This is a genomic window from Pantoea sp. X85, assembly GCF_029623675.1.
Lineage (GTDB): Bacteria > Pseudomonadota > Gammaproteobacteria > Enterobacterales > Enterobacteriaceae > Pantoea > Pantoea leporis.
In genome coordinates, this window is the sequence record NZ_CP121109.1 from 518,391 (window position 1) to 575,184 (window position 56,794).

The 56,794-nt window shown below is 52.6% G+C and carries 55 protein-coding genes and 2 pseudogenes (2 of these 57 only partly in view); 22 read left to right on the forward strand and 35 right to left on the reverse strand.

Annotation, left to right across the window (positions count from 1 at the left end; translation table 11 throughout):
* The 3 genes from P6287_RS21965 to P6287_RS21975 all read right to left on the reverse strand — a co-directional run.
* A protein-coding gene (locus tag P6287_RS21965) for a cytosine permease (protein ID WP_222183440.1) crosses the window boundary here: on the reverse strand, positions 1-1,144 show its 5' portion. The gene continues 167 nt to the left of window position 1, outside the view; only the first 1,144 of its 1,311 coding nucleotides appear in the window; it begins with the start codon at positions 1,142-1,144; its stop codon lies beyond the left edge, outside the window.
* Positions 1,137-2,585 carry an amidase gene (locus P6287_RS21970; RefSeq protein WP_277975025.1) on the reverse strand — a complete coding sequence of 483 codons (1,449 nt, stop codon included), beginning with the start codon at positions 2,583-2,585 and terminating at the stop codon, positions 1,137-1,139. Before P6287_RS21970 ends, P6287_RS21965 begins: the two co-directional genes overlap by 8 nt.
* A gap of 199 nt (positions 2,586-2,784) precedes the next feature.
* Complete coding sequence (locus P6287_RS21975) at positions 2,785-3,684, reverse strand: LysR family transcriptional regulator (protein WP_277975026.1); 900 nt, start codon at positions 3,682-3,684, stop codon at positions 2,785-2,787.
* A 97-nt stretch (positions 3,685-3,781) separates the two neighbouring features.
* On the opposite strand from P6287_RS21975, the gene P6287_RS21980 reads away from it, so the two are divergent.
* Positions 3,782-4,834, forward strand: a complete 1,053-nt coding sequence (locus P6287_RS21980; RefSeq protein ID WP_277975027.1) for an SDR family oxidoreductase — start codon at positions 3,782-3,784, stop codon at positions 4,832-4,834.
* Positions 4,835-4,873: 39 nt separating this feature from the next.
* On the opposite strand, the gene P6287_RS21985 is transcribed toward P6287_RS21980, so the two are convergent.
* Together P6287_RS21985 and P6287_RS21990 are read right to left on the reverse strand one after the other, a co-directional pair.
* Positions 4,874-5,209, reverse strand: coding sequence for an SMR family transporter (locus tag P6287_RS21985; protein ID WP_008106908.1), 336 nt, complete (start codon positions 5,207-5,209; stop codon positions 4,874-4,876).
* 48 nt (positions 5,210-5,257) lie between these two features.
* Entirely contained in the window at positions 5,258-5,701 is a 444-nt protein-coding gene (locus tag P6287_RS21990; RefSeq protein WP_277975028.1) for a DUF417 family protein, read from the reverse strand.
* A 265-nt stretch (positions 5,702-5,966) separates the two neighbouring features.
* Between P6287_RS21990 and P6287_RS21995 the strand changes: the two genes are divergently transcribed.
* Positions 5,967-6,575 carry a TetR/AcrR family transcriptional regulator gene (locus P6287_RS21995; protein WP_277975029.1) on the forward strand — a complete coding sequence of 203 codons (609 nt, stop codon included), beginning with the start codon at positions 5,967-5,969 and terminating at the stop codon, positions 6,573-6,575.
* An 87-nt stretch (positions 6,576-6,662) separates the two neighbouring features.
* Positions 6,663-7,733, forward strand: a complete 1,071-nt coding sequence (locus tag P6287_RS22000) for an ABC transporter substrate-binding protein (RefSeq protein ID WP_277975030.1) — start codon at positions 6,663-6,665, stop codon at positions 7,731-7,733.
* A gap of 107 nt (positions 7,734-7,840) precedes the next feature.
* Here the strand turns inward: P6287_RS22000 and P6287_RS22005 are convergent, their stop codons facing one another.
* Positions 7,841-8,629 (reverse strand): sulfite exporter TauE/SafE family protein, encoded by a 789-nt coding sequence (locus P6287_RS22005; RefSeq protein WP_277975031.1) that lies wholly within the window; start codon positions 8,627-8,629, stop codon positions 7,841-7,843.
* Positions 8,630-8,746: 117 nt separating this feature from the next.
* Here P6287_RS22005 and P6287_RS22010 point away from each other — a divergent pair, with 117 nt between their 5' ends.
* The gene (locus P6287_RS22010) at positions 8,747-9,517 is read left to right on the forward strand and encodes a helix-turn-helix transcriptional regulator (RefSeq protein WP_277975032.1); all 771 of its coding nucleotides are present in this window, start codon (positions 8,747-8,749) and stop codon (positions 9,515-9,517) included.
* Positions 9,518-9,637: 120 nt separating this feature from the next.
* Here the strand turns inward: P6287_RS22010 and P6287_RS22015 are convergent, their stop codons facing one another.
* A complete protein-coding gene (locus P6287_RS22015; protein ID WP_277975033.1) occupies positions 9,638-10,516 on the reverse strand; it encodes a LysR family transcriptional regulator in 879 nt (292 codons plus the stop codon).
* A 122-nt stretch (positions 10,517-10,638) separates the two neighbouring features.
* Between P6287_RS22015 and P6287_RS22020 the strand changes: the two genes are divergently transcribed.
* Both P6287_RS22020 and yddG read left to right on the forward strand, forming a co-directional pair.
* Positions 10,639-11,490 carry a Vmh family MBL fold metallo-hydrolase gene (locus tag P6287_RS22020; RefSeq protein ID WP_277975034.1) on the forward strand — a complete coding sequence of 284 codons (852 nt, stop codon included), beginning with the start codon at positions 10,639-10,641 and terminating at the stop codon, positions 11,488-11,490.
* Positions 11,491-11,616: 126 nt separating this feature from the next.
* Positions 11,617-12,504 carry an aromatic amino acid DMT transporter YddG gene (gene yddG / locus P6287_RS22025; RefSeq protein WP_277975035.1) on the forward strand — a complete coding sequence of 296 codons (888 nt, stop codon included), beginning with the start codon at positions 11,617-11,619 and terminating at the stop codon, positions 12,502-12,504.
* A 158-nt stretch (positions 12,505-12,662) separates the two neighbouring features.
* On the opposite strand, the gene P6287_RS22030 is transcribed toward yddG, so the two are convergent.
* A complete protein-coding gene (locus P6287_RS22030) occupies positions 12,663-13,865 on the reverse strand; it encodes an FAD-dependent oxidoreductase (RefSeq protein WP_277975036.1) in 1,203 nt (400 codons plus the stop codon).
* A gap of 54 nt (positions 13,866-13,919) precedes the next feature.
* The gene (locus tag P6287_RS22035; RefSeq protein WP_277975037.1) at positions 13,920-14,855 is read right to left on the reverse strand and encodes an AraC family transcriptional regulator; all 936 of its coding nucleotides are present in this window, start codon (positions 14,853-14,855) and stop codon (positions 13,920-13,922) included.
* A gap of 111 nt (positions 14,856-14,966) precedes the next feature.
* Between P6287_RS22035 and P6287_RS22040 the strand changes: the two genes are divergently transcribed.
* The gene (locus P6287_RS22040) at positions 14,967-15,800 is read left to right on the forward strand and encodes an oxidoreductase (protein ID WP_277975038.1); all 834 of its coding nucleotides are present in this window, start codon (positions 14,967-14,969) and stop codon (positions 15,798-15,800) included.
* 102 nt (positions 15,801-15,902) lie between these two features.
* On the opposite strand, the gene P6287_RS22045 is transcribed toward P6287_RS22040, so the two are convergent.
* Both P6287_RS22045 and P6287_RS22050 read right to left on the reverse strand, forming a co-directional pair.
* Positions 15,903-16,229, reverse strand: a complete 327-nt coding sequence (locus tag P6287_RS22045) for a helix-turn-helix domain-containing protein (protein WP_137387307.1) — start codon at positions 16,227-16,229, stop codon at positions 15,903-15,905.
* On the reverse strand, positions 16,222-16,605 hold the full coding sequence (locus tag P6287_RS22050) for a type II toxin-antitoxin system RelE/ParE family toxin (RefSeq protein WP_192413132.1): 384 nt from the start codon (positions 16,603-16,605) through the stop codon (positions 16,222-16,224). The genes P6287_RS22045 and P6287_RS22050 overlap by 8 nt, the downstream gene beginning before the upstream one ends.
* A gap of 274 nt (positions 16,606-16,879) precedes the next feature.
* On the opposite strand from P6287_RS22050, the gene ycgZ reads away from it, so the two are divergent.
* Both ycgZ and P6287_RS22060 read left to right on the forward strand, forming a co-directional pair.
* Positions 16,880-17,131: a regulatory protein YcgZ gene (gene ycgZ, locus P6287_RS22055; protein WP_110866812.1), complete on the forward strand. Its 252-nt coding sequence runs from the start codon at positions 16,880-16,882 to the stop codon at positions 17,129-17,131.
* 117 nt (positions 17,132-17,248) lie between these two features.
* The gene (locus P6287_RS22060; RefSeq protein WP_101761585.1) at positions 17,249-17,539 is read left to right on the forward strand and encodes a hypothetical protein; all 291 of its coding nucleotides are present in this window, start codon (positions 17,249-17,251) and stop codon (positions 17,537-17,539) included.
* A 207-nt stretch (positions 17,540-17,746) separates the two neighbouring features.
* On the opposite strand, the gene P6287_RS22065 is transcribed toward P6287_RS22060, so the two are convergent.
* The 4 genes from P6287_RS22065 to P6287_RS22080 form a co-directional block, all read right to left on the reverse strand.
* Positions 17,747-18,097 carry a DUF3147 family protein gene (locus tag P6287_RS22065; RefSeq protein ID WP_277975039.1) on the reverse strand — a complete coding sequence of 117 codons (351 nt, stop codon included), beginning with the start codon at positions 18,095-18,097 and terminating at the stop codon, positions 17,747-17,749.
* A gap of 26 nt (positions 18,098-18,123) precedes the next feature.
* Positions 18,124-18,987, reverse strand: a complete 864-nt coding sequence (locus tag P6287_RS22070) for a substrate-binding domain-containing protein (protein ID WP_277975040.1) — start codon at positions 18,985-18,987, stop codon at positions 18,124-18,126.
* A 122-nt stretch (positions 18,988-19,109) separates the two neighbouring features.
* Complete coding sequence (locus P6287_RS22075; protein ID WP_277975041.1) at positions 19,110-19,751, reverse strand: LysE family translocator; 642 nt, start codon at positions 19,749-19,751, stop codon at positions 19,110-19,112.
* A 225-nt stretch (positions 19,752-19,976) separates the two neighbouring features.
* Positions 19,977-20,330: a DUF1428 domain-containing protein gene (locus P6287_RS22080; RefSeq protein ID WP_192234707.1), complete on the reverse strand. Its 354-nt coding sequence runs from the start codon at positions 20,328-20,330 to the stop codon at positions 19,977-19,979.
* A 94-nt stretch (positions 20,331-20,424) separates the two neighbouring features.
* Here P6287_RS22080 and P6287_RS22085 point away from each other — a divergent pair, with 94 nt between their 5' ends.
* A complete protein-coding gene (locus P6287_RS22085; RefSeq protein ID WP_277975042.1) occupies positions 20,425-21,195 on the forward strand; it encodes a hypothetical protein in 771 nt (256 codons plus the stop codon).
* Positions 21,196-21,233: 38 nt separating this feature from the next.
* On the opposite strand, the gene P6287_RS22090 is transcribed toward P6287_RS22085, so the two are convergent.
* The 5 genes and pseudogenes from P6287_RS22090 to P6287_RS22110 all read right to left on the reverse strand — a co-directional run.
* The gene (locus P6287_RS22090; protein WP_277975347.1) at positions 21,234-22,670 is read right to left on the reverse strand and encodes a 6-phospho-beta-glucosidase; all 1,437 of its coding nucleotides are present in this window, start codon (positions 22,668-22,670) and stop codon (positions 21,234-21,236) included.
* A gap of 15 nt (positions 22,671-22,685) precedes the next feature.
* The gene (locus P6287_RS22095) at positions 22,686-24,194 is read right to left on the reverse strand and encodes a PTS transporter subunit EIIC (RefSeq protein ID WP_277975043.1); all 1,509 of its coding nucleotides are present in this window, start codon (positions 24,192-24,194) and stop codon (positions 22,686-22,688) included.
* 117 nt (positions 24,195-24,311) lie between these two features.
* Complete coding sequence (locus tag P6287_RS22100; protein WP_110866807.1) at positions 24,312-25,070, reverse strand: MurR/RpiR family transcriptional regulator; 759 nt, start codon at positions 25,068-25,070, stop codon at positions 24,312-24,314.
* Positions 25,071-25,228: 158 nt separating this feature from the next.
* The gene (locus P6287_RS22105; protein WP_192413138.1) at positions 25,229-25,711 is read right to left on the reverse strand and encodes a glutathione peroxidase; all 483 of its coding nucleotides are present in this window, start codon (positions 25,709-25,711) and stop codon (positions 25,229-25,231) included.
* Between the two features lie 94 nt (positions 25,712-25,805).
* Positions 25,806-26,069 (reverse strand): annotated as a pseudogene (locus tag P6287_RS22110) (MFS transporter); the annotation flags it as partial.
* Between the two features lie 7 nt (positions 26,070-26,076).
* On the opposite strand from P6287_RS22110, the pseudogene P6287_RS22115 reads away from it, so the two are divergent.
* Positions 26,077-26,157 (forward strand): annotated as a pseudogene (locus P6287_RS22115) (hypothetical protein); the annotation flags it as partial.
* Positions 26,158-26,549: 392 nt separating this feature from the next.
* Positions 26,550-27,707 carry a glycosyltransferase gene (locus P6287_RS22120; protein WP_277975044.1) on the forward strand — a complete coding sequence of 386 codons (1,158 nt, stop codon included), beginning with the start codon at positions 26,550-26,552 and terminating at the stop codon, positions 27,705-27,707.
* Positions 27,708-28,134: 427 nt separating this feature from the next.
* Here the strand turns inward: P6287_RS22120 and P6287_RS22125 are convergent, their stop codons facing one another.
* The 5 genes from P6287_RS22125 to P6287_RS22145 form a co-directional block, all read right to left on the reverse strand.
* Positions 28,135-29,115, reverse strand: coding sequence for a fimbrial protein (locus P6287_RS22125; RefSeq protein WP_225614492.1), 981 nt, complete (start codon positions 29,113-29,115; stop codon positions 28,135-28,137).
* Between the two features lie 75 nt (positions 29,116-29,190).
* A complete protein-coding gene (locus P6287_RS22130; RefSeq protein ID WP_277975045.1) occupies positions 29,191-31,683 on the reverse strand; it encodes a fimbria/pilus outer membrane usher protein in 2,493 nt (830 codons plus the stop codon).
* A gap of 43 nt (positions 31,684-31,726) precedes the next feature.
* Positions 31,727-32,404, reverse strand: coding sequence for a molecular chaperone (locus tag P6287_RS22135; RefSeq protein WP_192413142.1), 678 nt, complete (start codon positions 32,402-32,404; stop codon positions 31,727-31,729).
* Between the two features lie 60 nt (positions 32,405-32,464).
* On the reverse strand, positions 32,465-33,019 hold the full coding sequence (locus P6287_RS22140) for a fimbrial protein (protein WP_110866798.1): 555 nt from the start codon (positions 33,017-33,019) through the stop codon (positions 32,465-32,467).
* A gap of 117 nt (positions 33,020-33,136) precedes the next feature.
* Complete coding sequence (locus P6287_RS22145) at positions 33,137-33,718, reverse strand: hypothetical protein (RefSeq protein ID WP_192234689.1); 582 nt, start codon at positions 33,716-33,718, stop codon at positions 33,137-33,139.
* Between the two features lie 1,344 nt (positions 33,719-35,062).
* Here P6287_RS22145 and P6287_RS22150 point away from each other — a divergent pair.
* The 3 genes from P6287_RS22150 to P6287_RS22160 all read left to right on the forward strand — a co-directional run bounded on the left by P6287_RS22150 (position 35,063) and on the right by P6287_RS22160 (position 40,226).
* The gene (locus P6287_RS22150; RefSeq protein ID WP_277975046.1) at positions 35,063-36,763 is read left to right on the forward strand and encodes an ATP-binding cassette domain-containing protein; all 1,701 of its coding nucleotides are present in this window, start codon (positions 35,063-35,065) and stop codon (positions 36,761-36,763) included.
* A gap of 353 nt (positions 36,764-37,116) precedes the next feature.
* On the forward strand, positions 37,117-38,292 hold the full coding sequence (locus P6287_RS22155) for an efflux RND transporter periplasmic adaptor subunit (protein WP_110866794.1): 1,176 nt from the start codon (positions 37,117-37,119) through the stop codon (positions 38,290-38,292).
* Complete coding sequence (locus P6287_RS22160) at positions 38,289-40,226, forward strand: MacB family efflux pump subunit (RefSeq protein ID WP_277975047.1); 1,938 nt, start codon at positions 38,289-38,291, stop codon at positions 40,224-40,226. The genes P6287_RS22155 and P6287_RS22160 overlap by 4 nt, the downstream gene beginning before the upstream one ends.
* Positions 40,227-40,345: 119 nt before the next feature.
* Here the strand turns inward: P6287_RS22160 and P6287_RS22165 are convergent, their stop codons facing one another.
* Positions 40,346-41,173 carry a MurR/RpiR family transcriptional regulator gene (locus P6287_RS22165; RefSeq protein ID WP_277975048.1) on the reverse strand — a complete coding sequence of 276 codons (828 nt, stop codon included), beginning with the start codon at positions 41,171-41,173 and terminating at the stop codon, positions 40,346-40,348.
* Positions 41,174-41,324: 151 nt separating this feature from the next.
* On the opposite strand from P6287_RS22165, the gene P6287_RS22170 reads away from it, so the two are divergent.
* Positions 41,325-42,884, forward strand: coding sequence for a PTS transporter subunit EIIC (locus P6287_RS22170; protein WP_277975049.1), 1,560 nt, complete (start codon positions 41,325-41,327; stop codon positions 42,882-42,884).
* The gene (locus P6287_RS22175) at positions 42,881-43,570 is read left to right on the forward strand and encodes an N-acetylmannosamine-6-phosphate 2-epimerase (RefSeq protein WP_277975050.1); all 690 of its coding nucleotides are present in this window, start codon (positions 42,881-42,883) and stop codon (positions 43,568-43,570) included. Before P6287_RS22170 ends, P6287_RS22175 begins: the two co-directional genes overlap by 4 nt.
* 202 nt (positions 43,571-43,772) lie before the next feature.
* Here P6287_RS22175 and P6287_RS22180 read toward each other — a convergent pair whose 3' ends face one another.
* From P6287_RS22180 to P6287_RS22200, 5 genes are all read right to left on the reverse strand, one after another.
* The gene (locus P6287_RS22180) at positions 43,773-44,084 is read right to left on the reverse strand and encodes a cupin domain-containing protein (protein ID WP_277975051.1); all 312 of its coding nucleotides are present in this window, start codon (positions 44,082-44,084) and stop codon (positions 43,773-43,775) included.
* 142 nt (positions 44,085-44,226) lie between these two features.
* Positions 44,227-44,442, reverse strand: a complete 216-nt coding sequence (locus P6287_RS22185; protein ID WP_277975052.1) for a YdgH/BhsA/McbA-like domain containing protein — start codon at positions 44,440-44,442, stop codon at positions 44,227-44,229.
* A gap of 194 nt (positions 44,443-44,636) precedes the next feature.
* Complete coding sequence (locus tag P6287_RS22190) at positions 44,637-44,852, reverse strand: YdgH/BhsA/McbA-like domain containing protein (protein WP_007890154.1); 216 nt, start codon at positions 44,850-44,852, stop codon at positions 44,637-44,639.
* 121 nt (positions 44,853-44,973) lie between these two features.
* Positions 44,974-45,867 (reverse strand): dihydrodipicolinate synthase family protein, encoded by an 894-nt coding sequence (locus P6287_RS22195; protein ID WP_277975053.1) that lies wholly within the window; start codon positions 45,865-45,867, stop codon positions 44,974-44,976.
* A gap of 116 nt (positions 45,868-45,983) precedes the next feature.
* Positions 45,984-47,072 carry a YncE family protein gene (locus tag P6287_RS22200; protein WP_277975054.1) on the reverse strand — a complete coding sequence of 363 codons (1,089 nt, stop codon included), beginning with the start codon at positions 47,070-47,072 and terminating at the stop codon, positions 45,984-45,986.
* A 452-nt stretch (positions 47,073-47,524) separates the two neighbouring features.
* Here P6287_RS22200 and fhuE point away from each other — a divergent pair, with 452 nt between their 5' ends.
* Positions 47,525-49,678: a ferric-rhodotorulic acid/ferric-coprogen receptor FhuE gene (gene fhuE / locus P6287_RS22205; protein WP_277975055.1), complete on the forward strand. Its 2,154-nt coding sequence runs from the start codon at positions 47,525-47,527 to the stop codon at positions 49,676-49,678.
* Between the two features lie 37 nt (positions 49,679-49,715).
* Here the strand turns inward: fhuE and P6287_RS22210 are convergent, their stop codons facing one another.
* Complete coding sequence (locus tag P6287_RS22210) at positions 49,716-50,267, reverse strand: NlpC/P60 family protein (protein WP_101761687.1); 552 nt, start codon at positions 50,265-50,267, stop codon at positions 49,716-49,718.
* A 239-nt stretch (positions 50,268-50,506) separates the two neighbouring features.
* The gene (locus tag P6287_RS22215; protein WP_277975056.1) at positions 50,507-51,484 is read right to left on the reverse strand and encodes a 2OG-Fe(II) oxygenase family protein; all 978 of its coding nucleotides are present in this window, start codon (positions 51,482-51,484) and stop codon (positions 50,507-50,509) included.
* 45 nt (positions 51,485-51,529) lie between these two features.
* Between P6287_RS22215 and P6287_RS22220 the strand changes: the two genes are divergently transcribed.
* The 3 genes from P6287_RS22220 (at position 51,530) to P6287_RS22230 (ending at position 54,383) form a co-directional block, all read left to right on the forward strand.
* Entirely contained in the window at positions 51,530-51,823 is a 294-nt protein-coding gene (locus tag P6287_RS22220) for a hypothetical protein (protein ID WP_277975057.1), read from the forward strand.
* Between the two features lie 174 nt (positions 51,824-51,997).
* On the forward strand, positions 51,998-52,960 hold the full coding sequence (locus tag P6287_RS22225; RefSeq protein ID WP_277975348.1) for an ABC transporter substrate-binding protein: 963 nt from the start codon (positions 51,998-52,000) through the stop codon (positions 52,958-52,960).
* 7 nt (positions 52,961-52,967) lie between these two features.
* A complete protein-coding gene (locus P6287_RS22230) occupies positions 52,968-54,383 on the forward strand; it encodes an amidohydrolase family protein (protein WP_277975058.1) in 1,416 nt (471 codons plus the stop codon).
* 5 nt (positions 54,384-54,388) lie between these two features.
* Here P6287_RS22230 and P6287_RS22235 read toward each other — a convergent pair whose 3' ends face one another.
* Positions 54,389-55,909 carry an MDR family MFS transporter gene (locus P6287_RS22235; protein WP_277975059.1) on the reverse strand — a complete coding sequence of 507 codons (1,521 nt, stop codon included), beginning with the start codon at positions 55,907-55,909 and terminating at the stop codon, positions 54,389-54,391.
* Positions 55,910-55,988: 79 nt separating this feature from the next.
* Here P6287_RS22235 and P6287_RS22240 point away from each other — a divergent pair, with 79 nt between their 5' ends.
* Complete coding sequence (locus P6287_RS22240; protein ID WP_277975060.1) at positions 55,989-56,654, forward strand: TetR/AcrR family transcriptional regulator; 666 nt, start codon at positions 55,989-55,991, stop codon at positions 56,652-56,654.
* A 56-nt stretch (positions 56,655-56,710) separates the two neighbouring features.
* Here the strand turns inward: P6287_RS22240 and P6287_RS22245 are convergent, their stop codons facing one another.
* On the reverse strand, positions 56,711-56,794 hold the 3' end of the coding sequence (locus P6287_RS22245; RefSeq protein WP_277975061.1) for a type II toxin-antitoxin system YhaV family toxin. 399 nt of this gene lie beyond the right edge of the window; only the last 84 of its 483 coding nucleotides appear in the window; its start codon lies off the right edge, out of view — the gene reads right to left on this strand; it ends in the stop codon at positions 56,711-56,713.

Below are 56,794 nucleotides of genomic sequence, written 5' to 3' on the forward strand. Positions count from 1 at the left end.
AGGCGCTACCGCGCATGCGGCGCAATTGGCGCTGTTCGCTGATTTTGGCCATGAAGATCAAATCGACAATCATCACCGCGCCAAACGGCGGCACCACGATGCCGAGCAAGCTCAGCCATTCGAGGAAATAGGACCACACGCCAGCCAGCGCCAGCGCCCCGCCAATCACGCCAAGGATCACCGTCCACAGACGCATTTTGCTGCTGAACAGATGACTAAAGCCGACTGCGCCGTTATACAGACAGTGCGTACACACCGAACCGAGATTGATAAACACAAACAGGAAAGCAATCACCGACAGCAGCATGCCGTGCCCCATTAGCATTGGCAGGAAGTTGCCGCCGTTACTCGCCGGATCAACCGCCGCGCCCACCGCCACAATCACCACGCCAAACAGATAAGAGATAACGTTCGCCACCGGGAACGCTGAGAACGCGGCAATCACCGCCGATTTACCGTCTTTTGACCAGCGGGTGAAATCTGCCGTCATGGTGCCGGAATCGGCGAAACCGGCCACCACCATGGTGACGGCGGTGCCCATGCTCATTGCGCCCACTGCGCTGCTGCTGCCGGTAAACTGCGTGATGGTGCTGAAATCGTGATCCTTACTGATCAGCCACAGCGCCACCAATCCCAACACCACGAACAGCGGCGCAGCGATCATGCCGAGCACGGACAATGCGCGCACGCCGAGGAAGGTGATGGCGGTATACAGCACCATGGCAAACGCCGTCACCGCCAGCGCATTCCAGCCAAAGGTTTGATTAATCACCGTGCCGGTTAACCCGGTCTGGAAAGCGTACCAGCCGATCACCACGGTCGACAGGAAGCCCGAAACTAAAATGTAGCCTTTGGTGCCAAAAGTGCGTTTCGCCTGCAACGCGAAGTTCATGCCGGTATTACCGGCGAACCAGCTCAGCGCACCCACATAGGCAAACAGCACCAGATTTCCCAGCAGAATGGCAATCAGCGCCGGCCAGAAGCCGAGATGCCAGGTAATGATGCCGCCAAATAGCGCATTGGTGAGGATCATCGGGAAACCAAACCACACCGCCGACACCGAACCCGTCGAGTGGCGATGGCTGAGCGGAACCGGTTCATGCTCGAACTCCTGCTCTAAAGCCGGTGAATTTTTGTTAGTCATGGGCAACTCCGATTGAAACAGGTGTGATGTGATTCCAGGGTTGTATGCGCTCGAACGCGGCACTCGCCGCCAGCACCAGGCCATCGTCCAGATGACGACCCACGATTTGCATGCCAATCGGCAATCCGCTGGCGGTAAAGCCCGCAGGAACAGACGCCGCCGGTTGGCCGGTGAAATTGAACGGGAAGCAGAATGAAAGCCAGTGATCGCTGCGCACCATGCGGCCATCGATGATCTCGGGTCCCTGCATATTGAGCGGGAACGGCGGCACCGCCAGCGTCGGCGACAGCAGCAGATCGTAATGCTGCATGAAGCGCCACATCTGGTTACACAGCTTTTTGCGTGCGGTATTGGCGTCGGTAAAAGTTTCAGCGCGCCAGTCATGTTGCAGCATGGCGCTGAGATGCGGTGACATGCGTGCACCCAGTTCGGCGTGCATGTGACGCATGCCGGTGAGATCGCTCTCAAAAGCCACCAGCGCGGCAAAGGTGGCACATTCATCGGCGATACCGGGATCGACTTCATCCAGTTCAGCGCCGAGCTCACGGGCAAAACGACGCGCGGCGTGCGTGACAATGTCACGCACTTCGGGATCAATGGCAATGTAGCCGAAATCCGCGCTGAAAGCGATGCGCAGACCGCTCAGCGGTTTTTCCAGCGAGGCCAGCCAATCCACGTCGTTGCAGGGAATCGAGTGGCGATCGCGCATATCTGGCCCCGCCATCACCGACATCATCAGCGCGCTGTCGCGCACCGAACGCGTCATCGGGCCGATATGCTCCAGCGACTCCCAGCTGGAAACGCCGGGATAACGCTCGTCGCGACAGCCCGGCCATAAGGGTACGCGCCCCATCGACGCTTTCAGGCCAAACACGCCGCAGTGCGCGGCGGGAATTCTTACCGAACCGCCGCCATCGCTGCCCAGCGCAATCGGACACAGGCGCCCCGCCAATGCCGCTCCGGAACCGGCGCTCGATCCGCCCGGCGTTTTAGAGAGATCCCACGGATTACGCGGTGATGGAAACAGTGGATTGTGCCCAACGCCGCTATAGCCAAACTCCGGTGCGGTGGTTTTCCCCAGCAGCACCGCATCGGCCGCCAGCAGGCGCTCAACGGTGATATCATCTTCTTCCGGGATAAAATCAGCGTAGGCATGCGATCCAGAAGTGGTTTTCACGCCTGCGGTACAAATCAGGTCTTTCACCGCCAGCGGAACGCCCGCCAGCGCCCCCAGCGTTTCGCCGCGCGCGCGTTTTGCATCAACAGCGGCCGCCTGTTGCAGCGCCAGCTTTGGCGTAGCGGTACAAAACGCCTGAATCTGCGGCTCGCGCTGCTCCATGCGATTGATGGCGGCTTGCGTCACTTCCTGCGCCGAAACGTCTCCGCCGCGGATTAACGCCGCCAGCGTAGTGGCATCTTCATCCAACAGTGCATCAAACATGCGAATACTCCCGATTTATCACTTATCTGAAACGTTGCAGTTTACGTGCCAGAAAATTCCATAAACGAGGGCGCTAACGGCCAGGCCAGATGGGATACGCTCTTGGATACAAGATCGAATACTTATGTTTCTTTACAATGCAGATGTTGCGATTAGAAGCACGAAAATGGCGCAGCCATGCGCCAGGATGGAGAGCGGCTTAATCAGCCGCAGGAATCAATTCATCCACAATCTGTTCAATCACTTTCACCACGCGTCTGACGCGCAGCGGGATAAAGCGCGCATCGGGGAATACCGCGTAGAGAAAACGGTCTGGCAGACGATATTGCGGCAAGATACGTACCAGCGAAGCTGATTTTAATGCCTCCTGCACCAGTGGTAACTGCATGCCCCCGACGCCGATGTCCGCCTGCAGCGCCTGCAACAACCCTTCGCTGCTGTTGGCGCGAAACACGGTATTCACGGTTAGCGCGACGGTTTCCTGGTTGGATATCAGGCGCAGCGGTGCCTGTTTGTCGATACCGCTAAAGCGAACATGCGGATGCGCGGCCAGCTCTGCCAGCGAGGTAATCGGTGTTGCGCGTACCCGCTCAGGCGCAGCAAACAGCGGCGTTTCAATACGCGCCAGTAATCTCGCCGGAAACATCTCCGGCGGCATTTCACTCAGGCGCAACGCGATATCCACGCCTTCACTCACCAGTTCGGCCACGCGATCGTCGAGCGCGATGGTCAGATGCAGTTCTGGGTTCGCGCGTTGCAGCCCCAGTAAAGGCGGCAGCAAGCGCTGGCCTAATCCGCTGGGTAATTGGATATGCACGCTGCCTTGCAGCGCTTGCTGCGCCGGGCGCAACTGGCTTTCAACATCCTGCATCGCGGCCAGCAGCGGCTGCATATGCTGTAAGTATCGCTCGCCCTGCTCAGTCAATTTCATCGCGCGCGTGGTGCGGTGCAACAACACGATGCCGAGTTCTTCCTCCAGCGCCGCGATTTGCTGGCTCACGGCGGATTGCTTCATCCCGCTCAGGCGCGCTGCTGCCGAAAACGATCCGGCTTCCGCCACGCGTATGAAGGTATTGATGGCATTGAGTTTATTATTCATTTAATGATTTTTCTGATAAGTGGCATCTGGATAGTGGGATATCAGCAATAAAAATAATAGATAACACTGTGCCTGTCTTGTTCACAGGAGAATCATCATGTCGCAAACACATCACGTCGCGCTGGTCGCGGGCGCAACCGGCATTGTCGGTAGTGAGTTGGTAAAAACACTGCGTCAGCAGGATTGGCAGGTGATCGGCCTGACGCGCCAGCCTGCAATCTCAACGCACGATATCCCTTTCATCCATGTCGATCTGCTGGATGCGCAGCACAGTGCACAGGCGCTGGCCTCGCTTAATCAGGTCACGCATATTTTCTACAGCGCGTGGCTGAATGCTGCCAACTGGCGTGAAATGGTCGAACCCAACGTAACGATGCTGCGCAATCTGGTGGTTAACATCGATAAAATCGCGCCGTTGCGCAGCGTCAGTTTGATGCAGGGATACAAAGTTTATGGCGCGCATCTGGGACCGTTCAAAACGCCCGCGCGCGAAAGCGATCCCGGCGTCGCGGGAGCCGAATTCAATGCGCAACAGCTGCGTTGGCTAAGTGACTTTCAGCGCGGTAAAAGCTGGCACTGGCACGCCTTGCGTCCCGGTGTGGTCGGCAGCGCGGTACCCGGTAATGCCATAAACCTGGCGCTGAGCATCGCGCTCTACGCATCTCTGTGTAAATCTCAGGGCTTACCGCTACGTTTTCCCGGTTCATCGCACGCCTGGCACAGCATGGTCGATCATACCGATGCGGGATTACTCGCGCAGGCCACGCTGTGGGCGGCCAATGCGCCTGGCGCGCGCAATCAAGCTTTCAACGTTAACAACGGCGATTTATGGCGCTGGAGTGAGCTGTGGCCTGCGATTGCCCGGTGGTTTGAACTGGAAAGCGCGCCGGCGGTGAATCTGTCGTTTTCTCAGCTGTTTCAGGATTACCGCGCGCTATGGCAAACCATCGCTATAGAACATCAGCTGATCGCGCCGGATATCTTGCAGCTAAATGATGGGCTGTTTGCCGATTTTGTCTTTGGCTGGAATTACGACATGTTTGGTGACGGCAGTAAAATACGGCGCGCGGGTTTTAACGGCTATCAGGCAACGGATGAGATGTTCTTTGCTCTGTTTGCGCAGTTACGCGCAGCACGCATTATCCCTTAACGCTAACAGGGAAGCCTGTGCTTCCCTATTATTACTTCGTTAATGCAGAATGGTTTTGGAGAAAACCTGAATCACCACAATGCCTAACCCGATTAACATCAAACCCGCCATTGCAGCGAAATCTAGTTTCTGGTTGTAGAAAAAATAAGACATGACCGACACCAAAAATATACCCATTCCGGCCCAGATAGAATAAGCAATGCCGACATTCATCTGTTTAACCACTTGAGATAATCCATAAAATGAAATGGCATAACCTATTACCACAACTACGCTGGGAATAAGGCGTGAGAATCCTTGCGAGGCCTTCATCATGGTTGTGGCAATCGTCTCAGCGACGATGGATATCGCCAGTATCACGTAAACATTATTCATAAAGCCCTCTTAAATGCCCGAGAGTAAACACGCGTTATAGAGTAGCTGTTAGAGGTTGTTTTTCCAACGGATTAAATCGCGCTTCAGTAACGTCAGACCAATCGCCACCACCATAATATCTTTAAAAATAAACGAATCGAGTCCGCCTAACTGCGGTAACAGACTTAAGGTAACTAACCCGGTAAGTATCAACAATCCAGCGCCGATCATACCTAACAGTGGACGTTTAAAGCCTGCGATGAGCAGAATAACCGTCGTCATCTCTACTACGCCCAGGAAATAGCTGCTGCCATGGAGACCGAGGAAGTAGGGAAATATACTCAGCCATGTTTTTATAAATATGGGTTCCAGCGCCTGAACTTCAAATTCAAACCACTTTGCCATACCAAAAACCAGGAAAATAATAATTATTGATAATCTTAATACCAGCGGCTCTTTGCTGGTGAGAAAATGAATCGCACGTGAAGCATAGACTTGTTTGGCTGTTGTCATGGTAAATCTCCCGCTATTTATGTGGCCGGTTCGTTAAGAGTTGAGCTGGCTAAAAGTCATGGTTCATGGTGGCAATTACATCTAGTCGCGAGCATATAAGTTGCGGTGGCCTCACCTTGAGGGCGCTTTTCATGATAACTTCCTTTTGTTAGTGTTCACTAAAATATATAACGCAGCCAAACACAAAACGCACCACATTTATTAGTGAAAACTAAAATACATGACGAATTTATCAGAAAATTCAGATCTCATGGGAGTTATGTCAATGAATGTCAACAAAAAATCAGGCAGACCACGTCTTCTCCCAAAAGAAGAGCTGGCGGCGATCATGTTCTCGATCTTTGCTGACAAAGGTTATGAAGCCACCTCACTCAACGATCTTACCCAGGCAACCGGTACCAAGCCCGCCACCTTGTACCAGGCATTTGGTAATAAAGAAGGGATGTTTATCGCTGCGCTTGAACATTACAAAGCGACGTGGCTGCCAGATTTAGAGGCGATTCTTTCCTCTGAAGAATTGAGTTTTAGCAACAAGATTAAGCAGTTCCTGTTTTCGGCATTTAACCTTTTTTCCTGCGAAGGCAAACCGCCAGGCTGCTTGTTGGTGTTTTCCGCGCTCACATTTCGCCCTGAAGCCTCATCGTTAGGCGCGGAGTTATTCAACGAACGTCATGCATTTAAAGCGTGGATAATCGAGGAAGCGCAGCTTGCACAGCAGAACAACACCCTTTCAGGCAAATTATCTCCTGACGAAGCCGCTGAATTTATTCTGACTTTTGAAAGTGGTTTAGCCCTGATGGCGCTGGATAATCCCGACCAGGAAGTGATTAACAGTATGATCGATAAGGTGATCGATGCAGTAATGTGCGAGTGATACTGAGCATTGTGATGTTAAAAACAGCCATATCTCCGCTTACTTAATCGCTATATACTCCGGTGTATATCGAATTCAGGAGCTTTTATGCATACCTCTCTTAAGCGGATTATTCTGGCGGAATTACTCACTCTCACCTCGCTTCATAGCTATGCCAGCCGCATCGTCACCGATCAAATTGGTCGTCAGGTGGAGATTCCGGACAGGATTGATCGCGTAGTGGTGCTGCAGCACCAAACTCTGAACCTGCTGGTGCAGCTCAACGCCACCGATAAAATCGTCGGGATTTTGGCGAACTGGAAGCAGCAGTTAGGTGAGGGTTATGCGCAATTAGTGCCGGAACTGACGCACAAAGCGATGCTCGGTGATTTGACGCATGTCGATTTGGAAAAGCTGGTGGCGCTGCATCCGCAGGTGGTGTTTGTCACCAACTATGCGCCGAAAGAGATGATCGACCAGATTTCTGCCCTGGGCATTCCGGTACTGGCGATTTCACTGCGTCACGATGACGCCGGTCAGCAAGGCAAAATCAATCCCAGCATGCAGAATGAAGATCAGGCTTACGATCTCGGTATTAAGGAAGGGATCACGCTTATCGGCAAGGTGGTTAATAAGCCAAAGCAGGCGCAGGCGCTGATTGATGCCGCCTTTGCCGGGCGCAAAATGGTCAGCGACCATCTGAAAAATCTGCCTGAGCAGCAGCGCGTGCGCGCCTATATGGCGAATCCCGACCTCACCACTTACGGCTCGGGCAAATATACTGGCTTGATGATGGCGCATGCGGGCGCATTCAATGTCGCGGCCGCGACCGTGCAGGGTTTCAAACAGGTCAGCATGGAACAGGTAGTGGCGTGGAATCCGCAAGTGATTTTCGTGCAGGATCGCTATCCCAACGTGGTGCAGGAGATCCAGCAGGATGCGCGCTGGCAAACCATTGACGCGGTGAAAAATCATCGGGTGTGGCTGATGCCGGAATACGCCAAAGCGTGGGGCTATCCGATGCCAGAAGCGATTGGCCTCGGCGAACTGTGGATGGCGAAAAAGCTCTACCCGGAAAAATTCCGCGACATCAATATGCAACAACAAGCCGATCGCTGGTATCAGCGCTTCTACCGGACGCACTATCATGACCACGCTGTAGATTCTGGCGGCCGGTAGTTTGCGCGGCGTGGCCGGATCTGGTGGCGGCATTTATCTCTTCAGCCACAGCGCAGCTCATCTTGCACCAGCATGGTTTTGCATCAGCATGGTTTCCAATCTACGGTTTAAACCGCGATAGCCAACAACACCATGCACAACAGCAGAACATAGACACGCGCATGCCAGACATCAGGCACCGCCGGAATACAGCGTCGGGCGAACACGATCCCGATAAAACCGGCGACCACCAGCAGCAACAATATCTTCAGGCTGATAAAGCCGAGATAATCGCTGACGGGAATCTGCTGCCAGCCGCTGATGGCGTAAGTTATCGCGCCAAAAACGGCGACCGGCAGCGACAGCGGATTGGCCGCGCTGACGCAGTCGCGCATGGCATAACCATGACGCCGCAGCAGCGGCACGGTCATTACGCTGCCGCCAACGCCGAGCATGGCGGCGATCACACCAATCATTGTGCCGCCCGCGCTGACGGTGAACCGTGACAACCTTCGCGGTGCAGTGCGGCTAAAGAAGCCTTTCCGCAGCAGGCAATCAGCGATAGTCACCATCATGTAAAGCATAAACAGCCTGCGCACCCAAATGTCGCTCATCACGCCAGCCAGCCACGATCCCATCACCGCTCCGAGCGCGATAAACCAAATTAGCGGCAGTAAAATGTCTGTATTTAATTTGCCAGCCCGCCAGTTTTGATAACTGGCCCAGCCGGCGTTGAAAATCATCACGGCGGTCGAGGTCGCCACCGCGATATGCATCGCCTGAGCCGCCAGTAACGGCTGCTGCGACAGCAGTTGATAGACAAACGGCACCACGACAAAACCGCCGCCAAAACCAAACAGCACCGTGGTGATGCCGGAAGCAAAACCCGCCAGCCCAATAATTAACAGCTCGCTCATCGCCTTTCTCTGCATCATGAAAAGAGTAATGTAGCTTACGCAGCAAGCTGCCCACTTCCCATTTGTGCAGCGCTCATTTACCCTTGCAAATCAGTCAATTTGCGGTGGATGTCGGGGATGCGAAATAGCCACATTGATGAATACGACCATATTGATCGTGACGTGGTGGCGCTGGGCAATGACTACGCGCAGAGATTTGTGCTGCAAGAGCATCGCCATCGCCGCGCGCAGCTGCTGTATGGCGCAACGGGTTTGATGCACGTCGCAACGCAGGCGGGCGAATGGGTGGTTCCGCCGCAGCATGCGGTGTGGATTCCGCCTGACACCGCGCACAGCGTTAAGTTTGTGGGTGTTTCTACGCGCAGTCTGTATATCGAGCCGGTTTGTGCGGCAGCTCTGCGTGAAAGCGATCGCTGTCGCGTCATCAGCGTCTCGCCGCTGCTGCGACAGCTATTGATTGAAGCCGTTGATTTACCGCTGTTATACGCATCCGATCGCGATCAATCTCTGATGCAGTTGCTGCTGCTGGAGCTTGCGGCGATGCCTGCACAGGAATTCGATATTCCACTGCCACCACATCCGGCGCTGTTGGCGCAATGCCAGAACTTCTTACAAGCACCAACCATTCACGACCCGGCCGATCGTTGGGCCAGCACACTGTTTATGAGTTCCAGCACCTTCCGCCGCCATTTCCTGCAGCAGACCGGCTTGTCCTTTTCCGCCTGGCGACAGCGCGCCTGCGTGGTGACGGCGCTGGCGTGGCTGGTGGCGGGCAAATCGGTAAACGAGGTGGCGCTCTCGCTCGGCTATGACAGCAGCTCGGCCTTCTCCAGCATGTTTCGTCGCGTCACCGGTCAGGTGCCATCATTTTACATCGACCATGATTGAGCGAAGTTTCACCACTCACTTGGCGATTTCAGGCTGAAAATCGGCTTTCTGAGACTACGATTTCATACATAACACACTGAAAATAATCTTATTCCTTTTGAAACAGATATGTGTCGAAATTCAGGCGGTTAACTGCTGCTGCACCGCGTCGAGAAACGCCCGCAGCGCCGCCGGTTGCCGTTCGCGTGACATGTAGAGGCCATAGATCGCCAGCGTTTTTGGCTGATAAGCCGGCAGCACGGTTTGTAGCTGTCCATTGTCGAGTGCGTGACGCGCCTCCATTTCCGGCACCATCGCTAAACCGCAACCGGCAATCGCCGCATCACACAACACCGACGAGATACCGGCGCTGAAATTCCCATGCACTGCCGCTGAAAGGGTTTCGCCCTGCGCATCGGAAAACTGCCAGCTCTGCCCGGCGAAACGGCTGTAATGCAGGCAATTATGCTGTGCGAGATCGGCAGGCGTTTGCGGCGCACCACGCGCTTGCAGATAGCCAGGCGAGGCGCACAACACCGAAACACATTCGCCTAAACGTCGGGCAATGGCGCCAGGTTCGGGATCGTCGGTAATCCGCACCGCCACATCAATGCGTTCGCCGATTAAACTCACCGGTTGATTGTTGATCTCCAGTTCGATACGCACCGCCGGAAAACGCGCGAGAAATGCCGGAATTATCGGGCCCAGAATATGCGTGGCGGTGGAATGTGCGCAGGCGACGCGCAAGGTGCCGTGCGGTTCGCTATCCGCGCCCTGATCGGCAATCTCTTCAGCCAATCTCGCCAGCGCGCGCGATTTTTCGAGGATCTTCTCGCCAGCGGGCGTAATGGTCAGTTTGCGCGATGATCGGTGCAGCAAACGTGCACCGGCCCACTTCTCCATTTCATCCAGATAGCGGCTGACCATCGGCCGCGAAATATCCAGCGCACGCGCTGCGGCACTCAAGCTGCCCAGCTCGCAAATGCGATTAAATACCGTTGCCGCCGTGACTCTGTCCATGTTGGCTCCATCTGATCGTTTTATGAAACTGATCATATCCAGTTTCGGGAATTCTACCAGCCAGCAATTTCTCTACAATAAAGCCCTCAAAGACGGCAAGGTGCCGGATAAAGGAAAATTCGATGAAAATGAAAACGTTGACGCTGGCATTGGCCTTTGCCGCCCTGCCTGCCTTCGCTGCGCCGCTCAATTTAGACGTGTATAACCCGCAGGAGAACGGCATTTTCCCGGTCTCTTCGACGCTGGTTTCTGGTCAGCACGAAGCGATACTGTTTGATGCGCAGTTCAGCACCAAAGACGGCGAAAAGCTGGTGCAGATGATCAAAGCTAGCGGCAAGAAGCTGACGCAGATTGTTATTACCTCCGGCGATCCTGATTTCTATTTTGGTCTGGAACCCATTGTTAAAGCGTTCCCGCAGGTGAAGATCGTGGCAACGCCGGAGGTGGTAAAACACATCGAAGCCAGTAAAGCCGCCAAGCTGGCATATTGGGGGCCGCAGATGAAGGACGGCGCGCCAAAGCAGCTGTATGTTCCGCAGGTTACTCATGCCACGACGTTTAAAATTGATGGTGAAACGCTGGAACTGCGTCACGCCAATGATTACGCGGCTTACGTATGGATCCCGGTGAACAAAGCGATTCTCGGCGGCACTGGCGTGGCTTCCGGCATTCACGTCTGGACCGCCGATACGCAAACGCCTGCTATTCGTCAGCAGTGGCGCAATGTGCTGAGCGAGATGCAAAAGCTGCAACCTAAGCAGGTGATTCCGGGCCATTATCTCGGCGAGCGCCCGGCGGGCGATGCGGCTGTTACCTTTACCCTGAACTATCTGCAAACCTTTGAGAAAACGCTGCAGCAGCACAAAGGTTCCGCGCAGGTGATCGAGACCATGAAAGCCGCTTATCCGCTTCTGCCGGAGGAGAGTTCATTGGATTTGAGCGCCAAAGTGAATACTGGCGAGATGAAGTGGTAATTGATGTTTCAGTGAGTGAGGTCGCCATAAAAGGCGACCAGCGTCGCAGCAGGAAATCGAGCAAATACAAAGCGCGTTTGATTTGATAGGATTTTGGCCCGAATTTGCGAAATAAGGTGGCGGGTCATGCCCCAAAAGAAGGCGACGCTGATTGGTTTGATGGCCATTCTGCTGTGGAGCGCGATTGTAGGACTGATTAAAAATGTCAGCGAAGGATTCGGCCCGGTAGGCGGTGCGGCACTGATCTACAGCGCCAGTGCGGTTTTGCTGATTTTCACCGTAGGCTTGCCAAAGTTGCGCACTTTTCCGCGCAGCTATTTGATTATCGGCAGCGTGCTGTTCGTCTGTTATGAACTCTGCCTGTCACTCTCATTAGGCTTTACCCACAGCGGACGCCAGGCAATTGAAGTCGGCATGGTCAATTATCTGTGGCCAAGTTTGACCATTGTTTTCGCGGTGATAGTCAATCGACAAAAAACCCATCCGCTGATTATTCCGGGCGTGTTGCTGGCGGTTGCCGGCATTTGTCGCGTGTTGGGCGGCGATCAAGGTTTTTCATTCAGCGAAATCACCCATAACGTGATGGATAATCCGTTGAGTTACGGCCTGGCGTTGAGCGGCGCGGTTATCTGGGCGGTGTACTGTGTGGTAACCAAAAAAATTGCTGACGGCAACAATGGGATAACGCTGTTCTTTATCCTGACTGCGCTGACGCTGTGGCTGAAGTTTTTGCTCTCACCGCAGCCGCCGTTTATGCTATCCGCTGAGGTTTGCATCAGTATGGCGCTTGCTGCAATGGCGATGGGCTTTGGCTATGCCGCATGGAATGTCGGCATACTGCATGGCAACGTGACCCTTTTGGCCGCCACGTCCTACTTCATTCCGATCATCTCTTCGATTCTCGCCGCCTTTATTCTGCGCTCGCATTTGACCGTCGCCTTCTGGCAAGGCACCGCGATGGTCTGCCTGGGATCGCTGATGTGCTGGTGGTCAACGCGGGTGCAGCAAGCATAATGCTTATCCTTAGAACAAAATTAACTCGTTGATCCTTTCCTGCACAGATGGCGATCTGTTGCTATTATAGCGACGCAACACACAGCAATGCGTTGCTACGAGAATTTCAGATTGGTAACCTTTACCTGGCCCGCGCTTAGCGGGCTTTTTTTTGCCGGTTATAAATAACGCGGCTTTTCGGTGCGGAAGCCGAGGCCAATCAAGCGGCCAAACAGATGGCGCAGGAACGGAAAGCGGCTGATGATCTGCGACACTTTGCTTGGTGTGCTGCGTTTGCGCTTGTTGCTGCTCATTTTGATTTGCAGGAATTGGGTGGCGACGGTTGGGAACTGGCGGCGCTGCTGCACTTTTTGCAGATCGTGCAAGGCTACATTGCCCTGCTGCAGCGGTTTGGTCAGCATATTGGCTGCGGCCACCGCATCCTGAATCGCCAGGTTAACCCCCACGCCGCCAATCGGCGACATGGCATGCGCAGCATCGCCGATACAAAGTACGCCAGGTTTCATCCAGCGATCGAGGCGGTCAATGCGAATCGACAACAGCTTAAGTTTGTCCCACTCATCAACTTCCGCCATGCGCTCTGCACTGAACGGAGCCACCTGCGCCATGGTGCTTTTTAGCGCGTCCAATCCCGCCAGCTTTAACTCGTCGAACTGATTTTTCTGAATGGTGTAGCCGCACTGCCAGTAATCACCACGATCGATAACGATAAAGTTTTGCTTCGGTCCTTTATGACCCATACCAAGTTGCGGATCGTCGGGATGTTTCTCCAGCCGGAACCACAATACATCGCGTGGCGCACCAAAGCTTTTTCCGGTTAATCCGGCTTTGGCTTTGACCTGCGAATTGCGACCATCCGCACCTATCACTAAAGCGGTGCGTATAATGGAATGCTCGTTACCCTGTAACGTTTTTACGCCACTGATTACGCCATTTTCATAAATAAAGTCATCGAATGCGGTGGATTGCAGCAGGGTAAACCCCGGAAATTCGGCGGCTTTTTTAGCGAGAAAATTGAGGAAATCCCACTGCGGCATAAAGGCGATAAAGCGGCACTCAACCGGTAGACGTGAGAAATCCGCCATGGTGATCTCTTCACCCGCCACTTCCGCCTGCAGCTTCTCCGCGCGCTGGTGCGGCAAAGTGAGCAGCTCATCGAGCAATCCCAGCTGGCGCATGATCTCCAACGTTGAGGGATGAATGGTGTCGCCACGAAAATCGCGCAGGAAGTCGGGGTGTTTTTCAATAACCACGGCGCGTAAGCCCGCGCGCGCCAGTAAATAGCCCAGCATTAATCCCGCCGGGCCGCCGCCAACGATACAACAATCCGCGCTTATCGCGTTTTCCTGTGCTGCCTGCATCCTCTGCCTCACGCCAAAAATGATAATCGTTATCATTTATAGCATAACCTGGCGCTAATGTGATGAAACGAACGTCGATGCCTGATGCGCCGGCGGCACGGCAAAGTTGCGCTGCATGCGTTTGATCTCTTCGGCCGGCGGTAAACCGAACAGGCGTTTGAACTCACGATTAAACTGCGAGGCGCTTTCATAGCCCACCGCGTGGCTGGCCGCCGCCGCGGTCATTTCCTGACGTACCATCAACATGCGCGCCTGATGCAATCGTACCGACTTCACATACTGCATCGGCGGCTGATTGGTGATGCTTTTAAAATGGGTGTGAAAAGTGGGCACGCTCATGCCCGCCAGCGACGCGAGTTGCCCCAGCGTTAGCGGCTGCGCATAGTGCGCGTGAATGTGGTTCAGCGCTTTGCCCACTTTGCCAAATTGGCCTTGCAAGGTTAATGCCGCTCGCAGCGCGCTGCCCTGCGCACCGGTCAGCACGCGGTAATAGAGTTCACGCACCAGCGCTGGGCCGAGCATCTTCGCATCCAGCGGATGATTTAGCGTTGTGAGAAAGCGCAACACCGTCTCGCGCAACGTCTGGTCCATGGGGCTCGACATCATGCTTTGCGCCGCCTGGCTCTCAAACGCCACATCTTGCTGCTCCAGCTGCAACAGCAACCCCGTCGCCACGCTGAAATCGAGATGCAGGTAAATCGCCAGCAGCGGATTTTCCGCCGATGCCGCGCTTTCCATGGTAAAAGGCACCGGCACCGCAACCGCCAGATAGTGCTGCTCATCGTAGAGATAAACCTGATCGCCAAAGAAGCCGCGTTTCGATCCCTGACAAACAATCACGATGCCCGGATCGTACAGCACCGGCGTGCGCGCCAGCGGCCGATCGGAACGCAGGATGCGCACGTCCGGCAGCGCGGTGAGGTTGTAACCTTCCTGCGGCGCTAACGTTTTAAGCAGTTTTACGGTTTGCTGCTGGAGCGTTTCTTTCATCGGATAACATCACATTCATAATATTAGGCAAGCATTACACAAAATAAGGCCTTATGGCCGTTTCAGCGCCAGAATATTATGCATCCTCTACTTTTTGAGGAGAAACCGCAAATGTCCAACGTTAAAACATTATTCATCACTGGCGTCAGCAGCGGATTTGGCCGCGCGCTGGCGCAGGTTGCGTTAAATCGTGGCTATCGCGTGGTCGGTACGGTGCGCAATGCTACGGCAAAAGCCGGGTTTGAAAATTTGCATGCGGAAAATGCCTTCGCCTATGAATTGGATGTCACCCATTTCGCCGCCATTGAGGCGGTAATTACCGATATTGAAACCCACGTTGGCCCAATTGATGTGCTGGTGAACAACGCCGGTTACGGTCACGAAGGCGTGATGGAGGAATCATCACTGGACGAGATGCGCCGCCAGTTTGACGTTAACGTGTTTGGTGCGGTGGCGATGATTAAAGCGCTGCTGCCCTTAATGCGCCAGCGCCGTCAGGGCCACATTATTAACATCACCTCGATGGGCGGTTTTATCACCCTGCCCGGCATCAGCTATTACTGCGGCAGCAAGTTTGCGCTGGAAGGGATTTCGGAAACCCTCAGCAAAGAGCTGGCGCCGTTCAATATTCATGTGACCGCCGTCGCACCCGGATCGTTTCGCACCGATTGGGCCGGGCGTTCGATGGTGCGCAGCGCACGCAGCATCGCCGATTATGATGCGTTGTTCGACCCGATTCGGCAGGCGCGTGAAGAGAAGAGTGGCAAACAGTTGGGCGATCCGCTTAAAGCCGCCAGCGCGATGCTCGATGTGATCGAAAGCAGCAATCCACCCGCGCATCTGTTGCTGGGCAGCGATGCTTTGGCATTGGTGCGGCAGAAGATGGAATCATTCAGCGCGGAGATTGATCGCTGGGAAGCACTGACGCGATCGACGGATGGCTGATGGAATAATTGCGGTGATATTCAGGTGCGCATGAATGCGCACCCTATAAAATCTCGCCACGCTGACATTCATGGCGACCGGTTTACCCTCAACTGACAGGCATTATTGCAGCACTTCCAACCCCTTTCGCTCGATAAGATTGAGCAATCGCAGTGCTGCTCCGTTAGGTTTTTTCTCTTCTCGTTCCCACTTCACTACCGTCCCCACTGACATGCCGACGTAGGCGGCCAGCATCGCCTGGCTCAGATTATAACGTTGACGTAACTGATTTATTTCATCTCCCGACATCATGTGCAGGACAGGTAGCGAAGCGCGCAATTCACGCAATCTCACACGAGAATCAATTTTTTCTTTTAGCTCATCGGTGACCACGCCAATTTCATTAAAATCCCTGGCGATCTCTTGTAAATCTTTCAGATGATTAACCATCACATTTTACCTCACGCATCTTGCCAGTATTGATGGCTACTTTTGCTTGTTCTGATGTCATTTCAAACAGTTGTTTGGCCACTTCCTTGTAGAGAGCGAGATCAGATTCAGATATCTCTCGACCACTACTTTTGAATGCGGATTTAGCATAGCCGTTGACGAAAAAAAGATGTTTTTCAGTTTTAAAGGCTACAACCGCCCGGGCCCCGCCACTTTTTCCAGCAACTAAAGGAATGCGCTTCTTGTAAACTCCCCTGCCGAAACTGGCTTCATAAATCCCTGCCATGACTTCCAGCGCCGCTTTGCATAATTTTGCACTATTGATAGCGTCACCTTTGGTGTTTCTATCGAATGGCTTTAAGACATAAATTGCCATGTGTTCCCTCCGTTCTTAATGAGGACTCTCCTTGTCCTGGCATGAAAACCTATTGTACTAAGTGCAATACATATACTCAAGAACAGCCTTCATCACTTAGCATTGTATGAAATACACTCAACCTCCCTGACCTGTTCATTAAGTGATTGTTAACAATAAATTAGCACTTCTGGCCAAATGACTACGCAACTGATTCGCCATATTCCTGTACATATTAATTAAACTTGTATAAGTTTGATGGCTAAAGTTATACGTCAACCTTGAGGATGGAACCATGCGTCAGGATCGTAACTTTTCCACAGCGTCGGAAGCTATTGCACGCTACTTTAAAGAAGCCTCATTGCCTTCGCAGCAGGAAACGCTGGGGCAGATTGTGGTCGAGATCTTGCGTTCAGGCCGAACGTTAAGCCGTAAAACGCTATGCACCAAGCTGCTGTGCCGTATGGAGCAAGCACGCGGTACTGAAGCGGAAATTCACTATCAGCAATTAATCGGCCTGATGTTTTCCGTAGAACGAGAAGCCTAAATCAGGCGCCGCTGGCCTGAGAATTAACCAAGTGGTTTCCGCCTCATTCAGCTACTGGTTAGACTGAATCCACTTCGTTATTTGCCGCAGGTCTGCCGCGGTAATCAGAGAGAATATATGTACAGAAGTGATGAAGAACGGCTCACCGACATCATCATGGGCGATGCGATTTTACAGTTGCTGAAAAAATCCGGCCCGGTTTCTACTCGCGCGCTGCTTGATAAATTGCGCGTGATGGCTTCGATTGAACGCGATCCGCCGCGCCAGCAAGCGCTTAGCCGTGCGATGTCGGAAGTGATGAATCATATCGAAACCCCGCAGCAGAGCGGAATTGCGATCAAAAACACCGATAACGTGACGCATATTTTCCGCAATCGTGACGGTTCAGGTAATGGAACCAAGCACTAAACGTTGGGCGAATGCTGGTTGATCCGCGTTCGCCCTTTTGTTTTTCAATGTAAACACATCACGCTTGTTTTCTTCGCGCGCCACCGCGCCACACTGGACCGGAAGGATCGCCTTTCGCCGAGAGCAGCCTGCTGACTTAGCTTATTCCTGAAATGCAGATGGATGCATTGCAAGATCGGATATTGGTGAAGCGTTATCCTAATAAACTTACATCAACTCAATACCAAAACGCTTGAGCAGCGTGGCCCAAAGCAGAAATAGCAAGATGGTGAGCACGCAACTCGCGAACAACGTCGGCCAGAATCCGAGGCGTTGATAAAGAAATGGAAAGGCGACAAACATCGGCAAGGTCGGCACCACATACCAGAAGGTGTACCACGCGTGACTGGCAATTTTGGCCTGACTTTGGCCTTCCAGCTTCATCCAGATCAGCACCAGCACCGTCACCAAAGGCAGTGCGGCAATCAGCCCGCCAAGGCGATCGCTACGCTTAGCCACTTCAGATATCAGCACTACCATGCCAGCGGTTATGGCGTATTTGGCGATGAGCCAGAGCATCCGATTATCCTTCCTGCTGCAGGCGATTAATGCCGAATCGCACATCCGCACTGCGACATTTCGCCCGGCACATGTTTGCCGTGATGCGAATGGCGCACCTGCATTTCGCCCTGCTGCCAGGCGTTACTGGCGTCGGCACGGTTTTCCAGCAAACGATTCAGCGCTTCGGCCACCAGCAAATCCCGTCGCTGCGCCCAACTGGTGAGATGCCAGGTTGACGCGCGCGCCTCATCGACATCATCAAAACCCACCACCGCAACATGTGCGCCTTGCGCGAAGTCGCGCACCGCTTGTAACGCGCCGAACGCCAACACATCGCTTTCGCAAAACAGCGCATTGATGCGCTCGGCGGCGCGCGTTTTCTTCAAATACGCCATCATTGCCTGATAAGCCAGTTCGCGATCGTTGCCACCGGCAGAGAGCTCGATATTCAGTTCTTTCTGTTCAGCTTGCAGGCTAGCGACAAAACCGTCCATCTGGCGCGCCGGCGCGCTATTTTCCTGACTGTGCATAAAGCCGAAACGTTGATGACCTTGCGACAGCAGCAGCAATCCCATCTCTTCGCCTGCGTCATAACCATCCGCAATCACAACGTTAGCATCCGCGCTGGCGCTGTGGCTGAGATGAACCGTTGCCGTCTGCGGCAGAATCTCGGCCGCCACACTCAGTTCATCGCTAAACAGCGAAGTCAGAAAAACCAAGCCGCCGACAGGAAGTTGCGCCGCATTACGCAGCGCGCTTTGAAAACTTTCGCGGGAATTCGCATTCAGCAGCAGCGTAATAAAACCACGCTCATTCAACTGGCGCGTGACTTCATTAAGCAGCTTTACGGTGTGGGGGTTGATGAACTCATCGCTGACAATGCCGACGATAGTGGAATTAACGGCCATGAAATGACTCTCCTGCAACTTAGCGTGCGGTAATTATTTGTAGGTAACAAAGTTAAGCATTCCACGTTACCCGAATAATCCGCGAGCGCCAATCGCTGGCCGTTGTTCCTGAGACGAATTTGTTAACGACGCGTCAGCGCCAGGCGTACGCCTAAACCGATAAAGGTGATGCCCACCACACGATCAAGCAATTTCTGCAACATCACATTGCGCGACACCGCGCTAGCCGCGCTGCCAGCAACCAGAGCAAATATCACGTCAGTCATTAAACCCACAACCGCATACGTCAGGCCGAGCAACAGAAACGAGCTGGCATGATGATCGCCATCAACTACCACGAATTGTGGGAAGAAGGAGATGAAAAACAGCAATACTTTTGGATTGGTAATCGATGTAATAAAACCGCGAACTAATAAGCTGCGCGTATTAGAGCGTGGAATTTCAGCCTGCGGTGTTTTCTCTTCTTCACGGCTAAAAAAGGTTTCCCACACCATCTTACTGCCCAGATAAATTAAATACGCCGCACCAATATATTTAATCACCGTAAATAACAGTGGCGAAGCGGTAATTAGCGCCGTCAAACCGACGGCGCTGGCAATGGCATGCGTGCAACTTCCTAGCGCTACGCCACTCGCTGATATCACACCGCTACGTCGTCCATTCGCTACGCTTTGTCCTACGACATAAGCTAAATCCGGTCCCGGTGTAATACACAGCAGAAATACGGATGCGAGGAAAAGCGGAAAGTGCGTGATATCCAGCATAGTGACTCCTTGTAAAGGGTGAATAATTCCAGCACCTATCGTAGCGGCGCAATTAATTGCGCACAATAGAAGTAAGAGACACACAATGATTAAAAAAATAGCGCGACAAATCGCGTAAGGCCGATCAATTAAGTACCGCATCAAATCACCGTGCATTTCGTAGCGACGCGATTCATCGCGCAATAAATTGCGCCGCTACGATTCACTGCAGTTGCAAATACTCAACTACGCCTCCAGCAAAATCGCGAATCCACCATAGATCATACGCTTACCATCGAACGGCATATTCTCGCCCATCTCTTTCATACGCGGATCGGACATCATTTTGGCATTGGCGGCGTCACGTACTTCCTGCGATGGGTATTCGATCCAGCTGAACACCACCGTTTCGCCCTCTTCGGCTTTTACCGCGCGATAAAAATCGGTCTGCGTGCCTTCGGGAACATCGTCTGCCCAGCACTCGACAACACGCGTGGCGCCAAACTCTTTAAACAGCGGCGCGGCTTTAGCCGCCATGGCACGATAATCCTCCTTATTAGCTTCCGGCACCGCTACGACAAAACCATCTACATACGACATAGCTCGTTACTCCGTCGTCATTTGCGCGGTCAGTAATAACCGCGCATTAATTGTATAAATGATGTGCAACCCGAGCCGAAACAGAGATGAAAATTTGCGCGCTTACTCGCAGATTCTGCGCGCGCCAGACGATTTACGTTACACTGACGCCTTTGATCGTTACGTCACCGAGAAATCTATGCGCATCACCATTGAACCGGCCGATCAGCCGTTTATTCACCGTTTGTTGGGTGAAGAGATTGAGAGTATTGACACCGCATCCACCGATGCCACGTTATTACAGCAGGCGCTACACAGCGCACGACAGCAGAAGAATCACGAAGCCGACCTCGACTGGCGCCGCAACGCGCTGTTTCTGCTACTGTTTGTATTTTTATATGCCGCACTCGGTGCGTCGTTAACGCTGGATCTCACGCCGCAGGCATCGAGCCATAAAAGCCTCGCTTACGCGCTGGAAGCGGTGCCGGTACTGATTGCTTTTTCTGGTTTATTCATCTCGCTGCTGTACGTATTTCTGACTCGCAGCGGCGCTCGACGCTTGCGTAACTGGGAACAGGGAATTTTTGTGCTGGAGAAATACAGCGGCGTGAATTTCAGTCGGCAAATTAATGAAATGGGATCACGCACCACGAATTATTCGCAATCGGCAATTAACGTTGCGCTAGCGCTGTTTATTTGTGTGACCTGGGTGGTGATGTATAACTATTTCACTTTCACCACCAGCGGCGTGATTGGCAGCGTGATTTCACTGTTCATCACCACCATGACCTACGTGATTCTGGATATTCAGTTGCTGAAATCTAATTCATCCATCGCTATTGATGAACCGCTGATTCCGGCTGAAGAAGAAAAAGAGAAGCCATAAGGATCTCAATGTGCGACATCCCTGTCGCACATATTTCGCTAGAGTTTTTCGCCGTTGCTGGCAATGACCCGGCGATACCAGTCAAAACTCTTCTTCTTTGAGCGGGAAAAATCTCCGCTACCATCATCGTTTTTATTTACGTAAATAAAGCCATAGCGCTTGCTGTATTGGCCGGTAGTGAAAGATACGCAGTCAATACATCCCCAAGGGGTATATCCCATGAGATCGACGCCATCTTCGGTCACCGCTTTCTTCATCTGTTCAATATGCGCCCGCAGGTAATCGATGCGGTAGTCATCATTGATCTCGCCCTTTTCATCCATTTTGTCGATGGCACCAAAACCGTTTTCCACCACGAATAGCGGCTTTTCGTAACGCTCATAAAGAATATTCAGCACATAACGCAGCCCAACCGGATCGATCTGCCAGCCCCAATCTGAAGCTTTAACGTGCGGATTCGGTACGCTGCCTTCAAAGCCTGAAAGCGCCGTCCCGCTGCCGGCATTTTCTTTACTGACCGCATTACTCATGTAATAGCTCAGCCCGATATAATCGGCACAGCCTTCCCGCAGGATCTGCGCATCATCGACTTCCATTGCAATGTGGTATCCCTTGCGTTGCCATTCATTGAGAATATAAGCCGGATAATGACCGCGCATGTGCACGTCACTGAATAGGAATCGCTCCCTCATCGCTTCCTGAGCATACATCACGTCATCCGGATGACAGGAAAACGGATAGAGCGGCACCATGGCGATCATGCATCCAATTTGTAGTGCAGGATTAATTTCATGTCCCAACTTAACCACTTGAGCACTCGCCACAAATTGATGGTGCAGAACCTGATACATGCACTCTTCAGGATTAGGCTCGTGGGTGAAAATAACGCCCGAGCAGCAATAACCAAACAGCGGGGTTTTCCAGTTGCGCTGATTATTAATTTCGTTGAAGGTCATCCAGTATTTTACTTTGTGCTGAAAGCGTTCAATAACCACCGCGCTGAAGCGGACAAAAAAGTCCAAAACCTTTCTGCTTTTCCAGCCGCCATATTCGGTGACCAGGAAGTTTGGCATCTCAAAATGGGACAGCGTAATTACCGGTTCAATCCCGTATTTCAGCAGCTCATCGAATAGCGCATCGTAAAAACGCAACCCCTCTTCGTTCGGCTCGGCTTCATCGCCGCGTGGAAAAATACGCGACCAGGCAATTGAGGTGCGGAAGCAGCGGAAGCCCATTTCTGCCAACAGCGCGATATCCTCAGGATAGCGATGGTAAAAGTCTGATGCCTCGTGATTGGCATAAAAGCAGTCATCCTGAATGTCGGCGGTGATGACGCGATCAACACCGTGCGCCCCGCTGGTCAGGACATCGACTATGCTCGGGCCTTTACCGCCTTTATCCCAGGCTCCCTCGACCTGATGAGCGGCAACAGCGCCGCCCCACATGAAATTTTCTGGAAATGGCTTATTCATAATCTGTATCTCTATTTATCAGAGGGTGCCAGGCTGCGGCACAGAGCGAACGTCAGGTTGACTGTTTTCTTTGAATCCCGCGACCCAGGAGAAAACCATACCCAATATGAAGGCGACGAATATGGATACCAGGAAGCCGAGGAACTGCGTCATGTGCCCCTCTTTAAAGAACACCGGCAGGACGGCAATGCCGGGAATGCAGTAACTCCATGAAACCGCGTTGAAAGCCCCGGCGATCATGCCGCCGGCAGCGCCCGCCAGGCAGCCACAAATCATCGGTCGTTTAAGACGCAGAGCCACACCGTAAATGGCGGGTTCAGTGATGCCGAACAGCGCCGTTACACCCGCAGAGAGCGCCATGCGCTTAAGCTCAGCGTCTTTCGCCTTCAGGTATACGCCCAGCACCGCACCCGCCATACCGAATACCGCGGAGGCTTGCAGTCCGGTAAAGGTGTCGTAGCCCAGGGTGGCATAGTTACCGACGGTCACTGGCGTGATGCCCCAATGCACGCCCAAGGTAACCAGTGGCATCCACAAGGCACCAACCACAAATCCGGCAATGGCAGGGCTGAGATGATAAAGGGTGTTGTAGACGCCACCGATGGCGCCGCCGATCATATTGCCGATCGGACCGAATGCCAGAAGCGTGAACGGAACCATGATGGCGAGGCAGAACATTGGCGTGAACAGGTTGCGTATCACCATCGGAAGCAGGCGCTCGAAGAAACGCTGTACATACGACATGCCCCACACCATCAAAATAATGGGGATTACCGACGAGGTGTAACTCAAATACTCTACCGGCAGCCCCATAAAGGTTAGCGGCGCGGCATCAAGCGGAATGCCAACGATCTGCACCATTACCTTTGTAATCTCGGGATTTTCGACCGCGCCCTTCATCAAAGCCTGCACTGCGGGATCGGCTGAGTTAGCGTTAAGGATTTTGTTGGCCGTCAACATATTCAGATAATCCGGCGACACCAGCGCGCAGGCGGAGATAACCGCTGTGAACGGATTGACATTAAATTTTTTGGCGGCGGTAAACGCCACCATCACGGGCAGGAAGGTAAAGCCGGTCCACGAAACGAAGTTAAGGATGCGATAAGTGCCGCTTGCCGGATCCATCAGGTCGATGGCGGTCAGCAGCGAGATGATGCCCTGAAGCACACCGCAGGCTGCCAGCGGATAGAGAAAAGGCGCAAATATGCTGGAGATGATATCCATAATGCGGCTAACCATACCGACATTAGGCGGTGGTACCGCTGTACTTTCGTCGAAAGTGAGTAGATTCTGCACTTCGCGATAAGCATCACCAACGTGATTGCCAATCACCACCTGCATCTGGCCGCTGGCCTGCATCGCGGTGATAACGCCTTTTACCCGCTTTAGTGATTCAACCTCGACCAGAGAATAATCTTTCAGCACAAACCTCAGACGTGTAGCGCAATGTGTCACACTTATCACATTATTATCGCTACCTATCAGTCTAACGATCTCTTTCGCAGAATCCGCATAATCTATTGCCATGGTTTTCTTCCATTGCCAGAGGGAATTCAGTCCGTCAGGAGCGGACTAATTCCGGCAATGGTAGAAAATCATCCCGGCAATGTCACGAGGTCACAATATGTTATAATGGGTCGCTAATTACAAAAATGTCACACCGCGTGACATATCGCTGACATTATTCACCACCAGTTTTCTGCCTATCGATTCAAGAATAAAAATGACCGGAACCTGAGTGGTAATATCGTATTCGCTTTCAATCAAAATGCGAGAAACATGGTAAGGAACAATAAAGTCAGAAAGTTTTGCCAGTGTTGAATCCGGGTTGCAGGTAATAGAAATCACTTTGCACTTGTGAATAACAAACTGCCTGGCAAGCTTCAATATTTCGGGAGTTTCGCCAGAGACAGAAAGCACGATAGCCACTGAACTCTGCACCATATCGGTACTCACCGGATAATAGGGATCATCAATGTGATTACTGAACTTGCCTACATTAGAGAAGAAACGCGCACCATACCTGCCAAGCGTGCCAGAGCTGCCTGCGCCAGCAAAAAACACCCGTTCGGCATCACGAATGTATTGAGCCGCCTGGTTGATCATCTCATCAAATTCATCGTTTCTGATGCTTTTAAAAAAGGTCAATATTTCCTCAGCTCCATGAGGAATCAGTAATGTGCTATTTTTATTCAGGTGCAACTTCATACTGGCTTTGAGTTCTGAGTAACCTTTGAAGTCCATTTTTTTACAGAATCTCAGAACAGTCGCGGTAGATACGCCAGAATTATCAGCTAGCTCTCTTATCGTCATATAAATAACGGCATTGATGTTTTTAATAATGTAATTATGCACGCTGCTTTCGAGGGCATTTAAGGTTGATAGTTTTCTGGCGTTAAACATCTATTCAAACATCCTGACGATTCAATTATGACGCTTATCATGTCACAAACCGTGACATCTGAGGGATGTTTAACGAGTAAACCCGCGCGGCAAACCAAAAGAAATTGTATTAATTGTGATAGCTCGCACAATTTGGATCAAGCATGGCGGAATGCATATTAGTTTTCCAGCGCAGTAAGGATCGTCGCTTCCATTTTTTCTGGTTTGGTGATCGGTGCAAATCGCTTGATCGGTTTGCCGTCGCGTCCGATCAGAAACTTTGTGAAGTTCCATTTGATCCGCCCGCCCAACACACCGGGTAATTCGGCTTTCAGGTAGCGAAATACGGGGTGCGTTGCGGCGCCGTTAACTTCGACTTTCTCGAACATCGGGAAGCTCACACCGTAGTTGATGAGGCAGGTCTGCGCGATATCATCGGCTCCGCCAGGTTCCTGCTTGCCAAACTGATTGCAGGGGAAACCCAATATCATCAGCCCATTGTCCGCGTACTTCTTGTAGAGCGCTTCAAGGCCTGCATATTGAGGAGTAAATCCACAATGGCTAGCGGTATTCACCACCAGAACCAGCTTCCCGGCGTAATCGGCCATAGAGATGGGCTGGCCTTGCAAGCTGATGGCATTAAGTTGATGAAAGGTGGTCATGTATCAATCCTCAGAGCAGAATCAGTTCGGCATTTAAGACGGTGCTTTAATCAGCGGCCTCTGCGCCTTATTCTATGATTAAAGCGCCTGCGATTCATGTTAGACGTGATGTGTGAAACGTCATGACTACCGCACCAAGAAGTAATAAACCACTCAAGCCGAAAGCACTTTGCCAACCCAGACTGTCGAAAATCAAACCCCCAACGGTTGATCCAAGCGCAATGGAGAGTTGGATGACAGCAACCATCAGACCACCACCTGCCTCTGCATCTTCGGGTAGCGTCCGCGCGAGCCATGTCCACCATCCGGTTGGCGCGGCTGTCGCAAGCATTCCCCACAGGCTCAGCAAAACGGCAACGGTTACTCTGGAAGCGTCATTTCTCTATTATCCGCACCGCAATGTGTCACCCGCTTTGCGCGCGGTTATTGATACATTGAGAATTTAAAAGGTTTTCAATGGAAAATATGTATACCTGTCAATATCATCATCTCTCTCATTCGCCCGCTGTTAATTAAGCCTGAAGTAAATAAAGGCTTCTTAGCAACCTGAAACTTTAATCAACATTGGCACTCCCCCTCCCGACGTTTTCTGGAAATCGATTAAACACCAGCAAATACACGTATTTTTGCTGTTTGGCCGTGCATAATTAGAAATGTCGGGAAGCGTTGCAAAAAGCAGATTTTGCTCTGGTATCAACAGTCTGAATAATCAAGATGAATTCAGAGCTTATCTGAAAAACCATAGCCTTACATAACCCAAATACTCTTTTATCCTCTCAATAACGAGGACATTTAAATTAATTCTGTTAATTTTTTGCACTCGCCAGCAGGGGGAAGAATGAAGATTATCGTCGGTGGAAACGGCTACCCGGAAAAGAGAAACATCATTACAGACCCTGGAAATCGCTATCTGGATTACCGTCCCAGAAATATCTGGACCTGGATCAACGTTATAAGGCGGCGCTTATTGCATAAAAATAAACTCTTTATTTTTCGACCGCTGCCCCTGATGTCTTCAGGTGATGCGGACATTATCCACCTTTTTAACGAAGTTTCTTCGGGACCAGGCGACTGGGTAGCGACCTTTGAAACCGAACTGCCCCGTGTTCTTCCCGTAGAGGGAATACCCAAATTTGCCAACCCCGAGCTGGCGCGGGAACTCCGGTACGTCTGCTCTCCGCGCTGCAAAGGTATCATCGCTATCTCAGAAGCCACACGACAGATCCAACTGCGGCTGCTGGAACATTTTCCCAGGGAGCAGGCTATCATCGGGCCCAAACTGCACGTACTGCATCCCCCGCAGCCGGTACTGCAGGAAAAAAATGCTCTGGTTGAAAGAGGTCCGCTGAATTTTACCTTCGTGGGCAAGGAGTTCTATCGCAAAGGAGGGGCAGAAGTTGTGCTAGCCTTTAGCCAGTTATTAAGGGAAAACCTGATAAGTGTGAACGACGTACGCGTAAATCTGGTTGGTGATCCTGGCAAAACGCATAACGTGGCTCACCAGGCGTTCCAGGATGATGACGCATTTAGAAGAAGCGTGGAGGATACACTTCGTGAATGCCCTCTATTCCAGCACTATACGTCGCTGACCAACGACGCGGTACTGGCGTTGATTAAGACCTCTGATGTCGGGCTGCTGCCCACATGGCAGGAGACATACGGCTTTTCCGTTCTGGAAATGCAGGCCTGCGGCTGCCCGGTAATAACGACGAATGTCAGAGCCTTGCCGGAAATCAATCCGGAAAATGCCGGCTGGCTGATTCGCTGCCCCCTGAATCCGATGTTGGAGCTGACGGTGGCATCAGTAAGTGACAAAACCTCTCTGAGAAGTGCCATCATATCTCAGCTTAAAACCTATATATTGCAAATTATCAGCGATAGAAAAATCGTATCAGAGCGCGCTAAAAATTCGTTAGCGCGAATATGTCTGGAACACGATCCAATATTATTTAGAAAGCGACTCAATACGATATATATGGGTGTGAAGACCGAATAAAATAAAAGGCTTATCTAATCGGGTACCGTCCTTCTACTCGGTATTAGCATCCAGTCAGGTATGTGACAGTTGCGCTCGGGCATCAGGTGAGCTAAGTAAAGCGGCAGCCGTCGTAGTCAAGCCGGCTATACGAAACATGATTGTCCCTGAGGTCACGTGACGCATCACGCCGAAATCTATAATTTTTATTTCAGAGGATAATAGCGATGTGGATAGGGTATCAACCGAGTAAATAGCGAAGAAATAGTGGGCTAATCTGTTTCCAGTTAATAACCGTAGCGCACAGCATCAGCGCTAATGATGTTTGTCACATTTATTGAGTCGCTATAAGCTTTTGCGCTATATGAAGAGATAGCGAATTTTATCTATCTCGTGACTAAAATTTCTCTTGGTTACGTCATAAGCGCGCCATTATAAACAATTTTGGTTAGTGATAGGTCATGGTAAAAGACGCCGTGGCGCTCAACGATCCTGAGCGTGCATTGGTTGAGGTCATGTAATACGCGGCCTTGAAGGGAATATTGACGACCTCTCCTGGCGAGGTCGTCGTGCCGTATTTAATAAGCTTGCCGAACTGAACGGGCACATCGTTGTACTTCAGCTGAATGCCCAAACCTTTTGCTGTCGAGCTACTGTTTAATCCCAAGACTCCGTTGGCAGGATCGGCAAGCGGGCTGACGTTATCCAGCGTCACATTTACTGCGGTCTGTTCGCTACAAATAAGCGGTATGGAAAACGTTACCGGATTTTGGATGCTGCCCACGCCAGTAAACTTCGGCATCAGCGCAATTCCCATATTAATATTCAAATTACTATCCCCAATCTGACAGGATGCGGTGCTGATATTGATTGGCGAAAATATATATTTATAAAGCGGCAGGCGAGTAATGTTATTACTGACCGGCGTACTGTATTCCATATTTAGCGTCAGCGCGGGTATTGAGCCCGTCGCCGGGGTGGTACTCGTTTTGATCAGCTCAAAGGTATCCGTGAAGGTTGATACGCCATTCTGAAGGATCCCTCGCCTCCAGCTCGCGTTATTGAGGTTCAATCTGGTGACAAATTCGCTGGTTCCGGTGGTGCTGGAAAAGTTTTTCCACCGGATGCCAATGCCCTGGACCTCCGTTGCCCGTACGTTGGCCAGCGGCGAGGCGCCATAATCCGCATTCGTCCCCGATAGCTGAATAAACCACGAGCCATCATATCCAATGACCTGCCCCTCAGGGTCACATTGCATGGCATTACTCGTGGTTATCGTGGCTAATACCGTCCCGACGGGCGCATCTCGCTGAACGATAATATTGTTATCAAAGTTGACCGCTACGTCATTTGCAGAACACAGCGCAAAGGCATTCAGTGAGATAGCGCTAACCATCGCAGCTATCGAAATTTTAAATACGGTGGACATCTTATGTTCCTTCATTTAAGCAAGGCGCAGGCCTTCTCTCGCAAGTTAATAATGCGAATCAAGGCAATGAGAAATTTAGCGACATACTGCAGTAGTACGGTGGATTTTACCCGGTAACGCGTTTAGGGTTATTTTGGCGCGGCAGGTTTTCGCTCCCCACTGTACCGTAATGCCGTCACCGTCATTCAGGCCGCTCATATAAACCTCACCATCACTCCCCACAATGCTCATCGCATCGCTTTCGTTGAGCTTTGCCGTCGCGCCAAATGGCACAGGCGAATTCTGATACATCAGCGTTATTAGGGCGCGCCGCCCCGTTCGCGTATTGAACGTAGCGCGCACCACCGCGCCGCGCGTAGGCACAACGTTGACCACCGACTCGGCCACATCCACGTCTGCCCCCAGCGAACCGGTGTCTAATGCAATACGGTTTTCCTGATAGGCACTGGCGTAAGGCACCACGGCGTATCCGCGCGAGTCCGTTTTAACGCCGGGGTTATTGCGCACCCTCACGCCGGATGCGCCCTGTGCCTCCAGTAGCACTACGGTATCTCCTAACGGCTGAGAGAACGTCACGCCATGCTCATGGCCGATAATCCCCCCCTGTAGGCCGAAATTAAGCTGACTGTTCTGTCGGCTTTGGTTGTAGCCCGCGCTCACGGTGCCGTGGCCGCCCTTGTAGGTTCCACTCAGTGAGCTTCTCGATTCACCGCCCGACGAGGTATAGCCCTGCTGGACCATGTAGCTCAGGTTATTATCGTCGAGCGCGGTGCCGCTCAGCCCCACCTGGTGCGTTTCAGGACCGTTTTTTTGCATATTCACGCTGTAGCTGGCCCAGCTTTGCGATAGCCATTTGCTCAGAGGAACCTGCAGGCTAAAGGCTATAATCTGGTCCTTACGGTCTTTGCCTGGCGTTTCGCTATAGGTGTAGCCAAGTGAATAATTGATATCGCTGATACTGGTGTTAAAGCCGGTACTGACGTTGCGTTCATAGCCCCGTTTACTCCAATAGTCCTGCTGGTAAGCCGCAATATAAAAATTTCCCCAACTTTGCAGCGACTGACTAAGGTTGAGCTGCAGTCGGCTTCGCTTGTTGTAGCGCTGGCTGCTGAATTCATTCACCTCCTGAAAGGTATAAAACCCTTCCGTGGAGTAGCGATAGCTGGCGAGCGTCACGGTGGTATCGGTCGCGGCCACCGTTTTTGAATATTGCACACGATACGACTGTCCCCGGCTGCGCCGGTTTTTCTCATCAACGAGTTGGCTCTCGGCAGCGGTGATGTCTGCCGAGAGCGAACCTATATCGCCAAAGCTAAGGCCGGTACCGAATACACCTGACGCATAGTTGCTTGCCCCCAGGACGCCGCCGTACAACGTGAGATTATTGTTGAGGCCATAGGCGAGCGTGCCCAGGCCGAATGAAGGCGTTAGCGCGCCATGCTTCGTGGTTCGGTATTCACCTACGCTCAGCGCATACTTTATGCGCCCTTCCCGCAGCATGACGGGAACCGCTGAGAAAGGCTGCACGAAATGCTGGACGCTGCCGTCGGCTTCGGTGACGACAATTTCCAGATCGCCGCTCGCCGATGTGGGATAGAGATCGCGAATTTCAAAGCTGCCGGGCGCCACGTAGGTTTGATAAACCGTGTAACCGTTTTGCTTCACTGTAACCGTGGCGTTGGTGCGAGCGATCCCTCGAATGATGGGGGCGAAACCGCGCATGCTCTCCGGCAGCATGGTGTCATCGGAAAAAATCTGCGTGCCGCGAAACATCACGCTGTCAAACACGTCACCTGGCGTGCTGGTTTCACCCACCTGAAACTGCCCTCTCAAAAACTGGACGTCGCGGCTCAGGGTGGTATTCAGCGACGAAAACGACTGCTTTCCGTTGTTCTTCGTCGCGGTGCTGTAGTTACGCAGGCGCCATGGCCCCACGTTAATACCGCTTTGCAGGTTGGTGTAAAACTGCTCCTGCGTCTCACCGTATCGGCTCCAGTTGCGCGAGCCATTGATACTGTAATTTACCAGCAGTGCAGAAATGCCTTGATCCCAGAGCGAAGGGTCAACAGTGCCGCGCGCCCGCGTATTAAGCGCAGATTGAGGGATTGAGATATCCAGTCTCTGCTTGTCAAAATCCAGCCGGGTGGTGGCATCCGGTATAAATGCACCGGGATCAGTAATAATAACTTCAGCCGGCAGCATGGCTAATTCAGGAAATGCCTTAACCCTGACACCAAATGATTCCAGCACTCTACGATTAAGCTCGGGCGCCAGCCCAAACCCTTTCACAGGGACAAAAGAGACATTTTCCGTCCGGATATAATTTTCATTAAGCCATATTTCCACCCTATAGGTGCCGGGTAACTGCTCTCCCCGCTCGAAGCGGCTCAGATCAATGTCCTGGGATGTTGAGTGTGTTTTTTCAAGTGCATCGGCCATGAAATAAACATCGTCTGCGGCTGCGGGAAAAATGCCCGACAATAAAAATGCTATCGTCGAGAGTCGACATACGCAGTTAGACCCCGATCCATAGAAAATTGCATTTTGAGAAAAAGAAACAGTATTCACCTTGCTTACCTGCGCGAGTAACTTAGCGTATTGTTAATATTCTTCACTTCAGCACTTGGCGTTTTTCTGTCGTTACTCCACCAAAGTCATTTATGGCTTTCCAGGTAACCTGCTTTCCAATGCCGGCCACCGTTTCAGAACTAAAAGGTGATATCATTGGTGGCTGAGAAATAGACTTATCACCAACCTTTAATGAATAAAGAGAAACGTAGAACGGCGTAGGATTGATAATCAGCAGGTGTTCACCACGTGGCTCAAACTTTAATTTCTCCCATGCCTCACCTGCTAATTCTGACGCCAGTAATGCTGGCCGGTAGAAAAGCTTCATGCGCGTCTTAACGGCAATGAGCAACCGATTCTCATCTGACCGGGTCATTGAAGGGATAGACTTAACGTTAAGCCAAAAAACTGATTCGCGATTTTCAGGTAGCTTCTTTTCGCCGGTATAAATGATCCGCAGCGTATTTTCATGGCCAGCATCAAGACGAAAAAGCGGCGGCGTGACGATAAAAGGAACCTGCCCCTCTGAATTTTCACTTAACTCAACCCATGACTGAATTAAATAGGGAACACCATCCTGAGTGTTACTCACAGGGAGTGAGGCTTCGTTTTCAGATGCATTATAAATTAATCGCGTTCCCCCGACGGTTATGCTGGCCTGACACGTTAAAGAGATTATGCAGGCGCCTGATAATAATATCGTTCGAATTAGTTGATTCATTATAAATTTCCGACATTTCAGCAATAGGCAATAGGGCGCACCTCAGGTACGCCCGGCGTATTACTGGTAGGTAATGGTAAAATCTGACGTTGCGTTTGCTGTTCCCGCAACAACGGCGGCCTGGGTCGCCTTATATTTCGCTACGAAGGTCATTTTATTGCTGTTGGAGGGCTCTTCGCCTGCGCTGGTGTCAAGAGTGATGCTCTTAGATTGTGTAGCAAGCGGAATCGCAGTGATGCCATCCTCCTCATAAAACGCGATACCAACGCCTTTCGCCGTTTGACCGCTGTTCAGCGCAAGAATATTGGTGTCGGAGCTATCCGCATTACCATCAAACTTAATGGAAGCAGAGGTAACCGCAGCAGGGCAATTGTTCAACACAATGCTAAAGCGGGTTGCGGCAGCAACGGCTCCGGCCGCGTTAAACGAGCTTTTCGGTATTTTGCCGAGGTTGACGGTCTGATTAGCCGTATTAGTATCGATCGTACAGGCAGAATCCAGAATGGTGCCAGTAAAGTTGATTTTTCCATCTGCTGCGCTGGCGGAAAAAGTTATTCCAGAAACGGCTGCGGCCGCAACTAAATTTCGAAATAGATTACTTAACTTCATTTGCATAGCTATTTATCCTCAGGATTAAAGGTACCTGCGCAAAAGAAACTTTTGCGCAGTAAGGGCGGAACAGTGCCGCTAAATTAAAGTTTTTATTCAAGGCATTAATTGGGCGTTATTTATCTATGAGCACCTCGGGCTCTGCGATGATAAAAGTAAAATAAGCTGCTTCATCTCCAGACCGCTGCCTAACGCCAGACGATTTCGCAAATAGTAATTCTTATTAACTTCGCATTTATTTCTAATTCGATACTGGCGCGTTGATTTATCATAAACCTTCAGGAGAAAGTTCAAATGTTCATTCGACAGTCGCGTCGATAGCCTCTGATACAACACGTCTTTTAATACGCATGAACTTTCCGCCGCCCGGAATTTAGAGGCGCGCTCGCACAATTGCTTAAGATCTTTAAGCGAGGTGACAAGTCGGAATGATTTTAAGAAAACGTTATCTGCATTTTCTTCTGGTGCAATAAAATAGGTTAGCGATAATAATCCCCTTTCCTCAAGCCGATAATAGATCCACCGAATGTTTTCGCTACTTTCTCCTATTGTATCGATAAGAATGTAGGACTTACTCAGGACGGTCGCACTTACTAAAAATTCCAACCGGCTATCGAAATAAAATACTTTTCCATTGGCTAAGGTTAATGAAGTAACTGCCTGCTCTATGGCAAAATTTCGTGAAAAAACCAATAGCGCTGTCAAAATTTATTCCTTATAAATTTATCATCGTCATTGTGAAGAAGGTCTGAAAACATATATGCGTTCTAAAGAATCGCAGTCGATTTTGTACGCTTTCCCATACATTCTTATAAAAGGGTATCGTTCAAATCCCACGCTATTAAACGCGTGCTGGATTTTCTTCATCATGGACAATAAATAGGATTTCGAGCACCGCAGTCCATAATCTTCAAAAACGTGTACGATGATGTCATTATCGAAGACAATGTCGTTATCCATCCCCGCAAGGAGATATTCGAACAGTCTCGCTTTCGTCTTACCGAATCTTTTAATACGTCCATTCTTGGTATTGATAAGCGTTCTTGTTAAAAGCCGATACTCAAGATGATTGAAAATCGTGTATCCATACAGAAGCTCGTCAGAGACACAAGGCACAAAGACTCCTTAGAAGTTTATCGTTCCCATTTCCATGTCGGCGCCTTCTCCATTCGAAAGGTTTTGGTGTTCATCTGATGCAATGAAATGTTATTAAAATGGAGAAAATGTGACAATGGGACTAATTTATTAAAGCAAAAAACCACTTATTACATAAAAATCAGCATAAAAATTCATATATTGTTATTTTATAAGTTTAAAACCCTGGATGTTTATTTTTTGTTTCTATCTATCGCGTTATAAAACAAAAAATTCACAAAAATATATTTAGCTAAAATTCACTTTAAAATAGCAAATATATCTGCAAAACATAAATATCACTTTACAATCAATTATTTAAAAAGATAACGCAGTCCAGCTAAACCTAGCCTTAATAAGGATATTTTAGGATTTTTCGTGGCGTTAATTACGAATTTTCGGGACAAAAACTGACAAGCACTGAATTTCCTTTACATTTAGGGCAGTTCGGCACTCATAAAAAGCAAAAAACGCATCTAAGCAATAAGCTGAATAGAATCATTTCTTCGCTCAATGTTCTTAATTCAAATTAACAACGGTAGCCGCTGCGTCCTATATGTAAGAAAGTCTTCAGCTAATAAGAGGTCGATTTGTCCCGCGCGCCCGATAGGTCATAGCGATCTGTGCCACACTCCCGGTACTTTTCACTGGAAAACAGACATTTCCCTTACTATCATCAGCTCACTTATTCACCCACTGATAACTAAGGAGGATTACTATGCCACTGTGTGAATTGTTTATTTACTCACACTTCTACAGTAATTGGCCGCGTTCAGGCATTTCCGCACTCGTGCTGCGATAATCCGTCCTGAGCGAAGTTAACTGAAAATCTAATCCCTTCCTCCGGCTTACCGGGTTGTCGTCAGCGATTTCTGACGTCGGGCCTTTTTGCGCCTGCAACTTATGAGTAAGCACATGAGCACTTTACTGTCCGCCCACGCTGTCGGTTTCGATAACGCCTTCGGCACGCTATTTCACGATATCCATTTCAGCCTGAAAAAAGGCGATCGCATCGGTTTGCTGGGTGATAACGGCACCGGTAAAAGCACCTTATTGAAAATTCTCAGTGGTGAACTGGAAGCCAGCCACGGCAGCGTTACGCCGGCTAATCACTGTTTACTGGCGCGCATCGAGCAGCATCTGCCAACAGAACTGCACAACGCGTCACTGCTGGATGGCGTGATGGCGCGCTTGCCGGAACAAGCCGATCGCTGGCGCGCCGAAGCGCTGCTGGGCAGCCTGGGTTTCACCGCTGAGCAACAAACGCAAACTGCCGCAACGCTAAGTGGCGGTCAGCATATGCGCCTGCTGCTGGCGCGTGCGCTGATCCTGCAACCGGATCTGCTGCTGCTCGATGAACCCAGCAACCACCTCGATTTGCCGACGCTATTGTGGCTGGAGAATTTCCTCAACGGCTGGAGCGGCAGCTTCGTGCTGGTTTCCCATGACAGCACCCTGCTCGATCGGGTGACTAACTGCAGCTGGATTCTGCGCGATCGCGGTCTGCTATTCTTCCGTCTGCCCTGCAGCGCGGCGCGTCAGGCGCTGATCGAGCAGGATGAGGCTGACACGCAGCGTTATCAGGCCGAGCAGAAAGAGATCGAACGCGTCGAAAAAAGCGCCAAACGTCTGGCGATCTGGGGCCGCACTTACGATAACGAAGGTTTGTCGCGCAAAGCGCAGCAGATGGAGAAACGCGCCAATTGGTTGAAAGAAGCACAAACCACGCTGAGCGAAGGATCGCTATGGCGGCTGCAGCTGCAAGGTGAAGCGCTGGACGCCGATCGCGTGCTGGCATTGCCGCAGATGTCGATTCGGCCAGCCGATGACGCACCTGCACTGTTTTCACTACCAACGCTGCAGGTGAAAAGTGGCGATCGCGTAGCGATCGTTGGCCGCAACGGTTGCGGTAAATCGTCGCTGCTGCGCCATTTGTGGCGTGAATTTCAACAAGCAGATAGCACGCTTTTTCATCCCCGCGCGCGCCTCGGTTATTACGATCAAAGTCTGCATCAATTGCACGATGCGGAAACGCTAAGTGATGCGCTGGCGCATTTTGCGCCGCTCAGCGATGAGCAGCGCAAGATGGCGTTGATCGCTGCGGGTTTTCCGTATCTGCGTCACCAGCAGCTGATTGGATCACTGAGCGGCGGCGAGCGCTCGCGTTTACTCTTTGTGGGGCTGACGCTGGCGCGCTATTCACTGCTGCTGCTCGATGAACCCACTAACCATCTGGATATGGTAGGGAAAGAGGAGCTGGCGGAGGCGCTGAATCAGTTCGAGGGCGCGGTGTTGCTGGTGTCGCACGATCGTCAGTTAATCGCCAACAGCTGCAATCGTTTCTGGCTGATAGAGGACCAGCAACTCAGCCAGTGGCACGATTTTGACGCGGTGACCGAGCGCCTGCGTGCTGAACAGGTGATATCCATGTCTGAGGTTGTTGCACCTGCGGCGACGGAAAACGCGTTGGATGAAGATGCTTTGCTGCTGGCGTTATTAGAGGTGGAAAGCAAACTGGATGAGGATCTGGCGCGTAAGCCGAAGCATCAGAAACCCGCGTTGCAAGCGCAGTGGCGTGAGGAGATCGCGAAGCTGAAAACCCAGCTCGATCTGTAAATCGGTAGTGAACCGGTCGCCATAAATGACGTAATGCCGCTCAGTTAAGCGTCGTATCAAATCACCGCACCTTCCGTAGCGGCGCGATTTATCGCGCAATAAATTGCGCCGCTACAATATGTGCTCTGGGTGATGAGAGGTTTCGTGGCTTAACTGACAAACATTACGTCATAAATGGCGACCCTACGCCCAATCAGTGACTCAGATACGCTGTAAACAACCCAGCCGCCCTTTCTATTCGGAAAACTTTAATCATTTTTCAACCAGCGCGCATTACCCAGATAAATCCGGCGAATTTTCTCCAGTTTGTTCCCTTAAGTGATTATGATTCTCGCTTCATATAAGGGACGCTTATGCTCAATATCTCAAAAAAGTGGCTATTCGCTACGCTCGCTGCCGTCATTCTCCTGCTGTTGATCTGGCATTTCGCCGGTTCACGCCATAAACCTAACGCGGTGGTCACCGCCGAAGTGCGTCAGGGAAATATCGAAAACGTGATTGCTGCCACCGGCAAAATGGATGCGGTTGAACGCGTCAACGTCGGTGCGCAGGTTTCTGGTCAGGTGAAAAAGCTCTATATCAAATCTGGCGATAGCGTCAGCAAAGGCCAGCTAATCGCCGAAATTGACGATCAACCGCAGCGCAGCGATTTGCGTAACGCGCAGGCGGCGCTGAGCGTGGCGCAGGCCGATTTGGAAACCCGCGAAGCCGCGCTGGTGCGACAGCAAGCGCAATATCAGCGCTTGCAGCAGATGATTAAAACCAATGCGATCTCGCGTCAGGATTTTGATACCGCCGAACAAGAGTGGCGCAGTGCACGCGCCGAGCTAACCGCGCAAAAAGCGCGCGTGATTCAGGCGCAGATTGAGGTGGATAAGAAGCAGCTCGATCTCGGTTATACCCGCATCATGGCGCCAATGGACGGCACGGTCATCGCCATCGTCACTAAGCAAGGTCAAACGGTGAACGCGGTACAAACCGCGCCAACCATCGCCAAGCTGGCGCAGCTCGGCACCATGACGATTAAAGTGCAGATCTCCGAAGCCGACATCAACAACGTGCAGCCAGGCCAGCAAGCGTGGTTCACCACCTTCTCCAATCCAGACAAGCGCTACAACGCCACGCTGCGCAGCCTCGAACTGGCGCCGGAATCGGTGATGAAAGATGACGCGCTGATGGGCAACAGCGAAAGCACGCCAGCCAGCAGCACCAACGCCGCAGTCTATTACAACGCGCTGCTGGATGTGCCAAACCCCGACAACGCGCTGCGCATCTCCATGACGGCGCAGGTCAACCTGCTGCGTGATTCCGCCAAAGACGCTTTGCTGGTGCCGGTGCAGGCGACGAAGAAAGACGCGGATGGCAAAACCTACGTGGAAATCCCCGATCAGGATAACCAGCCGGTCAAACGCATCATCACCACTGGCATCACTGACAGCGTTGATATTCAGGTGCTGAGCGGTTTAAAAGTCGGCGAGAAAGTGATCCTTGCTACGCAGACGGCGGGCGCTGACGAGGTGTTGATGTGAATATCATCGAACTGAAAAACATCCAGCGCAGCTATGTTAACGGTTCGCAATCTCTGCATGTGCTGAAAGACATTAACCTGAGCATTGCTAGCGGCGAGCTGGTGGCGATTATCGGGCCGTCCGGTTCGGGTAAATCGACGCTGCTGAATATTCTTGGCTGCCTGGATGCGCCGGATAGCGGCGACTATTTCATTAGTGGCCAAAACACCGCCACGCTGTCGCCGGATGCGCTGGCGAAAGTCCGTCGCGAGCATATCGGCTTTATCTTCCAACGTTATCATCTGATGCCGGATCTCAGCGCCTTGAGCAACGTCGAGATTCCATCGATCTACGCCAATCTGCAGGGCAAAGCAAGGCTGCAGCGCGCGGCGGATCTGCTGGCACGTTTAGGTTTACAGGGCCGCGAACATCACAAACCGGGCGAGCTATCCGGCGGCCAGCAGCAGCGCGTCAGTATCGCGCGCGCGCTGATTAACGGTGCCGAAATTATTCTTGCCGATGAACCGACCGGCGCGCTGGATTCGCATTCCGGCGAAGAGGTGCTGCGCATCCTACACGATCTCAATCGCGAAGGTCACACGGTGATCATCGTCACGCACGACATGAAAGTGGCGCAGCACGCCGATCGCATTATTGAGATTCAGGACGGCGAGATTTTTGCCGACAGCGGCCGCAAACAGGATGCAACCCGCGCGCAATATATCCCCGCCGCGCCTAAAAGCCAGAGCAAGCTGCGCGGCTTGCTCGATCGCTTTCGCGAATCATTGCGCATGGCGCTGAATGCCATGAACGCGCATCGGCTGCGCACCGCGCTGACCATGACCGGGATTATTTTTGGCATCGCGGCGGTGGTCACGGTGGTGGCGCTCGGCCAGGGCGCGCGGCAAAAAACGCTGGAGAGTATTTCCGGGCTCGGCACCAATGTGGTGTCAATTTATGCCGGTGGTGATTTTGTCGAGGATGAAGCGCATCCGGTGCTGACGCTGGTGATGGCCGATGCCGACGTGATTGGGCGTCAGCAGTTTGTCGCGGCGGTCAGCCCGGAAATGATCGCCAATCAGCCGATTCGCTATCTCTCTAACGCGTCCAAAACCTCGGTGTACGGCGTCGGCAAAGCGTATTTCCAGATTCAGGGCATTAAATTGCTGGAAGGCAGCAACTTCAGCGATGAACGCCACGCGCGTCAGGAGATCATTATCGATACCAACACGCGCAACAAACTGTTTGGCGAACACGGGGAAAGCCCAATTGGCAAGATGATCGTGCTCGGTTCGGTGCCGGTGCGCGTGATTGGCGTGGCGGATAATAACGATGGCATGTCGCCCAATCGCCTCAGCGTGTGGCTGCCGTGGAGCACCGTGATGTATCGCATCAGCGGGCAAACCGCGCTAACCAGCATCAGCATTAAGCTGAAGGACGATGTGGTGAGCGGCCCGGCGGTGGAATCGCTGACGCAACTGCTAACCGCGCGTCACGGCAGCAAAGATTTCCTGGTGTTCAACCGCGATAAATACCGCAAAGCGATTGAAGATGCCGCCGCGACGTTAACGCTGTTGATACTGCTGGTCGCCTCAATTGCACTGATGATTGGCAGCATCGGCGTGATGAATATCATGCTGGTGTCGGTAACGGAGCGCACCCATGAAATCGGCGTGCGCATGGCGGTGGGCGCACGGCGCGGCGACATCATGCAGCAGTTTATGATCGAAGCAGTTTTAGTCTGTCTGGTGGGCGGATCGCTCGGCGTCGCGCTGGCGCTGGTGATTGGTCCGATTATCAGCCTGCTGGCGGGCGGCATGATTACGGCGATCTTCTCATGGCAGTCAGCGGGTGCGGCCTTTGCCTGCTCCACCATCATCGGCATGATTTTTGGTTACCTGCCCGCGCGCAAAGCCGCACGCATGGATCCGGTGGCGGCATTGGCAAGCGAATAACTGAAATACCGCTTTAATCTATTAGCACTGTTCCGTAGCGGCGCGATTTATCGCGCTCTTTTGACCTTTTTACTTGTGTAAAAACGCGCAATAAATCGCGCCGCTATGGATTTGCCGTTTTACATCAACATCGGCAAGGTCGCCGTTGCTGTCTGCTGGCTGGCCGCCTGATACCGGGCATCATGCGTCATCAACTCGTTAATCAACACTTCCACCAACATCATTGCACCCACTTTACCGCTCAGCGCGCCAGCGTTGAACGGGCCTTCCGGCCGCGCAGCCACTAACAGCATATCGGCTAAGCTGCCCATCGGGCTGCGCAGCGTGTTGCTCAGCATCAGCACGCGCGCGTTTTGCTTCTTCGCCACCTTGACCACATGCATTACATCTTTAGTCGAGCCGGAAGCGGAGATGGCGATCACCAAATCGCCCTCTCTGAGCGTCGAGGCATTCATCGCCGCACGATGCATATCACCAAACAGCTGCGCCGATTTACCTAAGCGCAACAGGCGATAGTGCAAATACTCACCGGTAATCGCGCTGGCCGCCACGCCGTAGATCTGGATGGTATTAGCCTGATGCAGCGCTTCCACAGCGTTCTGAAGCACCTCGCGGTTAATGAATTTCCCGGTATCGCGCAGCGCCTGCACCGTTTCCTCCACTAGCATGTCGATGCTGTCACCGCTAGCAACGGCCGCGGGCTGATTGTGTTGCACATCCAGCGCCAGCGCCATTTTGAATTCGGTATAGCCTTTACAGCCGAGATGACGACACAGCCGCGTGACGCTCGCTTCGCTGGTGTCGGTCTCACGCGCCAGTTCAGTGATGGTGAGATACAGCACTTTCTGCGGGTCGGTGAGGATGAAATCGCCCAGCTTTTGCAGCGTCGGACTGTAGCCCGGCAAGCCCTGGCGCAGGTGCAGCAAGATGTTTTCGTTGTCCGTCATGGCGGCCTCTTCTTCACGACATTATGGCGCACAGTGTGCAGCAGATTAGGGCATAAGTGAAAGCTATCACAATAATGATGGAAATTTTCATCTTATGAATGAGATTGTGATAATAATTTTCACCACAAAATCACTTCAGGGATAAAAATTTATGTCATCACTGTTCAGCGGTGCCTCTTCAGGGGGTTGGTTTGAAAAAGCCCAGCGGTTTGGTAAGTCGTTCATGTTACCGATCGCCGTGCTACCGGCGGCCGGTTTGCTGCTGGGCATTGGCGGCGCACTTTCCAATCCCAACACCGTCAAAGCCTATCCATTCCTCGATGTCGCCTGGCTGCAAGGCATGTTCACCATCATGGCGAGCGCCGGATCGGTGGTGTTCGCCAACCTCGCGGTGCTATTTGCGGTTGGCGTAGCGGTAGGATTGGCCAAAAGCGACAAGGGCACCGCAGGATTGGCCTCGCTGCTGGCTTATCTTGTAATGAACGCCACCATCAATGCGCTGCTGACGCTGACCGGCGTGCTGGCGCAGGGCAACCTTAGCGCGGTGGGACAAGGCATGGCGCTCGGCATTCAGACGCTGGAAACCGGCGTATTTGGTGGCGTGGTGATCGGGCTGGTGACGGCCATGCTGCATAATCGCTACAACAAAATCGCCCTGCCGCAGTTCCTTGGCTTCTTTGGTGGCTCGCGCTTCGTGCCGATTATCAGCTCCTTGGTCGCCATTGTGGTGGGCGCGGCGATGACCATCGTCTGGCCGCATTTCCAGAAGCTGATTTTTGGCATGGGCGGATTGGTGGATGCCACCGGTTATTTCGGCACCTTTATTTACGGCTTCGTGCTGCGCATGCTCGGCCCGTTCGGCCTGCATCACATCTTCTATCTGCCGTTCTGGACCACCGCACTCGGTGGCAGCGAAGTGATCAACGGACATCTGGTGGAAGGCACGCAGCGCATCTTCTTCGCCCAGCTTGCCGATCCCCACACGCAACAATTCTACATTGGCACCGCGCGCTTTATGTCCGGGCGCTTCATCACCATGATGTTTGGCCTGATCGGCGCGTGTCTGGCGATGTACCACACCGCTAAGCCGGAAAACCGTCAACGCGTGGCCGGATTGCTGCTGTCGGCGGCGCTGACTTCTTTCCTTACCGGCATCACCGAACCGATTGAGTTCTCGTTCCTGTTTGTCGCGCCGATGCTGTATGTCATCCACGCGCTGTTTGATGGGCTGGCGTTTATGATCGCCCACATCCTGCACATCACCATCGGCCAAACCTTCTCGGGCGGCCTGATTGATTTCATTCTGTTCGGCGTATTGCAGGGCGAAGCGAAAACCCATTGGTGGTATGTCCCGCTGGTTGGCGTGCCGTGGTTCCTGCTCTATTACTTTACTTTTCGCTTGCTGATCACCCGCTTCAATTTCAAAACGCCGGGGCGCGAAGACGCCAGCGTTGAAACTGTGCCTATGGTCGCCGGAGAGCGTCCACTGCAGGTGATCGCGGCTTTAGGCGGCAAGCAGAACATCGCCGAACTGGATTGCTGCGCCACCCGTCTGCGCATCACGCTCATCGACAGCAGCAAACTCGATGAAAACGCATTGAAAGCTACCGGCGCACGCGCCGTGATCCAACGTGGCAAAGGCGTGCAGGTGATTTATGGCGCGCACGTCACCATTATCAAAAATGAAGTAGAGGAGTTACTCGCGCTATGAAAGCACCGATGCTGGCCCAGATTCAGGGAAAACTGGTGGTCTCGTGTCAGGCTCTGGAAGATGAGCCGTTACACAGCCCGTTTATTATGTCGCGCATGGCGTTAGCGGCGATGGAAGGCGGTGCGGCGGCGATTCGCGCCAACAGCCTGATCGACGTGCAGCAGATTATGCAAACCGTGGATTTGCCGATTATCGCCATTATTAAGCGCGACTATCCCGGAAGCGATGTGTATATCACCGCGACGCTGCGGGAAGTGGATGAGTTGATGGTGGCGAATCCGGCGATGATTGCGCTGGATGCCACGTTACACACACGTCCCGGCGATTTGCAGCTGCCGGCGTTGGTGGCAGCGATTCGCCAACGCTATCCGCAACTGTTGCTGATGGCGGACATCGCCACGGTGGAAGAAGCGCGTCAGGCGGCACAATTAGGTTTCGATTGTGTCGGCACCACCCTGCACGGCTACACCGCAGAAACGCAAGGCTGCTATTTGGCCGCCGATGATTGCCGCTTCCTGCGTGACGTATTGGCTGCGGTAAAGGTGCCGGTGATTGCCGAGGGGAATGTTGAAACGCCGGAAATGGCGGCGCATTGTCTGGCGCTGGGCGCGCATGCGGTGGTGGTCGGCGGCGCGATTACGCGTCCACAGCAGATAACGCGCCGCTTTGTGAATGCCATCAATTAATTTTTGAGGTGCCCATTAGGCACCTCGCCTAAGGTTATCCACAATCCCCGTGCGTAGAGTCGCCGTTAACCTGTGGATAAAACTCGCCTCGCACCACACCGCGCCCGATGCGCGCAGGCGGTTACTTTTCGCACGATTGTGAATCTCAAACACGCTAACACACTTGATACGTTAGCGTGTTTGGGTGAGTCAGTAGCAGGCGTTAAACCGAATCTTCTTTTTCGATCACTAATACGCGCGCTTCGCCTTGCGGGTGCGCAACATGCTCGGTGCCGATGCTGGCGTAAAAAATGTCGCCGCTATTCAGCAGCACTTTCTTCAGCTCGCCTGCTTCGCGGTAATGCATCTCTATCGCACCATCCAGCACCGCAAACACTTCCTCGCCATCATTGATGTGCCACTTGTAAGGTTGATTGGTCCAGTGCAGACGCACGCTGGTGCCGGCGAAGTTGGCGATGTCTAACGCATCCCAGGCTTTGGCGGGAGAGAATTTTTTGCTGATGTAGGTTTTCATGCGATATCCGTGTGGGGGAGGACTGCGTTGATGATACACACAGCCTGGACGTGCGGCGGGACATGCGCAGGCCATTTACGGACATTCAGATACAACAAAGCCGCCTGGAGGCGGCCTTAACACAACTGCTTGTGCAATTAACTTATTTGTATAACTCGGCAGTCATGTGTACGCGGTTGTTAGTGTTGGCTTCAGTAATTTTGTATTGAGCGCCCTGCTCCTGTGCCTGTGCTGCAATTTTCGCTTCTGCGCCATCCAGAGTAGAAGACTCAACAGATATACTTTGTGCAAAGCTAGCAGCAGAAATCATTGAAAGAGCAGCAACAGCGGCGATAGACAGTGTTTTGATAGTTTTCATGGTCATAATCCTTAGTGGTTTAACGAGAAGGCTGTGTGCCTTCGATGAGAACAATAATAACTCAGGTTATCGTTTCAATATTAACCATTAGTGCGATCACGATAACTTACGTAACTATGCAGTTTCTGCGTTATATCGACAAAAAAGGCCGCCCGTAGGCGACCTGTTCTGGCACATCCGTATGCAACCATCCGTTATTTGTAAAGTTCTGCAGTCATGTGTACGACGTTGCCGTTGCTCGCTTCTAAAATTTTGTACTGCTCACCGTTCTGTTTTGCCTGCGCAGCGATTTTCGCTTCAGCACCATCCAGAGTCAGCGAGGTTGCTGAAACGGTCTGTGCGAAGCTGGCAGCAGACATCAGTGAAAGAGCGGCAGCAGCGGCAATAGTCAGAGTTTTGATAGTTTTCATGGTCGTATTCCTTTGATTGTTTGATTTGAAGGCTATGCGCCTTCGATGGAAACAATGATAACCATTGAAACTATTATCAGATTAACTATTAGTGCGATCACAGTTAATCAACTCATTATCACTACGCCAGCTCGAGCTCCGTGATGACCCTTTTGACTTCTGCCACATCCGCCGCCGACAGCGAACGTAACGGGCGCGGCAGGCAATCGTTCTCTACAAGGCCCAGCGCGCTGGCCGCTGCAGAGATAACGCGGATACTGCCGCCATGTTGGGTAAACAGCGCCCAAAGCGGTTCCAGCCGCTGCGACTGTTCAGCCACCGATGCAAAATCCCCTGCCATCGCAGCATCCGTTAGCGCTTTAGCGGTGCGCGGGAACAGTCCGCCGCACACGGAATACCACACTTCACAACCGGCGTTTAGGCCCACTGCGGCAAAGGCATCACCGCTGACACCAATAGTGACGTCTTCTGGCAATTGAGCGCGCAAAGCGCTGACCCGTTGCGTAGCAGCGGTGATATCGGCAGGCACGCCGGGAATTTTTATCGAGGCGATATACGGCAGCGTGGCAATACGCGCATGCAGCGCATCGGAGAACACAAAGTGGCTGGTGCCTGGATTGTCATAAATACACACCGGCAGCGAAACGTAGCGCGTGACATCCTGATACAGGCCAAACACCTCGTCATCGTTAAGCTTCTGATAGGAAACCGCAGGCAGCAGCAATGCGCTGGCACCGGCCTGTTGCGCATCCTCGGCAAGTCGTAGCACTTCATCGGTGCTCACCGCGCCAATGCTGACCATAACCGGAATCCCCTCCGCATGTTGCACCGCCAGCGTCGTGATGCGCTTGCGCTGTTCGCGCGTGAAATAGGCGTAGCTACCGGTGGATCCCAGCACGCCAAGCGAATCCACTTTTGCTTCAGTGAGCCGCACGAGGAGAGTGAGAAAAGCGTGCTCGTCGATACCCGAAGCATTAAGCGGGGTCAGGGGAAACGCACTCAAACCTTTAAACATAGCCAGCGCCTTATTCATTATTAACAGAGGAAAACAGCCTCACCTGCACTGTTATAAGCCATCAGAAACAAAAATGCCCTCTTACGAGGGCATGGATTATCGCTACAGGTCGGGGATTATTTCAGCGCGATGCGCGCAATCTGATCCTGGCCTTTGGTTGAGGAGTCTTTGTTGAACTCCGCTTTCAACGTGACATACAGCGTGTTGTTGTCCGGGCCAATCAGCAGGCTGTTTGGATTGTTATCAAACGACCAGCTGTTTTTCACCGCGTAAGTGGTGGCATCCAGCTGCAGCACTTTCTTCGATTCGCGCTGGCTGATGTAGATTTCATTACGCTTAGCGTTGAATTTAATCGCCAGCGCATCACCTTCAATAAGCTTGATCACTTTCCCAGTGCGCTCATCAAACACCAGCGTGGCTTTGCCTTTTGAGTCATCGGTTACGAACAGGCGGCCGGTAGCCGGATCTTCCGCCATGTTCAGGAACAGATACTCTTTACCGTCGCCGGCGGTCCAGCGCTTCTCAATTTTGTGGGTGCGTGGATTGATCACCAGAATCTCGCCCGCGCCGTTGGTCGCGTAAATGCGCTCAGTCAGCGGGGAATAGATGATGCCGGTTACCCATTTGCCTGCATTCTTTATGGTGGCTTTCAGCTTGAAGGTTTTCTCATCAACCACCGAGATGTAACCCGGATCGGCTACGCGACCGACATACAGCTCGTTGCCGTGCCACAGCACTTCACGCGCGCCCGCCGGATAACCTTCTTTATCTTTCTTACCTGGGAAGACTAAACGTTCCAGCACTTTGCCGCTCTGCGCATCCACTTTAGAGATAGCGCCATCCAGCGAGTTGGTGGTGTAGAACACGTTGCCCGCTTCATCGATCGCCGTACCAAAGTTTTTCAAATCGGTATGCGTAACGCCTTTGGTTTCCAGTGTGGTTGGGTCGAGACGATAAATTACACCACCGTTAACGTCTTTAAAGCTCTGCGCGCTGGCAACGTATAACGCTTTCGCAGCAGGGGAATACGCCATTTCATACAGGCCATCGCCCAGCGTGCGCTGGGTCAAAGAAGTATCAACTGGCTTGGCAACGGCGGCTGGCGCTTCGGCTTTTTTCGCCGGAGCCTGGCAAGCGGTCAGGCTGAATGCAGCGACGATCGCTGCCGCTACGGCGGCTTTGCGCGGGCTAAATAACGATTTCATGCTCAACTCCATCAATGGATGAACGGCTCCGTTACGCGTGTACGCATACGGAAAACTCAAGAAGAATGAGAATCATACGCATTAGCATGAACTTAGCAACTTTCTCGACGATCTTCCTTACGTTGCCGTAGATCGATTCCAGCATGCCGCACACCTTTCTTTACTAAAAACCTCCAAATATCGCCTGAAAAAATAGGAAAACGTGAGCAATTAACAGGTTATTTTCACCCGTAAATCGTTGATTCATAACTTACTTACACATTATTACAATTACAGTTGCAACCTTCCGCAGATTCTTTAAAGCAAATGATTATCATTGGCTTTCTCAATAAATACGCAGTGGCGGTTTGCGTACCTGCTCTTCTGCCCATTTGGGCGAATGAGTTACGACGTAAACGATAAAAAACGAAGCAAAACAGCTTCCTATAACACGCGTTTCAACAGGAAACTTTATGTCTGGCATCAGGAAAACCTTTAACGTCTCACTGCTGGCGGTGACGATTCATGCCCTACTTACGCCAAGCCTGGCGCAGGCAGCAAGCGATTCGCAGCAGGATTTGGTGGTCGATGCATCCGCAAGAGGCGACAGCGATAACAATGAAAAGCAGGATTACGCGGTAAAAACCACGCGAGCGGGCACTAAGCTGTTGCTGACGCCACGCGATGTACCGCAGTCAATGAGCGTGGTAACGCAACAGCGCATGCAGGATCAGAACCTGCAATCGGTGAACGATGTGCTGACCAACGCCACCGGCATCTCGACCAATCTGATCGACAGTGAATGCTCGGAATACTATTCGCGCGGCTTTAAAGTCACCAACTTCTCGTTCGATGGCATCCCAACATCAGTTAATGACAACTGGAACTACGGTGATGCCGCTTCTGATACCGCCATTTACGATCGTATTGAGATCGTACGCGGCGCCACCGGATTGATGACCGGCGCGGGCAGCCCGTCAGCCTCGATCAACATGGTACGTAAACACGCCGACAGTAAAACCTTTACCGGTACGGTCAGCGCCAGCTACGGTAGCTGGAACAAACAGCGTTATGTTGCGGATCTCTCAGCACCGCTAAACCAGGATGGCAGCCTGCGCGGCCGCGTGGTAACCGGTTACAGCGATGAAGACAGCTGGCTCGATCGCTACCACAAAACCAAAAAATTCCTCTACGGCGTGATTGATGCCGACATCACTGAGCACACCACGCTGTCGCTGGGCTACGACTACGAAGATGCTAACACCGGCAATCCAACGTGGGGCGGCTTGCCGATGTTCTACAGCAACAACGCCACCACGCATTACGATCGCAGCCTCAACTCCGCCGCCAACTGGGCGCGCTACAACACTAATTCGCGCAAAATATTCGCCGACATCGATCATAACTTCGATAACGGCTGGAACATCCACGTCAACGGCACGCACGCCGAGAACACCTTCAACGATAAACTGCTGTATGTGATGGGCAGCGCCGATCAGGACAGCGGCGAAGGCACCACCGGCTATGGCAGCATGGATCGCGGTAAACGTCAGATGGATTCGTTCGACGGCTACGCCAGCGGTCCGTTTGAGCTGTTAGGTCGTCAGCATCAGTTAATGGCGGGCGTGAGCTACAGCCGCCAGCACAACGCCACTTACAGCCAGGATGGCGTTACCGATCTGGAAAACTACAACATCGCCTCAAACGATATGGGCATTTTCAATAACAGCTGGAACGGCAACATTGCCGAGCCGCAGTGGCAAGGTTGGTATCAGAATGCCGACGATATCATTCGCCAGAAATCGGCTTATACCGCCGCGCGCTTCTCGCTGGCCGATCCGCTGTCGCTGATTATTGGGGCGCGTTATACGCAGTGGAGCACCAACGGCAGCAGCGGTGATATGACGAACAATAACACCACGCCTTACGCTGGTTTGGTGTACGACATCAACGATGCCTGGTCGGCGTACGGCAGCTATACCTCGATCTTCCTGCCGCAAACCGATCGCGACATCAACGGTAAATACCTGTCGCCGGTTACCGGTAAAAGCTATGAAACCGGCCTGAAGTCCGCCTGGTATGATGGTCGATTAACCGCGACGGTGGCGGTATTCCGTATTGAGCAGGACAACGTGGGGCAGGCGATTAATGGCGTCTATCTGAGCGGCAACGAACAGGCTTATGCGCCCGCCAAAGGTGCGGTCAGCAAAGGTGCGGAGTTTGAGCTAAATGGTGCGCTAACGGATAATCTGCAGCTGACGTTCGGCGCCACACGCTACGTGGCGCGGGATAAAGAGGGACGTTTCAACAGCTATCAGCCGCAAACTTCCTTTAAGCTGTTTACCCGTTATCAGCTGCCGATGTTGCCGGATCTCACGGTTGGCGGCGGCATCAACTGGCAGAACCGCGTGTTTGAAGATGCCACCAATGCCAGCGGCGATAGCGTGCGTGTTTATCAGGGCAGCATTCCGCTGGCTTCGCTGTTTGCGCGCTATCAGGTGACTAAGCAGGTGGCGGTGCAGGCGAACGTCGATAACCTGTTTGACCGCGAATATTACAGCTACATGAACAGCTACGTTTATGGCGCACCGCGCAGTGTTTCGATGAGCGTTTCGTATCAATTTTAAATAAAGGCTAAAGGTGCGCATTTTTGCGCGCCTCTCATCAAACCTTGTTTTTATAATTGAAACTAATCTGCGAATTCTGTTCTTTCGGCAAGCGGCGCGCCTCTAAATAAACCGATTTCCAGTACGGATTATTTAGCGAAGAGCGCATCACGCCCTGACTCACCGATGCGTGCAGGAACTGATGATCGGTGTCATAAAAGCCGACGTGCAGCTCACGCTTAATGCGGAAGAACACTAAATCACCGGGTTGCAAATGCGCCTGATCCACCGGTTTGCCCATGGCAATTAACTCTTTGGTGGTGACGCGATCCATCGGAATATTGAAACGATCTTTCAGCGTGCGCCAGACAAATCCCGAGCAATCGACGCCGGTTAATTGTGTGCCGCCCCACTGATATTTGGTCCCTTCCCACGAATGCATTTGATCGTGCAGCGCGGCAATCACCGGGATTAAATCGGGCTGTTTGCCGTTGTCTGCCGAGGTATCAACGCTTTCCTCAGCAGGCGCATGCGAAGACTTCGAAGAACAACCTGCCAGAGTGAAAACAAACAGGCAGGCGATAACTTTGCTGGCGGCAGAATTGATCATGTGTTGGTGATTTCGCTGAGGGAGACAGTGGTCTGAGATTTATACCGTAAAAAAGTTGCAGAAATAAATAGGCGTGCAGTGAAATCTTTTATTTTTCGGTTGATTTTACCTAAGTTTACGCAGCGGTAACATCTTGTATTTGAGTTAAAAATCTATTTTCCACGCTGGGCTTTTTCTGTGCAGGAGAATATTTGCGCTCCTGCACAGAACGACAACAATTTCGGCTTACAGCTGTAAGTTTAATACTTGCCGGAGAAATTGGCGCTAATACGCTGCGCCAGATAATCCTTCGCGGAAATAGGCGGGTATTTTTTCTCCGGTCCTTCAATAATCACATCTTCATTCGCCTGGCAGAAAAACGCCAGGCTGTAGCGTGCCGGCACCGATTCACCCGGCAGCGGATTGCTGACGCGATGGAAGTTCGACGGTAACTTGTCATCACTCCAGCGCATCAACATATCGCCGATATTACAGGTAATTAAGCCTTCCAGCGGCGGGATCGGCGTCCAGATTTGCTCTTCCATCTCTTTGCCCGGACACACCTGCAAACCACCCTGCCCATCACGCTGGAACAGCAAGGTCAGACAATCGAAATCGGTGTGCGCCCCGGCGCGCCATGGACCATCTGGCTCGCCGCTAATGGCAAAGTAGTGCAGCATCCGCAGCGTGCTTTGGTAGGTTTCGCGCGAAGGCTCATGCGCTTTGGCAAAGAAATCGTCGGGGAATCCCAACTTCAGGGCAAAACAGGAGAGCAAGCGCATGCCGACTTCCCAGCACTGACGCTCGAACTTCAGTACATCATGCTGGAAACCCGGCAAGGTGGCCTCATCCGGCCACAAGCCTGCCATGCGCGGACGCGTCACCTGATACGACTCTTTTTGGTCCGGTTTACCGGTAGATGGACGGATTTGCGCGCGGTATTCCCAGCCGGCATTGCGGCTGAGTGGATGACGCGCTTTGTCACTTTGCGGCAGCGAGAAAAAGCGCTCTGCGTTAGCAAAAGCCGCATTGATGTCGTCGAGTGGAATACCATGGCCGGAAACCTGGAAAAAACCAATCTCGGTGGCGGCTTGCCACAGCTGATCGGCTATTTCCGCTTTACGTTGGTCGAAATCGGAGAGATCGATGATGCGCACATCACGTACAGCTTCTACGCCGCGCGCGCCCATACGCGATTCTTTCGCCAGTTCATGCATGTCATAAGTGGTCTTTTCCATTGGTGCACCTCGTTATTGAGCGATAACGGATGACCCGCCCGCAGCGTGGCAGTCATCCCCGCGCCTGCTGAATACCGCAGGCGATCGAGCAATGACCCACCGGGTGAAACCACGGTTGACAGCTTCTACTCAGTTTCAGCTAAGCAAAGGCTGTGCCAGCACGCTGTGCCGCTTAAAATCAATACGTTAGGGAATCTGCCGCATCCGGTCTGCACAATGGCGGTGCAAAACACGCTGATTTGCCTCATTAATGAGCGATCGATGAAGCAAAAGCCCGGCACCATCAATATCAACTATATTACTTTCAGTGGGTTGCACGAATGGCATGCGCTTTGCTAAATCCCCACTGAGTATAAGCGGTCAGCGTGACAACAGATGCACGCAGGACATTGCTCTACAGCATTAGCTGTACCTCGTCAGGGGACGATGCGCATACGCATCGTGAGCACGCCATGCGCCGCTACGCCCCTGATGACGACAACAAACTCAACGTTTATTGGGGGTTATATGACAATGTCGCGTTTCCGTTTCTCCTTATTCGCTGCTCTGCTGAGCAGCTCTGCACTGTCGCACGCCGCCGACAAACTGGTATTGCAAACCACTTGGGTCGCGCAGGCTGAACAAGGCGGTTATTACCAGGCGCTCGCCACCGGCATTTATAAAAAATATGGGCTGGATGTTGAGGTGCGTTCCGGCGGGCCACAGCTGAATAACATGACGCTGCTGCTGGCGAATCGTGCTGATGTCATCGTCAGCTATGACCTGCAAGTGCTGCGGGGCGTTGAGCGCAACTTCCCACTGAAAGCCATCGCCGCGCCGTTTCAGTTTGATCCGCAAGGCATTGTTACCCACGGCGATGTGAAGTCGCTGGATCAGCTGAAAGGTAAAACCGTGCTGGTATCGGCCAGCGGACAAGCCAGCTGGTGGCCGTGGCTGAAAGGCAAATATCAGCTGCAGGATGGTCAGGCGCGCCCTTACACCTTCAACATGCAACCGTTTCTCGCCGACAAAAACACCGCGCAGCAGGCTTATGCCACCTCCGAAGTGCAGCAAATTAAAGAGGTGCAGCCGGACAGCAAATTCTATCTGTTTGCCGATTATGGCTATCCGGCATACGGCGGCATTCTGGTGACGCGCGACGATTTGCTGCAAAAAGAGCCGGATGTCCTCAAGCGTTTTGTGGCGGCATCAATGGAAGGCTGGAAATCCTACCTTGCCAATCCGGCTGCCGGTAATGTGCTGATCAAAAAGGAGAACCCGCAGATGACTGACGCGGTTCTCGCCTTTGGCGTATCGCAAATGAAAGCGCTGCACCTGATTGACGGCGGCGATGCCGCGCAGCAAGGTTTAGGCGTGATGACGGATAAACGCTGGCAGGCAACGCGTGACTTTATGGTCAACGCCGGTTTACTCAAAGCGTCCACCGACTGGCAGAGCGCGTTTAGCACGCAGTTTGTCGCGGCGAAAGTGGAGTGAGGTGCTCATGAGCCAACTGCTAATTCAACACTGCGCCGCGATCCTGACCGGCGATAAACAGCAACCGCGTAGCAGCGCGCGCGATATTCGACTGCGCGATGGCCTGATTGTGGAGATGGGTGAACTCGATGCTGTCGCCGATGAAACCGTGATCGACGCCCGCGATTGCGTGGTTTATCCCGGCTGGGTTAATACGCATCATCATCTGTTTCAATCGCTGCTGAAAGGCGAACCCCAAGGTCTGAATCTAAGTCTGGGCGGCTGGCTGGCGGCGACGCCGTATCGCTTTCGTGGTGCCTTCGACGAACAGACATTTCGCATCGCCGCGCGGGTGGGTCTGGTCGAGCTGGTGCGTTCCGGCTGCACCACCATCGCTGACCATCACTATCTTTACTGGCCTGATATGCCGTTTGATGGCGCAGAAATCCTGTTCGATGAAGCCGACAAGCTAGGCGTGCGCTTCGTGCTGTGTCGCGGCGGTGCGACGCAAAGCCGTGGCTTAGAGAGCGACTTGCCCACCGCACTGCGCCCGGAAAGCTTTGACAGCATGATGGCCGATGTTGATCGTCTGGTGGCGCGCTATCACCAACCGCAGAATAGCGCGATGCGCCGCATCGTGATGGCACCGACCACCACGCTGCACTCCACCACGCAGCAGGAGCTGCGCGAGAGCGCGCGCCTGGCGCGTCAGCTCGATATTCGCCTGCACAGCCATCTGTCGGAAACCGTTGATTATCTCGATGCCGCACGCGCGAAGTTCGGTATGACGCCGCTGCAGTTTTGCGCCGAACACGACTGGATTGGCGATGACGTGTGGTTTGCGCATCTGGTGAAACTGCTGCCGGAAGAGATCGCCATGCTGGGCGCGGCGGGCAGCGGTATCGCGCACTGCCCGCAAAGTAACGCGCGCCTCGGCAGCGGCATTGCCGATTTGGTGGCAATGGAACACGCAGGCGTGAAGATCTCAATTGGCGTTGATGGCGCGGCCTCAAATGAAGCGGCGGATATGCAAAGCGAAGCCCACGCCGCCTGGCAGCTCCAGCGCGCACGCAAAGGCATGCTGGCGCAGCCGCGTTATGCCGGTGGAACCTTTGAAGGCGGTGGCGACGCCGCCCGCATTGAAGATGTGGTGCGCTGGGGCACATCCGGTGGCGCGCAGGTTTTGGGCTTAAACACCGGCCGCCTTGCACCTGGCATGGCCGCCGATATCGCCATCTATCGGCTCGACGACCCGCGCTATTTTGGCTTGCACGATCCCGCCATTGGCCCGGTGGCCAGCGGCGGACGCGCCAGTTTAAAGGCGCTGATTTGTGCCGGAAAACTGCTGGTGCAGGATGATGTGATGGCCGGAGTGGATTTAGCGGAACTGGGCCGCGACGCTGCACAAGCGGTAAAAACCTTGCAGCAACGCGCGGCGGTTTAACCGCGTTACGCCGCTGCGTCTTTCTTGCGCAGCGGTGATTCTGGCAGAAACAGCGACAGCACAAAGGCCAGCAGCATCACACCCGCCGCCATTTGAAAGGCTGAATGCACCGCATCGCCAAACACCTGCAAATAGGCTTGCTGGACATCATGCGGCAAACGGTGCACCGCATCAGGATCGAGCGTACGCGGCAATGCTTTGCCCTGCTCCACCAGCGTGGTCAAACCCGATTTCAGCACCTGACGAAACACCGCGCCAAACAGCGCCACGCCAATCGAACCGCCAACCGAGCGGAACAACGTGACCGACGAGGTAGCGACACCGATGCGATCGGGCGTTACGGTGTTCTGTACCGCCAGCACCAGCACCTGCATCACCATGCCCATTCCCATCCCCAACACGCAGGCAAACAGGTAGATATGCCACAGCGGCGCATCAATGGTCAGCGTGGTCAGCAGCGCCATGCCGATAGTCGCCAGCAAGGTACCGCCAATCGGGAACAGGCGATATTTGCCGGTACGGCTAATAATGCGTCCGCTGACGATGGAAGTGATCAGCAATCCGCCCATCAGCGGCAGCAGCTGTAAACCGGCTTCGGTCGGCTTCGAGCCCTTCACCACCTGCAGATAGAGCGGTAAAAACGTCACGCTGCCAAACAGCGACATGCCAACGATAAACGCCATCAAACTGGCGAGCGAGAAGCTGCGATTGCGAAACAGCGACAGCGGAATAATCGGTTCCCAGGCGCGGCGCTCCTCATAAATAAAACCGAGCACACCAATTACACCAAACGCCAGAATGCACCACAGCAGCGGGTCGGACCATTCACGTAACGCGCCACCTTCGCTGGTAAACAGCGTAATACCCACCAACGCCAGGCTGAGAAACACCGCGCCAGGATAGTCAATCTCATGCGGCTTGCGTTTGTTGTCGGTCTTAAACACCGCGTTGATGATCACCAGCGCAAATAAACCAAGCGGCAAATTGATGTAGAAAATCCAGCGCCATGAAGCGTGCTGCACGATAAAACCGCCCAATAGCGGCCCAATCACCGTTGCCAGACCGAAAACGCCGCCAAACAGGCCCTGATATTTACCGCGCTCTTGCGGTGGAATCACATCGGCGACCGCCGCCATGCTCACCACCATCAAACCACCGCCGCCTAAGCCTTGCAGCGCACGAGTGAAAATCAGCTGCTCCATATTTTGCGCCAGACCGCACAGCGCCGAGCCGATCAGGAATAGAATCACCGAGATCTGCAGCACCGATTTGCGACCAAACAGGTCGCCGAATTTGCCGTACAGCGGCACCACAATCGTCGAAGCCAGCATATAAGCGGTGACGATCCACGACAGGCGATCGAGCCCACCCAGTTCGCCGACGATAGTCGGCAACGCGGTGGAGACGATGGTTTGATCCAGCGCCGCCAGCAGCATCACCAGTAATAAAGCGCTCATCAGTAAGCGGACAGAAGGAGGATTCTCCTGCCCGCTGCCCGACTGCGGCGCGAGTGTTTGGGGTTTCATAACAGACACCAATTGAAATTAATTAAATACACAATTAATATTGCCTGCAGTCTGGCATGAATCAAGTGAGCGAATAAAGATGACCGCACGAAAAGTCCCTGCTGACGATATGGCCAACGCAGTCAAACCCCGCCGTCCTGGCCGTCCACGCGGCGGCGCGATCAACGTGCAGCAGCGCGAACATCTGCTCGACATCACCTTAGCGCTGTATGCCGAAAACGGCATCGGCGAAACCTCGCTCAACGCGATTGCGCGCAAAGCGGGCGTGAGTCCAGCGATGCTGAATTACTATTTTCAGTCGCGCGAATCGCTGCTGGATATTGTGGTTGAGGAGCGTTTTTTGCCGTTACGCCAGCGCCTGGTGGCGCACTTTATGGATGACCCGCGCGATCCTGTCACCACCTTCAGCGCCTTTATCCGTGAAGTGGCGGACATCGTCACCACACACAACTGGTTCGCGCCGCTGTGGATGCAGGAAGTGATGCAAGGTGAAGGCGGTTTAGGTCAGCACATCAAAAAGCGCTTTGGTCACGGTGAACGTGATGAAGTGAAAAAACTGATTGAAGGCTGGCAGCAGCAAGGATTACTCAACCCCCATCTGGAGCCACAACTGCTGATGACTTCGATTCTGAGTTTAGTGCTGGTGCCTTTCACCCGCTTTGCCAGCGATCCCGCGTACTCGCGTGAAATCATTGTCCAGCACACGTTGAGTTTGTTTTGTCAGGGGATCCAACCTACAGTGTAGAGTCGCCATTCATGGCGACCTGGAGTTAAGCAAATTTATTTCCTTAAAGGGATAAATTATGAGAATGGTGCCTGGAAAAGAAAACCCGATTCGCCTGTCGATTCACGCAGTAGCTGTTCCCAATCACTCGGTGGATGTCC

Excerpts from the sequence above, each read along its gene's own strand:
- P6287_RS21970 (WP_277975025.1), bottom strand. The coding sequence starts at position 2,585 with ATGTTTGATGCACTGTTGGATGAAGATGCCACTACGCTGGCGGCGTTA.
- P6287_RS21975 (WP_277975026.1), bottom strand. The coding sequence starts at position 3,684 with ATGAATAATAAACTCAATGCCATCAATACCTTCATACGCGTGGCGGAA.
- P6287_RS21980 (WP_277975027.1), top strand. The coding sequence starts at position 3,782 with ATGTCGCAAACACATCACGTCGCGCTGGTCGCGGGCGCAACCGGCATT.
- P6287_RS21985 (WP_008106908.1), bottom strand. The coding sequence starts at position 5,209 with ATGAATAATGTTTACGTGATACTGGCGATATCCATCGTCGCTGAGACG.
- P6287_RS21990 (WP_277975028.1), bottom strand. The coding sequence starts at position 5,701 with ATGACAACAGCCAAACAAGTCTATGCTTCACGTGCGATTCATTTTCTC.
- P6287_RS21995 (WP_277975029.1), top strand. The coding sequence starts at position 5,967 with ATGAATGTCAACAAAAAATCAGGCAGACCACGTCTTCTCCCAAAAGAA.
- P6287_RS22000 (WP_277975030.1), top strand. The coding sequence starts at position 6,663 with ATGCATACCTCTCTTAAGCGGATTATTCTGGCGGAATTACTCACTCTC.
- P6287_RS22005 (WP_277975031.1), bottom strand. The coding sequence starts at position 8,629 with ATGAGCGAGCTGTTAATTATTGGGCTGGCGGGTTTTGCTTCCGGCATC.
- P6287_RS22010 (WP_277975032.1), top strand. The coding sequence starts at position 8,747 with ATGCGAAATAGCCACATTGATGAATACGACCATATTGATCGTGACGTG.
- P6287_RS22015 (WP_277975033.1), bottom strand. The coding sequence starts at position 10,516 with ATGGACAGAGTCACGGCGGCAACGGTATTTAATCGCATTTGCGAGCTG.
- P6287_RS22020 (WP_277975034.1), top strand. The coding sequence starts at position 10,639 with ATGAAAATGAAAACGTTGACGCTGGCATTGGCCTTTGCCGCCCTGCCT.
- yddG (WP_277975035.1), top strand. The coding sequence starts at position 11,617 with ATGCCCCAAAAGAAGGCGACGCTGATTGGTTTGATGGCCATTCTGCTG.
- P6287_RS22030 (WP_277975036.1), bottom strand. The coding sequence starts at position 13,865 with ATGCAGGCAGCACAGGAAAACGCGATAAGCGCGGATTGTTGTATCGTT.
- P6287_RS22035 (WP_277975037.1), bottom strand. The coding sequence starts at position 14,855 with ATGAAAGAAACGCTCCAGCAGCAAACCGTAAAACTGCTTAAAACGTTA.
- P6287_RS22040 (WP_277975038.1), top strand. The coding sequence starts at position 14,967 with ATGTCCAACGTTAAAACATTATTCATCACTGGCGTCAGCAGCGGATTT.
- P6287_RS22045 (WP_137387307.1), bottom strand. The coding sequence starts at position 16,229 with ATGGTTAATCATCTGAAAGATTTACAAGAGATCGCCAGGGATTTTAAT.
- P6287_RS22050 (WP_192413132.1), bottom strand. The coding sequence starts at position 16,605 with ATGGCAATTTATGTCTTAAAGCCATTCGATAGAAACACCAAAGGTGAC.
- ycgZ (WP_110866812.1), top strand. The coding sequence starts at position 16,880 with ATGCGTCAGGATCGTAACTTTTCCACAGCGTCGGAAGCTATTGCACGC.
- P6287_RS22060 (WP_101761585.1), top strand. The coding sequence starts at position 17,249 with ATGTACAGAAGTGATGAAGAACGGCTCACCGACATCATCATGGGCGAT.
- P6287_RS22065 (WP_277975039.1), bottom strand. The coding sequence starts at position 18,097 with ATGCTCTGGCTCATCGCCAAATACGCCATAACCGCTGGCATGGTAGTG.
- P6287_RS22070 (WP_277975040.1), bottom strand. The coding sequence starts at position 18,987 with ATGGCCGTTAATTCCACTATCGTCGGCATTGTCAGCGATGAGTTCATC.
- P6287_RS22075 (WP_277975041.1), bottom strand. The coding sequence starts at position 19,751 with ATGCTGGATATCACGCACTTTCCGCTTTTCCTCGCATCCGTATTTCTG.
- P6287_RS22080 (WP_192234707.1), bottom strand. The coding sequence starts at position 20,330 with ATGTCGTATGTAGATGGTTTTGTCGTAGCGGTGCCGGAAGCTAATAAG.
- P6287_RS22095 (WP_277975043.1), bottom strand. The coding sequence starts at position 24,194 with ATGGCAATAGATTATGCGGATTCTGCGAAAGAGATCGTTAGACTGATA.
- P6287_RS22100 (WP_110866807.1), bottom strand. The coding sequence starts at position 25,070 with ATGTTTAACGCCAGAAAACTATCAACCTTAAATGCCCTCGAAAGCAGC.
- P6287_RS22105 (WP_192413138.1), bottom strand. The coding sequence starts at position 25,711 with ATGACCACCTTTCATCAACTTAATGCCATCAGCTTGCAAGGCCAGCCC.
- P6287_RS22120 (WP_277975044.1), top strand. The coding sequence starts at position 26,550 with ATGAAGATTATCGTCGGTGGAAACGGCTACCCGGAAAAGAGAAACATC.
- P6287_RS22125 (WP_225614492.1), bottom strand. The coding sequence starts at position 29,115 with ATGTCCACCGTATTTAAAATTTCGATAGCTGCGATGGTTAGCGCTATC.
- P6287_RS22135 (WP_192413142.1), bottom strand. The coding sequence starts at position 32,404 with ATGAATCAACTAATTCGAACGATATTATTATCAGGCGCCTGCATAATC.
- P6287_RS22140 (WP_110866798.1), bottom strand. The coding sequence starts at position 33,019 with ATGCAAATGAAGTTAAGTAATCTATTTCGAAATTTAGTTGCGGCCGCA.
- P6287_RS22150 (WP_277975046.1), top strand. The coding sequence starts at position 35,063 with ATGAGCACTTTACTGTCCGCCCACGCTGTCGGTTTCGATAACGCCTTC.
- P6287_RS22155 (WP_110866794.1), top strand. The coding sequence starts at position 37,117 with ATGCTCAATATCTCAAAAAAGTGGCTATTCGCTACGCTCGCTGCCGTC.
- P6287_RS22165 (WP_277975048.1), bottom strand. The coding sequence starts at position 41,173 with ATGACGGACAACGAAAACATCTTGCTGCACCTGCGCCAGGGCTTGCCG.
- P6287_RS22170 (WP_277975049.1), top strand. The coding sequence starts at position 41,325 with ATGTCATCACTGTTCAGCGGTGCCTCTTCAGGGGGTTGGTTTGAAAAA.
- P6287_RS22175 (WP_277975050.1), top strand. The coding sequence starts at position 42,881 with ATGAAAGCACCGATGCTGGCCCAGATTCAGGGAAAACTGGTGGTCTCG.
- P6287_RS22180 (WP_277975051.1), bottom strand. The coding sequence starts at position 44,084 with ATGAAAACCTACATCAGCAAAAAATTCTCTCCCGCCAAAGCCTGGGAT.
- P6287_RS22185 (WP_277975052.1), bottom strand. The coding sequence starts at position 44,442 with ATGAAAACTATCAAAACACTGTCTATCGCCGCTGTTGCTGCTCTTTCA.
- P6287_RS22190 (WP_007890154.1), bottom strand. The coding sequence starts at position 44,852 with ATGAAAACTATCAAAACTCTGACTATTGCCGCTGCTGCCGCTCTTTCA.
- P6287_RS22195 (WP_277975053.1), bottom strand. The coding sequence starts at position 45,867 with ATGTTTAAAGGTTTGAGTGCGTTTCCCCTGACCCCGCTTAATGCTTCG.
- P6287_RS22200 (WP_277975054.1), bottom strand. The coding sequence starts at position 47,072 with ATGAAATCGTTATTTAGCCCGCGCAAAGCCGCCGTAGCGGCAGCGATC.
- fhuE (WP_277975055.1), top strand. The coding sequence starts at position 47,525 with ATGTCTGGCATCAGGAAAACCTTTAACGTCTCACTGCTGGCGGTGACG.
- P6287_RS22210 (WP_101761687.1), bottom strand. The coding sequence starts at position 50,267 with ATGATCAATTCTGCCGCCAGCAAAGTTATCGCCTGCCTGTTTGTTTTC.
- P6287_RS22215 (WP_277975056.1), bottom strand. The coding sequence starts at position 51,484 with ATGGAAAAGACCACTTATGACATGCATGAACTGGCGAAAGAATCGCGT.
- P6287_RS22225 (WP_277975348.1), top strand. The coding sequence starts at position 51,998 with ATGTCGCGTTTCCGTTTCTCCTTATTCGCTGCTCTGCTGAGCAGCTCT.
- P6287_RS22230 (WP_277975058.1), top strand. The coding sequence starts at position 52,968 with ATGAGCCAACTGCTAATTCAACACTGCGCCGCGATCCTGACCGGCGAT.
- P6287_RS22235 (WP_277975059.1), bottom strand. The coding sequence starts at position 55,909 with ATGAAACCCCAAACACTCGCGCCGCAGTCGGGCAGCGGGCAGGAGAAT.
- P6287_RS22240 (WP_277975060.1), top strand. The coding sequence starts at position 55,989 with ATGACCGCACGAAAAGTCCCTGCTGACGATATGGCCAACGCAGTCAAA.